General features: G+C 41.9%; 36 protein-coding genes and 1 pseudogene. 20 read left to right on the top strand and 17 right to left on the bottom strand.

Annotated features, from left to right (window positions below; translation table 11 throughout):
- On the top strand, nucleotides 1-426 hold a 426-nt coding region (locus FTT87_RS11010), incomplete at its 5' end, for an IS5 family transposase (protein WP_180174859.1).
- Between the two features lie 7 nt (nucleotides 427-433).
- On the opposite strand, the gene FTT87_RS11005 is transcribed toward FTT87_RS11010, so the two are convergent.
- Nucleotides 434-1,171 (bottom strand): crotonase/enoyl-CoA hydratase family protein, encoded by a 738-nt coding sequence (locus tag FTT87_RS11005; RefSeq protein ID WP_180082117.1) that lies wholly within the window; start codon nucleotides 1,169-1,171, stop codon nucleotides 434-436.
- A gap of 222 nt (nucleotides 1,172-1,393) precedes the next feature.
- Between FTT87_RS11005 and pnuC the strand changes: the two genes are divergently transcribed.
- The 3 genes from pnuC to FTT87_RS10990 all read left to right on the top strand — a co-directional run bounded on the left by pnuC (nucleotide 1,394) and on the right by FTT87_RS10990 (nucleotide 2,905).
- Nucleotides 1,394-1,978, top strand: a complete 585-nt coding sequence (gene pnuC, locus FTT87_RS11000; RefSeq protein ID WP_180082116.1) for a nicotinamide riboside transporter PnuC — start codon at nucleotides 1,394-1,396, stop codon at nucleotides 1,976-1,978.
- A 17-nt stretch (nucleotides 1,979-1,995) separates the two neighbouring features.
- The gene (locus FTT87_RS10995) at nucleotides 1,996-2,271 is read left to right on the top strand and encodes a hypothetical protein (protein ID WP_180082115.1); all 276 of its coding nucleotides are present in this window, start codon (nucleotides 1,996-1,998) and stop codon (nucleotides 2,269-2,271) included.
- Between the two features lie 136 nt (nucleotides 2,272-2,407).
- Nucleotides 2,408-2,905 (top strand): DUF2505 family protein, encoded by a 498-nt coding sequence (locus FTT87_RS10990; protein ID WP_180082114.1) that lies wholly within the window; start codon nucleotides 2,408-2,410, stop codon nucleotides 2,903-2,905.
- Between the two features lie 562 nt (nucleotides 2,906-3,467).
- Here FTT87_RS10990 and FTT87_RS16050 read toward each other — a convergent pair.
- Nucleotides 3,468-3,671: an amino acid transport protein gene (locus tag FTT87_RS16050; protein ID WP_166167563.1), complete on the bottom strand. Its 204-nt coding sequence runs from the start codon at nucleotides 3,669-3,671 to the stop codon at nucleotides 3,468-3,470.
- 219 nt (nucleotides 3,672-3,890) lie between these two features.
- On the opposite strand from FTT87_RS16050, the gene def reads away from it, so the two are divergent.
- The gene (gene def / locus FTT87_RS10985; protein WP_180082113.1) at nucleotides 3,891-4,370 is read left to right on the top strand and encodes a peptide deformylase; all 480 of its coding nucleotides are present in this window, start codon (nucleotides 3,891-3,893) and stop codon (nucleotides 4,368-4,370) included.
- A 200-nt stretch (nucleotides 4,371-4,570) separates the two neighbouring features.
- Nucleotides 4,571-5,662, top strand: coding sequence for a GGDEF domain-containing protein (locus tag FTT87_RS10980; RefSeq protein WP_180082112.1), 1,092 nt, complete (start codon nucleotides 4,571-4,573; stop codon nucleotides 5,660-5,662).
- 183 nt (nucleotides 5,663-5,845) lie between these two features.
- On the opposite strand, the gene metH is transcribed toward FTT87_RS10980, so the two are convergent.
- A complete protein-coding gene (gene metH / locus FTT87_RS10975) occupies nucleotides 5,846-9,535 on the bottom strand; it encodes a methionine synthase (RefSeq protein WP_180174858.1) in 3,690 nt (1,229 codons plus the stop codon).
- 778 nt (nucleotides 9,536-10,313) lie between these two features.
- On the opposite strand from metH, the gene FTT87_RS10970 reads away from it, so the two are divergent.
- Nucleotides 10,314-11,933 carry an inorganic phosphate transporter gene (locus FTT87_RS10970; protein WP_180082110.1) on the top strand — a complete coding sequence of 540 codons (1,620 nt, stop codon included), beginning with the start codon at nucleotides 10,314-10,316 and terminating at the stop codon, nucleotides 11,931-11,933.
- 180 nt (nucleotides 11,934-12,113) lie between these two features.
- Here FTT87_RS10970 and FTT87_RS10965 read toward each other — a convergent pair whose 3' ends face one another.
- Together FTT87_RS10965 and FTT87_RS10960 are read right to left on the bottom strand one after the other, a co-directional pair.
- Nucleotides 12,114-13,664 (bottom strand): hypothetical protein, encoded by a 1,551-nt coding sequence (locus tag FTT87_RS10965; RefSeq protein WP_180082109.1) that lies wholly within the window; start codon nucleotides 13,662-13,664, stop codon nucleotides 12,114-12,116.
- A gap of 232 nt (nucleotides 13,665-13,896) precedes the next feature.
- Nucleotides 13,897-14,514, bottom strand: coding sequence for a rhomboid family intramembrane serine protease (locus FTT87_RS10960; RefSeq protein ID WP_166167542.1), 618 nt, complete (start codon nucleotides 14,512-14,514; stop codon nucleotides 13,897-13,899).
- A 158-nt stretch (nucleotides 14,515-14,672) separates the two neighbouring features.
- Between FTT87_RS10960 and nfuA the strand changes: the two genes are divergently transcribed.
- Nucleotides 14,673-15,311, top strand: coding sequence for a Fe-S biogenesis protein NfuA (gene nfuA, locus FTT87_RS10955; RefSeq protein ID WP_086195944.1), 639 nt, complete (start codon nucleotides 14,673-14,675; stop codon nucleotides 15,309-15,311).
- Nucleotides 15,312-15,412: 101 nt separating this feature from the next.
- Here nfuA and FTT87_RS10950 read toward each other — a convergent pair whose 3' ends face one another.
- Both FTT87_RS10950 and FTT87_RS10945 read right to left on the bottom strand, forming a co-directional pair.
- Nucleotides 15,413-16,420, bottom strand: a complete 1,008-nt coding sequence (locus FTT87_RS10950) for a hypothetical protein (protein ID WP_180082108.1) — start codon at nucleotides 16,418-16,420, stop codon at nucleotides 15,413-15,415.
- Nucleotides 16,421-16,435: 15 nt separating this feature from the next.
- On the bottom strand, nucleotides 16,436-17,389 hold the full coding sequence (locus tag FTT87_RS10945; protein WP_373423520.1) for an alpha/beta fold hydrolase: 954 nt from the start codon (nucleotides 17,387-17,389) through the stop codon (nucleotides 16,436-16,438).
- A 384-nt stretch (nucleotides 17,390-17,773) separates the two neighbouring features.
- Between FTT87_RS10945 and FTT87_RS10940 the strand changes: the two genes are divergently transcribed.
- A complete protein-coding gene (locus FTT87_RS10940; protein ID WP_086195941.1) occupies nucleotides 17,774-18,388 on the top strand; it encodes a carbonic anhydrase in 615 nt (204 codons plus the stop codon).
- Between the two features lie 35 nt (nucleotides 18,389-18,423).
- Here the strand turns inward: FTT87_RS10940 and FTT87_RS10935 are convergent, their stop codons facing one another.
- Nucleotides 18,424-19,008: an arylesterase gene (locus FTT87_RS10935; protein ID WP_373423519.1), complete on the bottom strand. Its 585-nt coding sequence runs from the start codon at nucleotides 19,006-19,008 to the stop codon at nucleotides 18,424-18,426.
- A 56-nt stretch (nucleotides 19,009-19,064) separates the two neighbouring features.
- On the opposite strand from FTT87_RS10935, the gene FTT87_RS10930 reads away from it, so the two are divergent.
- Both FTT87_RS10930 and FTT87_RS10925 read left to right on the top strand, forming a co-directional pair.
- Nucleotides 19,065-19,793 carry an ABC transporter ATP-binding protein gene (locus tag FTT87_RS10930; protein ID WP_086195939.1) on the top strand — a complete coding sequence of 243 codons (729 nt, stop codon included), beginning with the start codon at nucleotides 19,065-19,067 and terminating at the stop codon, nucleotides 19,791-19,793.
- 1 nt (nucleotide 19,794) lies between these two features.
- Nucleotides 19,795-22,275, top strand: coding sequence for an ABC transporter permease (locus FTT87_RS10925; protein ID WP_180082105.1), 2,481 nt, complete (start codon nucleotides 19,795-19,797; stop codon nucleotides 22,273-22,275).
- A 33-nt stretch (nucleotides 22,276-22,308) separates the two neighbouring features.
- On the opposite strand, the gene FTT87_RS10920 is transcribed toward FTT87_RS10925, so the two are convergent.
- Nucleotides 22,309-23,121 (bottom strand): rhomboid family intramembrane serine protease, encoded by an 813-nt coding sequence (locus FTT87_RS10920; RefSeq protein ID WP_180082104.1) that lies wholly within the window; start codon nucleotides 23,119-23,121, stop codon nucleotides 22,309-22,311.
- Nucleotides 23,122-23,201: 80 nt separating this feature from the next.
- Here FTT87_RS10920 and mtgA point away from each other — a divergent pair, with 80 nt between their 5' ends.
- Nucleotides 23,202-23,876: a monofunctional biosynthetic peptidoglycan transglycosylase gene (gene mtgA / locus FTT87_RS10915; protein ID WP_180042938.1), complete on the top strand. Its 675-nt coding sequence runs from the start codon at nucleotides 23,202-23,204 to the stop codon at nucleotides 23,874-23,876.
- Between the two features lie 116 nt (nucleotides 23,877-23,992).
- On the top strand, nucleotides 23,993-26,074 hold the full coding sequence (gene ppk1, locus FTT87_RS10910; RefSeq protein ID WP_180042939.1) for a polyphosphate kinase 1: 2,082 nt from the start codon (nucleotides 23,993-23,995) through the stop codon (nucleotides 26,072-26,074).
- 922 nt (nucleotides 26,075-26,996) lie between these two features.
- Here the strand turns inward: ppk1 and oxyR are convergent.
- The 4 genes from oxyR to rubA all read right to left on the bottom strand — a co-directional run bounded on the left by oxyR (nucleotide 26,997) and on the right by rubA (nucleotide 30,326).
- Nucleotides 26,997-27,902, bottom strand: a complete 906-nt coding sequence (oxyR, locus tag FTT87_RS10905; protein ID WP_180042940.1) for a LysR family transcriptional regulator OxyR — start codon at nucleotides 27,900-27,902, stop codon at nucleotides 26,997-26,999.
- Nucleotides 27,903-27,908: 6 nt separating this feature from the next.
- On the bottom strand, nucleotides 27,909-28,853 hold the full coding sequence (gene estB / locus FTT87_RS10900) for an esterase EstB (RefSeq protein ID WP_218944805.1): 945 nt from the start codon (nucleotides 28,851-28,853) through the stop codon (nucleotides 27,909-27,911).
- A 56-nt stretch (nucleotides 28,854-28,909) separates the two neighbouring features.
- On the bottom strand, nucleotides 28,910-30,088 hold the full coding sequence (locus FTT87_RS10895; protein WP_180042941.1) for an NAD(P)/FAD-dependent oxidoreductase: 1,179 nt from the start codon (nucleotides 30,086-30,088) through the stop codon (nucleotides 28,910-28,912).
- Nucleotides 30,089-30,161: 73 nt separating this feature from the next.
- Nucleotides 30,162-30,326, bottom strand: a complete 165-nt coding sequence (gene rubA / locus FTT87_RS10890) for a rubredoxin RubA (RefSeq protein WP_086195931.1) — start codon at nucleotides 30,324-30,326, stop codon at nucleotides 30,162-30,164.
- Between the two features lie 523 nt (nucleotides 30,327-30,849).
- On the opposite strand from rubA, the gene FTT87_RS10885 reads away from it, so the two are divergent.
- Entirely contained in the window at nucleotides 30,850-31,392 is a 543-nt protein-coding gene (locus FTT87_RS10885) for an adenine phosphoribosyltransferase (protein WP_086176209.1), read from the top strand.
- Nucleotides 31,393-31,433: 41 nt separating this feature from the next.
- On the opposite strand, the gene FTT87_RS10880 is transcribed toward FTT87_RS10885, so the two are convergent.
- On the bottom strand, nucleotides 31,434-31,940 hold the full coding sequence (locus FTT87_RS10880) for a YqiA/YcfP family alpha/beta fold hydrolase (protein ID WP_180082782.1): 507 nt from the start codon (nucleotides 31,938-31,940) through the stop codon (nucleotides 31,434-31,436).
- 786 nt (nucleotides 31,941-32,726) lie between these two features.
- On the opposite strand from FTT87_RS10880, the gene lysS reads away from it, so the two are divergent.
- A complete protein-coding gene (lysS, locus tag FTT87_RS10875; RefSeq protein ID WP_218944789.1) occupies nucleotides 32,727-34,256 on the top strand; it encodes a lysine--tRNA ligase in 1,530 nt (509 codons plus the stop codon).
- Nucleotides 34,257-34,590: 334 nt separating this feature from the next.
- Here lysS and trpS read toward each other — a convergent pair whose 3' ends face one another.
- Nucleotides 34,591-35,604, bottom strand: a complete 1,014-nt coding sequence (gene trpS, locus FTT87_RS10870; RefSeq protein WP_180082570.1) for a tryptophan--tRNA ligase — start codon at nucleotides 35,602-35,604, stop codon at nucleotides 34,591-34,593.
- Nucleotides 35,605-35,802: 198 nt separating this feature from the next.
- Here trpS and FTT87_RS10865 point away from each other — a divergent pair, with 198 nt between their 5' ends.
- Together FTT87_RS10865 and FTT87_RS10860 are read left to right on the top strand one after the other, a co-directional pair.
- The gene (locus FTT87_RS10865) at nucleotides 35,803-36,729 is read left to right on the top strand and encodes a DUF808 domain-containing protein (RefSeq protein ID WP_180082572.1); all 927 of its coding nucleotides are present in this window, start codon (nucleotides 35,803-35,805) and stop codon (nucleotides 36,727-36,729) included.
- Nucleotides 36,730-36,780: 51 nt separating this feature from the next.
- Nucleotides 36,781-37,686 (top strand): neutral zinc metallopeptidase, encoded by a 906-nt coding sequence (locus FTT87_RS10860; protein ID WP_180174855.1) that lies wholly within the window; start codon nucleotides 36,781-36,783, stop codon nucleotides 37,684-37,686.
- Between the two features lie 48 nt (nucleotides 37,687-37,734).
- Here the strand turns inward: FTT87_RS10860 and FTT87_RS10855 are convergent, their stop codons facing one another.
- Complete coding sequence (locus FTT87_RS10855; RefSeq protein ID WP_180082576.1) at nucleotides 37,735-38,292, bottom strand: hypothetical protein; 558 nt, start codon at nucleotides 38,290-38,292, stop codon at nucleotides 37,735-37,737.
- A gap of 237 nt (nucleotides 38,293-38,529) precedes the next feature.
- Between FTT87_RS10855 and FTT87_RS10850 the strand changes: the two genes are divergently transcribed.
- Both FTT87_RS10850 and FTT87_RS10845 read left to right on the top strand, forming a co-directional pair.
- Nucleotides 38,530-40,029: a sodium:proton antiporter gene (locus FTT87_RS10850; protein WP_180082578.1), complete on the top strand. Its 1,500-nt coding sequence runs from the start codon at nucleotides 38,530-38,532 to the stop codon at nucleotides 40,027-40,029.
- An 83-nt stretch (nucleotides 40,030-40,112) separates the two neighbouring features.
- On the top strand, nucleotides 40,113-40,448 hold the full coding sequence (locus FTT87_RS10845; protein WP_180082581.1) for an MGMT family protein: 336 nt from the start codon (nucleotides 40,113-40,115) through the stop codon (nucleotides 40,446-40,448).
- Nucleotides 40,449-40,524: 76 nt separating this feature from the next.
- Here the strand turns inward: FTT87_RS10845 and FTT87_RS10840 are convergent, their stop codons facing one another.
- Nucleotides 40,525-40,965: a universal stress protein gene (locus FTT87_RS10840; protein WP_166167484.1), complete on the bottom strand. Its 441-nt coding sequence runs from the start codon at nucleotides 40,963-40,965 to the stop codon at nucleotides 40,525-40,527.
- 321 nt (nucleotides 40,966-41,286) lie between these two features.
- On the opposite strand from FTT87_RS10840, the pseudogene FTT87_RS10835 reads away from it, so the two are divergent.
- A pseudogene (locus FTT87_RS10835) lies at nucleotides 41,287-41,721 on the top strand (P-loop NTPase fold protein); the annotation flags it as partial.
- Nucleotides 41,722-41,888: the final 167 nt, after the last annotated feature.

Raw genomic sequence — 41,888 nt, 5'->3', positions numbered from 1 at the left:
GTCAGTGATTCACAGGTGCTTGGTGATTTACTTAATCAGATTCCACAAGATGAGCGGATTGACTCTGTTTATACCGATGGAGCTTATGACACCAAGCAATGCCGTCAGGTCATTGCAGATCGGCAAGCGCATGCGGTGATTCCACCTAGAAAAAATGCGAAACCATGGAAAGATACAAAGAGTAGCTCGCTAGAGCGAAATGAATTACTTCGAACAGTTAAACGTTTAGGCAGGACACTATGGAAAAAATGGTCAGGCTATCATCGGCGAAGTTTGGTTGAAACTAAGATGCATTGCATCAAATTATTAGGAGATAAACACAGTGCAAGGAGTTTTGATAGCCAAGTGAATGAGATCCATGCACGTGTAGCAGTCCTTAATAGATTTACGGAATTAGGTCGACCACTTACCCAAGTTACGCCTTAAATTTGGCTCAATTAGGGGCGCTTTGCATTTCAAATCTTTGTGCAACAAAGCCCTGGAAATGGGAAAAAGAAGTTGCAGGGCCATGTTCAGCTGCTTCTTTCGCAGAAGCTAATGTTGCCTGAACGGCCAGTGGAGCAGCCTGGGCAATATGTTCCGCCAGTTCAATGGCACGTTGTAATGGCGGTTCAGGGATAATTTCACTAATCAGGTTTAAATCCAGTGCTGTTGCTGCATCAAAGTGATCGCCAGTCAGTAAATAGCGCATGGCTTTGGACCAGCCCGCAGCCTGTACAAAACGCACGGTTGCACCGCCAAAGGGTAAAATGCCACGCTGTACTTCCATTTGTGAGAACTGGCAATTGTCCTGCGCAATGACGATATCGGCATTCAGCATCAACTCGATACCTGCGGTATAACAAATCCCTTGTACGGCAACAACCACCGGTTTCTTGCGTATTCTTGAGCTGGTACCCCAAGGGTTAATTTGCGCATGATCAAAATCAAATACGCCTGTTTCCAGTTTAGGTTGTAATTCAACCAAATCCAGTCCGGCAGTGAAATGATCACCATGGGCAAAAATAACTGCACAACGTAATTCCGTGTCATCTTCATATTCAGTTAAGGCCAGTGACAGATCATGAATCATATGGCTATCAAAGGCATTTCTTTTGGCAGTACGGTCGAGGCCAATCAGGAACAGAGACCCGCGAATTTCCCGACTGACTTTTCCTTGTTGTGGTGACATGGTTATTTTTCCAGATGAACTGTTTTTTTAGGTTTTAAACGCTTGTTAGAAAACTGTCAAATGAGTGCAGGCAAATTTTTCAATACTTTTGAAATGACACAATGTGCAGGTGAAAGCACAGTATTGATAGGCGAGGGATGAGACAAAATAGACATAATTTATCTTGCGTTCAGGGCTTTTTTTTTCATAATAGCAACACCTATTCGCTGTTTGATTATTGTCATGTCACCTCTAGAAATTGTTGCGGTTATTATTAGTCTGATTGGGGTGACACTCACCATTAAACGCAATATGTGGTGCTGGTGGTTTAACTTTGCAGCTTTTGTACTATATGCCTATCTCTTTTATCAATTCAAGCTCTATGGCGAAGCCATCTTGCAGCTCTTTTTCATCGTGGTGAACTTTTATGGATTCTATCACTGGCTGAAAGGCAAGCAGCAAGATCATGAAATTCGGATTGAGCCGATCGCCACAAAAACAGTGATTTTCCAAATGTTGCTGGCCGCGATTGGCGGTTTAATTTTCGGTTTAACGCTAAAGCATTTTACCGATGCCGCTGTGCCTATGCTGGATTCACAACTGGCTGCATTTAGCCTGCTGGCCACCTATTGGACCAGCCGTAAACATATTGCCACCTGGGTGTTGTGGGTTTTTGTCGATATTGTTTATGTCGGCATGTTTATTTATAAAGACTTATTCTTAACTGCTGCTTTGTATGCGGCTTTTGTTGGTCTGGCAGCTTTTGGCTGGTGGCAGTGGGAGCAGGTGAAAAAGAAACAGGCTTTGACTCAGTTCAAAGGTGTTTAAACCCTGAGGAGTAATGCATGCTGATCGACTTTACTCAATATCAGTTGCGCAGGTTTGACGAACTGGCAGCCCGAATTCAAGCCGAGCCGGAAAAATATCTCAACTTTGATTCTGTTTCTGACTTTTATAAAGCGGCCTGGTTGCAGGATTTTCCTCAAGGCACAACCTGGACTGCCACAGGTCTGGATGATGGTGCTGAACAGTTTGATGCGATCATTGAATATCGTGGGCATTTTCTCAGTATTTGCTGTGCCGAGAAAATAGTCATTCATTGTGGCATACGTGCTGAATAGTTTGGTATAGAGGGTCAATGACAACAGCTTTAAGATTTAATTAAATAAAGAGCTATAAAAATAGGCTAGATCAGTGATGATCGAATGGTTTAGAAAAATTTAAAACAACCACTAGAAAAACAAAGGATTAGAAAATATGGCACATCGTTTTACTGTGAATTCTACAATTCAGGGTGTTTCAATTGATCAGTTCAAGCGACTTGTAGCAAATACAGCCTTACACGAGGCAGTATGCCGACGTATTCCCGGGGAAAAACTGGAAATTATTGAATCGAAAACAAGCGGTGATATTTACACTTTACGCCGTGCCTATAACTTGGATGTCAACATTCCAGACATAGCGAAAAAATTCCTTAAAGATGCATTTCGAGTCAAACGTACCGATGTTACCGATTTAGCTGCATTAACTTCAAATATTACCTTGGGTGCAAATATGCCTTTAGAAGCGAATTGCGAACGTCTGGTGACAGGAGATGAGCAGAAAATTCACATTAGTCTGAATTGGCATGTCAAAGTAAAAGTCCCTTTGATTTCAGCTATGCTGGAAAAACATGCCGAAACAGAAATTCGCAAATTTAGCCAGCTGGAAATCCAGATTGTGGAAGATGAGTTAAAGAAAAGTTTAGTCGCTTAATCCATAAAAAGCTCTTCAACTGAAGTAATGCCAGTCAGTTAAGAAATTGATTGGCATTTTCTTTTTTAAATTCATGACTGTATTTGATATGTGGGAAAGTCATCCGCAACTGTTTGAGGCAGGACTACATAAAAAAATGATTGTTTCTGCGACGAATTTTCTGGTTGATGGTGGTTGACGAGTTTTGCGGATGACAAATGCCTTTGGTCTTACGAAGCAGTGCTTCTCAGGGCGAAACCAAAGTAACAAATGAGCTGCAAGAGTTTGATTTAAAACGGTAAGACTCCGCCATGAATTACGAAAAAATTAAAGAGTTTATTTCTAAACTCCTTAACTGATCAGCATTATTTCAACTGAAGGTTTTTTTTATAGTTAATCTTTAGCTAAATAACGCTATAACCTCACTTTTTTCCGTTCTCATGTAGTCTGCCAATCAACTTGTAATAATATGAATCAAACTTTTGCATGATGATAGCTGTCTTTATATATTAAACGCATCGGAACGCTCAAAACTCACGGCATTTTCATTTTATCAATAAAATCACTCTGATCTGTCACTCAATTAAAGCCGGATAAAATAGGGGGCAATAGATAGAACAACACCGATTGTGGTCAATAGACCAGTACTTTCTATAAAATAAGGGAAAATCATCAGAACCAAGCCACAGATCCAGGGCATGACCGCTTTTTGCTTTTTCCCATACAAAAAATAGCCTAAGCCTATAGAACTAAAAAGCACACCGAGCAGGAGTTGGGCAGTTGTCATATTTTTTATTGATAAAGAAATTTGGCAAATAATAATCAGGAAAAATTAAAAGGGGCTTAAAAGTTTGAGCATTTCGAACAGCATAAATCATTCATAAATATGCAATAGAAAGTTTAAAACTGAATATCACCCAGCACATTTTGAGGTTAATATTTCTATAGAATTTTGAATTGAAAAAGATAGTGATTCTGGCGTTATCGCTGGGTAAGGAAAAAATAGATGAGCACCATTTTAGCTGTTGCACAACGTGGTGAAAGCATTTTGACGTTAACAGCGGCAGAAGTGGCAAAGACTGAGTTGAATAGTCCTTGGCTAAAAGAACTTGCGGAAGCCATGCATGCCACCATGTTGGCGCGCAACGGCGTAGGGATCGCAGCCCCTCAGGTCTATGTGTCAAAACGGGTCATTATTGTGGCCTCACGTCCGAACCCGCGTTATCCCGATGCACCTGAAATGGATGCGCTGGTGATGGTAAATCCTGAAATTCTAGAAAAATCTGAGTTGACGGTTTTGGGTGAAGAGGGCTGTTTAAGTGTACCGGATGAGCGTGGGCAAGTCGCTCGTGCTGAAAGCATTAAGCTGCGTTATTGCACTTTAGAGGGTACAGTGGTAGAAACGACCTTGAGTGGTTTTCCTGCCCGAATTGTGCAACATGAAGTGGACCATTTGGATGGAGTGCTGTTTATCGACAGGATATAAGTATATATTGTTTGTTTTTTGTACTTTTGGTATAATTTTGAGCTAATAAAAAATCTATAAATTATAAAGATACAATAACGAACATGAAATTTTTTAGAAAAATATTCAGGCTGACTTTTCATTCCTGGGGCAGAGTCAAGTTTCATCTATTTGAATCCGATAATTTAATTATTAACTGGTCCAATTTTGACAAGGGCATATTGCTCTGCTTTTTTGGAGCATTTTGCCAAGTCAGCGCGATTAAATGGTATCTGTTTAGTTGCTATTCAGAAGAAAATCGGGTCTGGATTAATCATGACTTTTTTTTCGTCCGTATTAGTACGGTAGTTGCCACCTTAATTGTTTTTATCGGCATGATTGTGCTTAGCTACAGATATAAACACAATGCAAAATTCCGTCAATTTATTGCCTATTTTTCACCGGTGTTTTTTGGTGCAGTGATGATTTATGCAGGCTATACCGTGGGTATGTTTAGTCCTGCAACCATTGCCGGTTTTGTCAATATTGTGCTGATTGGCCTGGTCTATTATTCACGTAAAATGATCTATGGCATCGCCCTTTTTGCTTCTATTTTTACTATTGTTATCAGCTATTTAACTTTTAATGGGGTCATTCGCTATGCACCTGTGTTCAGTGATACCCTGACACATAGCGAGTTTTATCATAATCCGTTCTGGATCAAAAGTATGGCTGAGGTCTATCTGCCTATCTTGCTCACTTCAATTTTATTTTTTGAAATTTTGCTCTCGCAGTGGCGCCGTCGTGAAATGAAGATTAAAAAAATGAGTCAGACCGATGCGCTGACCAATGTCTTTAATCGTCGTTATATTGGGGAACAGCTCAGCACGTTGGAAAGCAGGAAAAAAGCGACCTATGCCGTGGTGTTGCTGGATTTGGACTATTTTAAAAAAATTAATGATGATTATGGTCATGAAACCGGAGATGCTGTTTTGCAGCGTGTAGCCACCATTTTATCTACCACAACGCGAATACAGGATGTGGTGGGGCGTTTTGGTGGTGAAGAGTTTATCCTGATTTTAAAAGATCAAAATTTGCAGCAGGCAATCGAGATTGCAGAACGCTGCCGAAAAATTATTGAACAGGAAGAATTTGAGCTGGAAACAGGGAAAATTTTAAAAACCAGTGCCAGTTTTGGGGTAGCTCTTTCTCAGGAAAATGCCAAAAAAGAACACATCATTCGTATGGCAGACCGGGCTTTATATTTAGCTAAACAAAAGGGACGTAATCAGGTGCGGAATTATTTAGAGTTAAACTTAAAGCCTGCTATTTAAGCTTGTATTGCTAGGGGTTCATGATCATAAATTGTAAAAATTTCCGACATATACTTTTAGCAGTTTTTCTCTTGATTCTATTGATACTTGAAAGTCCCCCTTTTTCAAAGGGGGATTTAGGGGGATTAAAAGATTCAAATAAAAAAATCCCCTCGAATGAGGGGATTTTTATTCATCTAATAATTACTGAACCGAATCATCCAAATTAGGCGCTAACCAACGCTTCGCCTCATCTAAAGTCCAGCCTTTACGTTTCGCATAATCCTCAAGCTGATCACCTGCAATCTTACCCACATTAAAGTATTGTGACTCAGGGTTCGCATAGTAGAAACCGCTCACTGATGAAGGTGGCCACATTGCAAAGCTTGAAGTTAATTGCGTACCAATCTTGTCAGTAGAACCTAACCAGTCAAACAACGGCGCTTTTTCAGAATGCTCAGGACAAGCCGGATAGCCCGGTGCAGGACGAATACCGACATACTTCTCTTTAATCAACTCTTCATTCGACAACTGTTCAGATGCCTGGTTGCCCCAGAACTCTTTACGAATACGTTCATGCAAGTGCTCTGCAAAAGCTTCGGCAAAACGGTCACCCAAAGATTGCACCAGAATGGCAGAGTAGTCATCGCCTTTGGCTTTGTATTCATTTGCTAATTCTTCTGCACCGAAAATCGAAACGGTGAAACCACCCAGGTAGTCATCCGCCACACCTTTAGGCGCAACAAAGTCCGCCAATGACAAGTTTGGTTTACCGGTGACTTTGTCAGACTGCTGACGGATATGCTGGAAAGTATGCGTAATAGTTGCGCCAGTTTCATCATAGACTTCAACACTGTCTGCACCTGAACGGTTGGCAGGATAGATGCCAAATACCGCACGTGCATCAAAGCGTTTGTTGTCGATGATGTCTTTCAGCATTTTCTGCGCTTGTTCATACAAATCAGTTGCTGCTTCACCCACAACTTCATCTTTCAGAATTGCAGGGAATTTACCTGCCAAGCTCCAGGAAATGAAGAACGGTGTCCAGTCAAAGTATTTAACCAAAGTTTCCAGAGGATAATTGGTCAGTGTTTGCGTACCAATGAAGTTTGGCTTCATAGGTGCGTTGGCTGCAAAGTCAATTTTCAAGCCATTTTCTACCGATTCTGCATAAGACAGTTTGGCTGCTTTCGGCTGTTTGTTGGCAATACGCTCACGCACTTTTTCATATTCAGCGCGAGTTTCTGCCACAAAGGCAGGTTTCATCTCTTTAGACAGCAGGGTAGTTGCTACACCCACCGCACGTGAAGCATCAGCTACGTAAATGACGGCATCATTTGAATATTGCGGATCAATTTTCACCGCAGTATGCGCTTTCGATGTAGTTGCACCGCCAATCATTAACGGTACATTGAAACCTTTACGCTGCATTTCTTTGGCAACGAAGACCATTTCATCCAAAGATGGGGTAATCAAGCCAGAAAGACCGATGATATCAACCTTCTCGTCAATTGCCGTTTGCAGAATCTTCTCGCACGGTACCATCACCCCAAGGTCGATGATGTCATAACCGTTACAGCCCAATACCACGCCAACAATATTCTTGCCGATATCGTGCACATCGCCTTTTACGGTCGCCATCAACACTTTACCTTTAGATTCACCGCCAGATTTTTCTGCTTCGATGTACGGGTTCAACCAAGCTACGGCTTGTTTCATCACGCGGGCAGATTTCACCACTTGCGGCAGGAACATTTTCCCTGAACCGAACAGGTCACCGACCACGTTCATGCCGTCCATCAGTGGACCTTCAATCACATCCAGCGGACGTTTTGATTTTAAACGCGCTTCTTCGGTGTCTTCATCAATAAAGGTGGTAATACCTTTGACCAGTGCATATTCAAGGCGTTTTTCAACTGACTCATTGCGCCATTCAAGATTTTCAACAGCTTTTTGTGCGCCAGCCTGACCGCGATATTGCTCAGCCACTTCAAGCAGCTTTTCAGTCGCTTCTTGGCCGCTTTCACCCTGGTTTTGGTTCAGGATGACATCTTCAACTGCAGCTTTCAATTCGGCAGGGATGTCATCGTAAATTGCCATTTGACCAGCGTTTACGATCCCCATGGTCATGCCTTGCTTGATGGCATGGTAAAGGAATACCGAGTGAATCGCTTCACGTACCGGCTCGTTACCACGGAATGAGAACGATACGTTGGACACGCCACCGGAAATCATGGCATGCGGAAGGTTCTGTTTAATCCAGCCGGTCGCTTCAATGAAGTCCACGGCATAGTTATTGTGTTCTTCAATACCAGTTGCCACAGCAAACACGTTCGGGTCAAAGATGATGTCTTCAGCCGGGAAGCCGACTTCATTCACTAAAACATCGTATGAACGCTTACAGATTTCACGTTTACGTGCGGCAGTATCGGCCTGACCATCTTCGTCAAATGCCATCACGATCACGGCTGCACCGTACTGACGGCAAAGGCGTGCTTTATGGACAAACTCGTCATAACCTTCTTTTAAGGAAATCGAGTTGACGACCGGTTTGCCTTGTACGCATTTCAAGCCCGCTTCAATGATTTCCCATTTAGATGAGTCAATCATGATGGGTACACGTGAAATTTCCGGTTCAGAGGCGACCAGATTCAGGAAGTGCACCATTGCACCTTGTGAATCGAGCATGCCTTCATCCATGTTGATGTCGATAATTTGCGCACCGGCTTCAACCTGCTGCTGTGCGACTTCTAATGCTTCAGCAAAGTTTTCTTCACGAATCAAACGCAGGAATTTTTTCGAACCGGTGACGTTGGTACGTTCACCGACGTTGACGAATAAAGATTCTTCTGTGATGTTAAATGGTTCTAAACCGCTTAAACGGCAAGCTGGTTTGGTTTCAGGAACCTGACGTGGCTTGATGTCTTTTACTGCGTTGGCAATGGCGCGGATATGATCCGGTGTGGTACCGCAGCAGCCGCCAGTAATGTTGATTAAACCGCTCTCGGCAAATTCTTTCAGGAAGGCAGCAGTTTGTTCCGGAGTCTCATCATAACCACCGAAGGCATTTGGCAAGCCTGCGTTTGGATGGGCAGATACGAATACATCGGCAACGTCAGACACCGTTTTTACGTGTGGACGCATGGCATCTGCACCCAGAGCACAGTTAAAGCCAATTGATAACAAATCACCGTGACGAACCGAGTTCCAGAATGCTTCTGCGGTTTGGCCTGTTAATGTACGGCCTGAAGCATCGGTAATCGTCCCTGAAATCATCAATGGCAATTCATAGCCAATCTGGTTAAAGACTTCTTTTACTGCAAAGATCGCCGCTTTACAGTTCAAGGTATCGAATACGGTTTCAATCAGCAGAATATCTGCACCGCCTTCAATCAGCGCATGCGCCGCTTCGATATAGTTTTCTTTTAATTCATCAAAGGTGATGTTACGGAAAGCAGGGTCGTTTACATTCGGTGAAATCGAACAGGTACGCGATGTCGGCCCAAGTACACCGGCAACAAAACGCGGTTTGTCTGGGGTTGAATACTTTTGGCAGGCTTCTTTGGCAATACGTGCCGCTTCACGGTTAATTTCCGGAACCAGATCTTCCATGTGGTAATCCGACATAGAAACACGTGTACCGTTGAAACTGTTGGTTTCAATGATGTCGGCACCCGCTTCCAGATAAGCTTCGTGAATACCCTGGATAATGTGTGGCTGGGTCAACACCAAAAGGTCATTGTTGCCTTTCAGGTCAGATGCCCAGTCAGCAAAACGCTCACCACGGTAGTCAGCTTCTTCGAGTTTGTGACGCTGAATCATGGTGCCCATCGCACCGTCGATAATCAGAATCCGTTGAGCGAGCAGCTCTTTTAGGGTGGCAAGCGTGGACATAAATAACCCCAATCCGGTGGAATATAAAATCGGCAAATATATTAACAGAATTCAATCCAGTTTTATTGATATTCGCAGGCCAGGGGCACGCACTATATATTAGGTTGTTGAATAATTAGACATATTTATTGCCAAGTATAATGAGGGTCTGTTGACATTTCATAAATGGCTTGCGTTGTAGGCTAAAATTGAGCAGACAAGGAATGAAATGCAAAGAATGGTGGTTCCATTTTTAAATTTCATGACGAAGTCTGAGATAATTTTAGCCACAACCTGAGCCAGAACAAAGCACTGCTTTGTTTGCAGCGCAAGGCGCAGCTAGGAACTAGAGTATTTTTGATGCTACGTCGTTGTGAACTACGCATTTAGAATGACTAAATTTCGTATTTCACGCCTCGTATCCTCTAAAAAATACTCGTAGTCGCAAACATAGACGAATTGTCAACAGACCCTAATATAAATGCTTGGAATGCTTCACGAATTTGTCATATTAATCAGGCATGATGGAAAATGGGCAATAGGCAGGAGCAAATATGACAATAAATATGAATTTATATCAGATAAGCTGAAACATTGATTTTCAAAATAAATAACAGTGAATTATGTGCTCTAACCAATTGATTTATTTTATTAAAGTGAAATAATTTGATGGGTTTTGGTGAGTGCATAACAGTAAATAAAGTATGAAAAACTGCTTTATATGACAGCTCTTTGTCATATAATTGTCACAATTAAATTGAACAATAAGGGGATTTTATTATCCCTTTGAACCGTCTGCATGAATTCTAATATTCCTCCCGTCCAAAATCAGGTGCCATCAGCACCAGCGAAATCGACGAATGTGCATGTTGCTACACCGAAATTTTTTATGCCGGTGTTTCTCACGGTTATTATTTCAACTTTAGTGTATATCGGTTTTCAGCTTTCGACCGATTTGGCGCATGTGCCAGCATTAAGTTTATATTCCGTTATTTTTTTGGCGACTGCTTTATTAATTGCTTTAGGCTTTGAATTTGTTAATGGTTTTCATGACACGGCCAACGCAGTCGCAACTGTTATTTATACCAATGCCTTATCTGCACCTGTTGCCGTAATGTGGGCAGGCTTCTGTAACTTCCTAGGGGTAATGGTGGCAAGTGGTGCTGTCGCTTACGGCATTATTGCTTTATTACCTGTAGAACTGATTATGAATGTCGGTTCTGGCGCAGGCTTTGCCATGGTTTTTGCCATGCTGATTGCTGCGATTCTCTGGAATTTGGGTACCTGGTTCATGGGTATTCCGGCATCAAGCTCACATACTCTAATCGGTTCGATTTTAGGTGTGGGTATTATGAACTACCTGCTTCATTCAGGCGCTGGCGCAAGCGGTATAGATATGGAACAGGTGATGAAAGTAGGCAAAGCACTGCTATTTTCTCCGCTGATCGGTTTTGCTTTTGCTGCTGTCCTGTTTTTACTGGTGAAAAAAATCTTCCGTAAACAGTTAGAGCTCTTTCATCCGCCTGAAGGTAACAAGCCGCCACCCCCTTTAATTCGTGCGATTTTGATTTTCACCTGTACTGGTGTGAGTTTCGCGCATGGTTCAAATGACGGTCAAAAAGGCATGGGCTTGATTATGCTGATTTTGATTGGTTGTGTACCATTGGCTTATTCTTTAAATAAGAATTTAGACAGTGCACATATTCAGTCTTTTGAGCAATTGTCTCAGCAAACGGCTGCTGCTATTTATCCTCAGCATGAAAATATTACGGATGATCAAGCTCGTGCTGTGATTACCAAATATATTCAAACCAAAGAAGTGAACCCTGAAGTGGTTCCTGCTTTAGCGAGCTTGACAGATCATTTGGGCGAACGTGTTGCCAAATATGGTGATATTCACACTATTCCAGAGGCTGAAGTTTCTGCGATCCGCAATGATATGTATCTCAGCACGACTGCATTTAAGCGTTTAGATAAAGCTGAGCAGCTTCCTGAAATGTCAAAAGATCAAAGCAAGCTAGTTAAAGAATATCGTAAAAACCTGGATTCATTCCTGCAGTACATTCCAACCTGGGTGAAAGTGGCTGTTGCCCTGGCATTAGGTCTGGGTACGATGGTGGGCTGGAAACGTATTGTGGTCACTGTAGGTGAACGTATTGGTAAAAACCATATGACTTATGGTCAAGGCATGTCAGCCGAACTTGTTGCGATGACTACTATTGCTGCAGCAGATGGTTTTGGTATGCCGGTATCAACCACACACGTTTTGAACAGTGCAGTTGCAGGTACCATGGTAGCCAATAAATCAGGTTTGAATTTGCAAATGGTACGTACGATTTTATCGGCATGGGTCTTCACTTTACCAGCGACCATCTGTTTATCTGGTGGTTTGTACTGGCTATTCTTACAGTTCGTTTAAGACTTCTGTTAGAAACAAAAAACGCTGCAATTGCAGCGTTTTTTTATGTCTTTCAGTGTTTTATTATCAAAAGAAAATCAAACTGCAAATATCCTTCATTTGTTTTTGTTTGACCTTCACTTGCACCTTGGTTTAAAGCCATACTTCCCATCTTCCTAAAGAAGAGGGGAAGCTTTGTGATTATTTCTTTAACTTGCGTAGCACCTTATTAATCGGCAATTTTTCGTTGGCAAAGCCATACAGTGCGGCAAAAGGCAGAGCGGTGCGGGCCAAATAAGGCACACGCCACAATCCGCCATGGTTGGCGCCTTTCATCATCAGTTCCAGCGGATGATCCAGATGGGTTTCCGGATTGGCAACCGACTCTGGATGACGCAGGTCATAAATCCATAAGGCAGCCATTAAGGCATTGGTGGTTTCAGGGCTAAACGATTCCACATCGAACAGGCTGGCACCATTAAAGGCCGCTTTCAATAACGGATTTTTGGTCACTGAATGGGTCGTGGTAGACGGCGCAATATTGATACTGACCCGTTGTCCATAATGACGCGCCAGTGTTGCACGCCATTGTTGGATCCGTTTGGCCAAAGCATAGTTTGGGCCTTGCTCGACCACCAGACAGTCCGCAATGCCATATTCCTGACCATTGTCGGAAGGAATGAGCATATGTAGATTCTGCTGGAAAAAGCGCTTAGCGGTAACGGCTGAAATGCCTTTACTCATAAGCTGCCGGACTTTGGAACGACATTGGAACTTGTCATAAGATGCTTCAACTACTTCCTTCGGAATGGCATAGACATCGGTTGGCGTGCACATGAACATCAAACTGGTATCCGATTTTTGCTCACTGACATATTCCATGATGCTGTCCATGGCCATGGCAACACGGACATGCTTTTCACCATCGAGATAGGCAATGGCAGCCAGGTCAAGCTGACGTTCACTTTGGCTTAACCAATGGGCAATTTCAGGAGTTTGAGTGAGCAAGTCTGCGCCTAATTTTTCTTTCAGCACTGTACTTGAAGTATCTTCTGCCAGTTTTTCCGTGCAAGGTGCATAAAGTGTGGCATTGCCTTGCTGAATGGTGTTGAGGATTCTGTCCCACACCCGGGTATTGGGTAAATCTACTGCGACAATATTGGCTTTCCAGCGTGCCAGCCAGGTCAGCGGACCGGCTTCAGACCCTGCACCAAATAGCACCATGGTACGGTCAGAAAGATCAAACCATTCTGGATGTGCCTGTGCCGTACGCAGGGCATCGGCATGGCTGCATTCGATAATGCCTGCATCTTGCCAGATCTGGATTTGATCCAGTAAAGCCTGGCCTTGTAATTTTTGCCCTTTATAAGGGACATACCATTCTGGTGCAGCATCACTTTCACCTTTGAGCTGAATGGTATACAAGGTGGCGGTATCAACATCTTTCATGATGTCTTTCAATAAATAGCGTTGACCATCACGATAAAAGTCAAAGCTATGATGGGCTTTATGCAAGCCTTGTTTTGCAATGGTAATAGAGTTGTTGATGGTGTGAATGCCTTGTTCCACCAAGGCCTTGAAGTAAATAGGATAGTTCTTGCGCCAATTTTTTTCGGCAAGTGCATACATGGAAGACTTGTTGTCGACTATAGACAGGGCTTCAGCAATAATTTCTTTGCCTGTTTGTGAGGTACTGGCCTTTTTGCTGGTGGGATTAATCGGGAATTGAAGACCATTTAATGAAGTGGACATGCAAAAGATCTCTTTTTTTTGCGCATTAATATACAGATGTCTACATTATCTATGCCAAATTGATTTGAGGGGTAGCATTTAATGACAAAATTATGTAAATATTCTTTTAGAAATAAACAATAAAAAAGGAGCATTGCGCTCCTAAATAGTTAAATGTCAGCAATACGCCTTATTGCGCAAACCTGCAATTTTTAAGCATATATGCAGGGTGATTCTATCCTTCTCAATATCCTTAAAAAGGAAATTGCATCAATTTATTCAAAAAGTGGCCAATAAGCCGTGGTTCAATAATGATGGTCATGATTACTCCATAAGCTGCGCCCCATAAATGCGCACTATGGTTGATATTGGAATTACCACGTTTACCTGACCAGACGCTATAAGCGACATACAGGACGGCAAAAATAATCGCCGGTACGGGAATAAAAAACACAAAGATCAATTTCCACGGTTCAAACAGAATATAGGCAAAAAGGACCGCAGACACTGCACCAGAGGCACCCAAGCTGGCCCAGCGATGATCATTTTTATGTTCTAAATAACTTGGAATAATTGCTGCAATCAGCCCGCCCAAATAAAACAGCACAAAGCCTAGATCGTACATATATTGCCGATAAAAACTTTCAATCACGCTGCCAAAAAAGAACAGGGTAATCATGTTGAATAACAGGTGAGTCCCATCTGCATGCACAAAACCATGGGTAATAAAACGATCATATTGTCCACGCTGCATCGCGGGTGGCCAGAAAATGAGTCGGCTCATGACTTTCTGGTTTGAAAATGCAATCAGCGAGATAATAACGGTAATAAGAATTAGTGTAACGGTATGGTTAAAAGGTAAATCCAACATAAAAGCAAGTTCTACATTTCAAAATTTATCGTTCATAATGCCATTAAATGGCAGCTTAAGTGGAACTTTCACAATAAATCCGACAATTTTAGTTGAATTTATGAAATTACCCCGCATCTTCAGTTAAAATGGACACTTCAGCTTGAGGAAAAATTGTTATGTCGACTGAGAACACCAGCACTGCAGTTGTAGAAGAGATTCCAAACTTATTGATTACTCCGACTGCTCAAGAGTATTTAAAGGATTTGTTAGAAAAGCAAAACACACCCGGTATTGGGGTGCGTGTTTTTGTGGAAAATCCTGGTACGCCACGTGCTGAATGTTGCATGGCATATAGTGCACCTGACGAAGTTGTGCCAACCGACTATAAACAGGATTACCCGGATTTCCCGGCATTTATTGATACTCCGTCAATTCCGTATTTGCTGGATGCTGTAATTGATTACAATAAAGACCGTTTTGGCGGTCAATTAACCTTCCGTGCACCTAATTCAAAAGTACCACGTGTCGGTCCGGATGCATCGGTAGAAGAACGTATCACTTATGTGCTTCAGTCCGAAATTAACCCGGGACTTGCAGGACATGGTGGTAACTGTGCACTGGTTGAAGTGGTTGAAGATGAAGAACACGGTTTAACTGCAGTACTGAAATTTGGTGGTGGCTGCCAGGGTTGTTCATCAATTGATTTAACGTTAAAACAGGGTGTAGAAACCACCTTGAAACAGCATGTTCCTGAATTGATGCGTGTGGTTGACCAAACCGACCACAGCAACACCGAAGGTGCTTATTTTAAATAAGACCGAATAATTTCAAAAAATAACCTCCAGAATGGAGGTTATTTTTTATATGGGGGATAAGAAAGCTACATCATGCGACTTTTTTATTTATATAGTTCTTATTAAGCATCAAGATTTAAAATTTTCTGTGCAGTTTCGGCATAATAAAATTTCTCTAAATAGGCTCTGGCACGTTCACGTAGATAGGCAGATGAAACCAGTTTTTGCACGACAGGTGCCAGCAACTGCTGCAATTCATGTTGAATCAGGGCTTCATCAATATTCAGATCACGCAGTAATAAATCAAAAGGGCGTTCCTGATTGCGGATATACCAGGCATAGACACCATCATGAACCTGCTGTTTCAGGTAATCCGTTTGACGGATGTGATCCCAGATTTCATGGCCTAAATTCACCGTGTTACCGAGATCCTGAACTTCAATATAATTTTTCAGTACCGTTAAAGGCATATCCTTGACTTTATGCCAAAGGTTGGCCTGGAAATGATAGAGCTTTTCGTTATCAAAGTGCTGATTCAGAACATGCTCACTCATTTGGCTCAGTTTTAAAATATTCTTTTGCAAATAATGTGCAATGGTTTCATCCAGATTTGAATCGGTCACTGTTTCTAACACCGATTTGCCCATTTTCATAAAACGCGACACGCCAGGCACCCGTTTGGCCATGACTGAATTATCCATATAGTCTTGAATGGAGTGCTGAATGAGCTGGGTAATCATGGCGGAAAAAGCAGGATTATTGACCACCTTTTTAATCAAGCGTTGACGGTGATCACTTTTGCCCGCGACATATTGGGCAATTTTGTCGATGGTTAAAACCGGAATGACATCCGCGATTTTAGTATCTTCATTAAGCGGATGAACCAAGGCAAAATGCAGATGCTCAGCGATTTGTTCAATCAAAAAGCTACTCGCTGGCGTGGCTAAAATCTGCTTTTGCAAAAGTGTATTAATTTGCTCAAAGGACCAGATCTGTTGCAGTGGCTGTTTTCTAAACCATTGATAAAAATTCAGGAATTCGGTTTCAATCGTGGCAGTATGTGAAAACTCTTGTTCTAAAAAGTCAAGATGAGCTTCAATTAACTGCTCAATCATCGGATGTTTTTGCATACTGTCTCGAAAAAATTAATTTAATGGAATAAGTTTATCCGCAAGCGGGTTTTTCATCTTCTGGGTTTTGGCAAGAAAAGGTAAATAATGTGCTGCCACTTCCTGCTCTGCTTCCAAAATTGGCATATGTCCCACATTGTTAAGAATGACAGGAGCCTCGGCGCGTTTCAATAACGATTTTAATTCATTTGCCACTTCGACATTAATAATCTTGTCCTGTTTACCCCAAAGAATCAGGGTAGGTGCTTCCACCGTTCGAGTCAGACGGGCAAAGGATTCTGGCGTATAAATGCGGTTTAGTGCCACCAGCTGATCAATCAGTTTGCCATTCTTTGCTGCCTGAGTAATCAGGTAGTTCTCTTGGGCAGATTTTACGGCCTTAGGTAAGCTGGGTGGATTTTGCATGACCCGATGCATCACCTGTTCAAGATCGCCAGGTTTGGACACAATCAGCTGTTTCAGGGTCAGCGGATCTTTAGAATAACGGGTATTGGCCTGGGTATAAATACCGGCGCTATTGAGCAGAAACAGGCTTTGCGTATCAAACGGATATTGTGATGCATACACAGTGGCAATCGATCCACCCAGGGAATGTCCGGCCACATTCAACTTATCTTCGACATCAATGGCTTCGACAAAACGACGCAAGTTTTCTGTTACATTGGGTACAGAAGCATCAAAATTTTCAGGTGTTCTGGTTTCACCATTATTGGGTAAGTCGGGAATCACCACACGATAGTAAGGCGTTAAAAAATGAGCCACCCGATTCCAGTTGTCGCGATTTCCGGCTAAACCATGAATGAGCAGAATGGTCGGTTTTTGCCGTGAACCCCCTTCATTATAGGCCCAGGTAATCTCACCGACTTTAATGGTTTTAGCTTTTAAACCCGCTTCACTGCGCTCCTGGATCAGATAGTTTTGTAAATTTATTTTTTCTATATTCACTTTATTGTTTTGAGCCATAGTCATGCCTGTAAAACTGCAGGCACTCACCAAACAGAGGTTGCGTACAAATCGAGCAAAATTTGAACCAGGCTGTGTCATTGACGATCATCCTTGAAGACTCATGACGATAATATTTATAAATCAGGAATAAAAATATTTAATTTCAGACAGCATTTAATTTTTTTAAAATGTCTGTAGTTTATTGTAAGTATTATTAAAGAAATGTCACTGAATTGTTTTTTGAACTCGGTAACCTGAAAGCTTTAAAAATGTGAACCGTGTCATTTTTTGAAGCTAAATAAAAATATTTTCTCAGGTCATTATAAACTGTAGAGCTATGTTTTTTGCAAGTGACTTTCGGTTTTGATGGCATTAAAATATTGCAACTTAAAACATTGGAAGACCAGCATGCTAACAGCAGAAGAAGCTTTGGATCGTTTAAAAAAAGGGAACCAGCGTTTTGTAAACGGTGAAACAACCCATTTGAAGCTTTTGACTCACCAACAGCGCGCAGAAATGGCCGAAAGCCAAGACCCATTTGCGATTGTTTTAGGCTGTTCAGATTCCCGCGTACCGGCTGAAATGGTATTTGATCAGGGGCTGGGTGATTTATTTGTTATTCGTGTAGCGGGTAATATTGTTGCGCCATCTCAAGTGGGAAGTGTCGAATTTGCAGCAGAAAGCTTTCATTGCCCTGTAGTGATCGTATTGGGTCATACGCATTGTGGTGCCATTCATTCCACCATTGATGCCTTGACCAATCCAGCAGCTCCCCCATCAGCAAACTTGATGTCTATTGTCAACCGCGTACGTCCTTCAGTTGAAATTTTAATGCAGACTGAACTTAAAGATGATCTGGATAAACTGTCTAAACATGCAGTACGTTCCAACGTTTTTGCATCTGTGAATCAGTTGCGTCACGGGTCTGCGGTATTGGAAAATCTAATTGTCCAAGGCAAATTAAAAGTAGTAGGTGCAGAGTATTCACTTGAAACGGGTGAAGTGGTTTTCTTTGATTTTTAAGTAAAAAGCAAAAAGCATGATTCATAAAAGGCGCTTTATAAAGCGCCTTTTATATAGGGATAAGCATTGTTCAACAAGATGCTTTGGGCAGATGCATTGGGATGAACCAGATCGGTTTGCATCAGGTCTTTTTTGCCAGCAACCCCTTCTAAAAAGAACGGCAACAATTTTACCTTATGTTGTTGACTGACAATCTTATAATTTTTTTCAAAGGCTTTGCTATAAGCTGTTCCGTAATTGGGTGGGATTTTCATTCCAAAAACAATCACTTTTGCTTTTGCCTTTTGACTTTGCTGCACTAAAGTTGCCAGATTTTTTTGAATCAACAGCGGTGGCTGACCGCGCAAACCATCATTTCCGCCCAGTTCAATCACCACAATATGTGGCTTATGTGTTTGCAGCAATTTCGGTAAACGCGCCACAGCACCACTGGTGGTTTCACCGCTGACACTGGCATTGACCACTTTATGCTGTTTCGGATATTGTTGGTCTAGACGTTTCTTTAATAATGCTACCCAGCCTTGCCCTGCCTGTAGGCCATAACCTGCACTAATACTGTCACCCACAATCATAATGGTTTTCGCAGATGCCATGACCGGGCTAAGACCCAGACTGAGCATGGCCAGGCAAGCCCATACAAGAGTTTTCAGATTGCGATTTTGCATATAGGAATTTTATGACTTACGTTAATAGCGACCATTCCATCATGCCACAAGTGATTATCTCTGCACAGCAGCTTAGCCAAAAGATAAAATTTGCCCAAAAAGAGCTCAGCATCTTTGAAAATCTAAGCTTTGATATTTATCGTGGTGAACAGGTAGCGATTACCGGACGATCCGGCTCGGGTAAATCGACCTTGCTGGGTATTCTGGCCACGCTGGATCAGGCCAGTTCAGGAACATTGCAGGTATGTGGGCAATCGATTGGCGAATTGAATGAAGAACAGCGTGCGCTGGTGCGCTTAAAAAATATCGGTTTTGTGTTTCAGTCCTTTCAGCTGCTACCGCACTTAACGGCGGTGGAAAATGTCATGTTACCGCTACGCTTACAGCAAAATTTTAACTTTGCTGCAGCGGAAAAAAAGGCTTTAGCCTTACTGAAAAAAGTCGGCTTGGAACGTCAGGCCACCCAAACTCCCAAAGTCTTGTCTGGTGGTGAGCAGCAAAGGGTAGCGATTGCCCGTGCTTTAATCAGCGATCCACAAATTATTTTTGCCGATGAACCAACCGGTAATCTGGATGCGCAAACCGCCAATGAAATTGAACAACTGTTGTTTCAGCTGAATCGTGAGTTTGGCACCACGCTAGTGCTGGTCACTCATGATTCAACATTGGCCCAGCAATGCCAGCGTCATTTTGAGTTGCGTGATGGCCATTTGATCGAACATGGCTCGGGAGAGAACTGAAATGAATCGATTATTTCGGCCCTTGTTGACGCAAAGCTTTAAAAGTACGGGTGTTTATCTGCTGATTATTGCCTTGACCCTGGCGATTAGTGCCACCACTGCGCTGAAATTTAGCAATGAACAGATTCAGAATGCCGTAGCCTTACAGGCAGCAGAAATGCTGGCAGCTGACCTGGTGCTGAGCGACAATCAGCCACTGGAACAAAAGTGGCAGAATCAGGCCAGACGATTAAAACTGCAACTATCCCAAGTCACCGCTTTCAGTTCAATGGCGCGTACCGATGATCAATTTGTCATGGTTAATGTCAAAGCCATCGATCAGGCATTTCCCTTACGCGGCGAGTTTCAGGTGCTGCCCCAGGCCCAAACCATCCAGTCCGGTGAGGTCTGGATGAGCCCACGTGCCATGGATTTATTGCATGTTAAATTGGGTGATAGGGTCAATATCGCGGATGGACAGTTTAAGGTCACGGCAAAAATTGTGTATGATTCCAATCAGGAAATGGGTTTTTCTGGTTTTTCACCGACGGTGATTATTTCCCGTAATGATGTAGCCAAAACCAATGCCATTCAGGTGGGGAGCCGTGCCGAGTATCGTTTGTTAATGGCGGGTGATCCCGAGCAAACCAAGCAGTTTGAACAAGATTTTAAGCAACAGCAGCACGCGACCTTGCCGAAAACAGCACTCGATGCACCAACACAGGATGAGCAGAATAGTCTCAGGTTAAGAAATGCCAGCGAAAGCAATAGTCGTTTAATGAAACCGATTGCCAATCTGGATACCTTCCTGCAACTGAGCAATATCTTGACCATTTTGCTGTGCGGGATTGCGATTGCTCTGACCAGCCAGCGTTATGTACAACAAAATCAGGACAATATTGCATTGATGCGTTGTATCGGTGCGACACGAGGACAGATTCTCAATGCCTATCTTACCTTGCTGGCCGTGGTTTTGCTGGTCGCCATGCTGATTGGCAGTCTGGTGGGTGTCGCTTTGGGTTACGGTTTGCTGCAATTGATGCTGCAACTGATTCCAAATTTACAGATTGTATTTTCAGCAGGAGAGATGCTGCTGGGACCATTACCGATTGCCATGCTGACCAGCGCAGTGGTGCTATTGGGATTCATTGTGCCCAGCTTATGGCAATTGCTCAATACCCCGCCGATTCGGGTCATTCGCCAGCAAGAAAAGTCAGTACAATCCATGCTCTGGATGTTAATCATGGGCACAGCCAGCTTGGCCCTGTTCAGTATCGTATTGACAGAAAATATCTTGCTCACTGCTTGGGTAATGGGGGCGATTGTACTGCTGTGTACACTGCTCTATGTATTGATCTGGGGCTGTTTAAAGTTCATCAAAAACCTGAAAGGGGCAATTTCAGCCTATGTGCGGGTGCCGTATCAAACAGCTTTTCAAATTACTGCTCTGGCACTGGGCCTGAGTCTGATGACAGTGTTAACCGTGTTGCGGACAGATTTGCTGGAACGTTGGCAGCAGCAATTGCCTGCAGGCACACCGAATCAGTTTGTTTATGGCCTGCCACCGTTTGATATGCCAGCCTTTAAAGCTCAGATTAAGCAACATGGATGGCCAAGTACGCCTTTATATCCCAATATTCGTGGCCGATTGGTGGCGAAGAATGATCAGCCCTTTGCAGCAGATCTGGTCAAAAGCAACAATTCTTTACGCCGTGAACTGAATTTAACTCAAACCACCGAATATCCGGCTGACAATATCATTGTGCAGGGCACAGCAGCCTTGAAACATCCTGGTGAGGTGTCGGTTGAAGCCAAAATTGCAGAGGAATTGGGCATCAAAATCGGCGATCGGTTGACTTTCAGCCTGCCTGAAGGATTGATTCAGGCCAAAGTAGTGAACTTGCGCAGTGTGGAATGGGAAAGCTTTAGTCCGAATTTTTTCTTTATTTTCGCCCCCAAAACTATGGATGAAAATGCGGGTAGCTATTTAGGCAGTTTTTATGTACCGGAACAGGATAAAAACCAGATGGTTGCGCTGATTCAGCAATTCTCTAACACCGTTTTTATTGATGTTAGCCAGATTCTGGATGAGGTCAAACGTCTGGTGAATGTCCTTGTACAAATTGTTACCATTCTGGCACTGTTGGTCAGTGTTTCGGGTATTCTGGTGTTAATAGCCTGTTTAAACCTGTTGATGGATGAGCGTAAACGTGAAGTGGCTTTGCTACGTTCATTCGGCAGTTCCAAACAAAAACTTAAGCAGATGATGACCCTGGAAATTGGTTTTATGGGATTCATGGCAGGAATCGTATCTTGCCTGTTTGCCGAAGTCATCAGCGCCATTGCCAGTTATAAAATGAATCTGCTGATTCAGCCCCATTGGCAAATCTGGCTGATTTTACCCATACTGATGACGCTACTGTGCGCGCTGATTGGACGTTATCGTTTGAGTTATCTGTGTGATATTCCGCCACTGCAAAGTTTACGTGAGATGAATCAATAGCAGATTCATCTTCAGTAGACAAAATTCAGGGCATTAAAAATGCAGTTGTGCCCGCATAGCGGCTAATATTTGCCGCCAGACTGGTTCCAGAATCTGCACTTGCTGCATGCAGTAAGCATACAGCAAATAACAGCTGATGATGCCTACTGCCATGCCTACTACAAAAGCCAAATTCGGTTTATGTATTCTTTGTCCCACATACCAGATTGCTGTCAGCACCGCACCCATCAACATGCCGCCAATATGTGCGGCATTGTTAATTCCGGCGATGGTAAAGCCAATCAACAAATTGATGCCCATAATCATCAGCAGGCTTTTTTTATCTAGAATAAAACGTTGTTTCGGTAATAGGGGGAGTAGGGATAAAATAGTCAATGCACTGCCAATACCCATCACGGCACCCGATGCACCGGCACTGACGGTGGGAAGAAACTTAGGATCATTGCTTTGCAAGAGTGCAAAGGTATTTTGAATATCAATGAAACCACTGAGTAAACTGCCCATCAGACCGGCAAGAATATAAAGTCCCAGATAATAAAACCGGCCTAACAGCTGTTCAGCCACACTGCCAAAAATATACAGTGCCCACATGTTTAGCATTAAATGGATCAGGCCAAAATGAAAAAACATGCTTGTAAACAGGCGAGTGGGTTCCTCTAAAAAGGTTAAAGGTGCATAATCAGCACCCCAATGAATCGCATCGACCAGACTTGGAGTCGTAATATTGACTCCACTCAGGACTTGCCAGAGAAATAAACCGACATTGATGGCAATAAAAACTGCCGTTAGCCACCAAAGATGAACCTCGGGTTTAGTTCGAATGGGAGGGGGAGAAAGTTCGGCCATGCTATTCTTTTATAATCTTTGCTATATTCAGCATCCAGCTTAGCACGAAAAAAAACAGATTTTTGGAGTAACTCACTGACATGAAAGCTTTTATTGTTCGTAGTTTGTTAATACTTGTCAGTCTGGTGCTTTTGGTTCAACTGTGGATTTTTTCAAGTTTGCTGTGGTGGCGCACCCATCCGGTGGATACCACCATGATGATGCGTCTGGATTATTGGTCCGAACCTTCGAAACCGATTAAACATGAGTGGCGTGATTATGATCAGATCAGTGATTATATGAAACATGCCGTGGTTGCTGCGGAAGATGGAAAGTTTTTGCAGCATAAAGGTTTCGACTGGGAAGGCATGCAGTTCGCCTTAGAACGTAACAAAGACAAGGGTAAAGTGGTCGCAGGCGGTTCAACCATTTCCCAGCAACTGGCCAAAAACCTGTTTTTATACAATAAGCGTTCCTTCCTGCGTAAAGGACAGGAAGCGGTTGCCACCTGGATGATGGAACGCATGTGGTCAAAACAGCGCATTCTGGAAGTCTATCTCAACTCGGTAGAATTTGGTGACAATATCTATGGCATAGAAGCCGCTACCCAGCATTATTTTGGCAAAAGTGCGCGAAGCCTGAGTCGTGAACAGGCGGCATTCTTAGCAGCCATTTTACCTAACCCTAAATATTATCAAGATCATCAACATGATAAAAAATTACAATATCGTAAACGCATGATTCAAAAATATATGCGTTATAGCCATATTCCCTAATTTAGGATTTATTTTCAAAAAGCCCAGTGATTTGGGCTTTTTTTTATGAAATTGTCATAAATTTGAAGCATACTTATGAAGATACGGACTACTTTCGAATAATCATAGGTTAGGGTATGAATACGGCTGCTAATACGACTCCGGCGCAAATAGAATATACATATAATGATCGCTACATTAATCGTGAGCTTTCTATTCTCGACTTCCATTTGCGGGTATTGGAACAAGCGGTCGATCCTTTACATCCTTTGCTTGACCGGATGAATTTCCTACTGATTTTCTCGCGTAATCTGGACGAATTTTTTGAAATTCGCGTTGCCGGCGTGATGGAGCAACTGGACTTGGGTAATGAAAGTCGTAGTCCAGACGGTTTAACTCCGAAGCAGGTGCTGGATATTATTTCCAAAACCACGCATGAGGCAATTGACCGCCAATACCGTATTTTAAATGAACAAATTTTGCCTAAACTGCGTGAAGAAGACATCTGTTTCTTGCGTCGCGGCGAATTAACTCCGGCACAGTCGGCTTGGATCAAAAAATATTTTCAGGAGCAGGTGGCGCCGGTACTGACGCCAATCAGTCTTGATCCGGCGCATCCTTTTCCACGGCTAGTCAATAAAAGCCTCAACTTTATTGTGACTCTGGAAGGTAAAGATGCTTTTGGCCGTCAGATTGATTTGGCCGTAGTGCCTGCACCGCGTTCATTGCCCCGTGTCGTGCGCTTGCCGGATGAACTTACTGGCGGGAAAGAGCATCATGTGATGCTGTCTGCGATTATTCATGAGCATGTTTCAGACCTGTTCCCGGGCATGACAGCAACCGGCTGTTACCAGTTCCGTGTCACCCGAAATGCCGATCTCGCTTTAAACGAAGATGTGGAAGATTTGGCCAAGGCCTTAAAAGGCGAATTGAACTCGCGTCGTTTTGGTCGTGCGGTACGTCTGGAAGTGACTCATAATTGCCCGAAACATATTTATGACTATTTGCTGGATGAGTTTGATCTGGAAGAAGAGCAACTGTATAAGGTTGATGGCCCGGTTAACTTGGCACGGTTATTGTCCAATTTTAAGCGTCCACATTTACGCTATGATTCACATACGCCTATTATTCCGAAAGTGCTGAGAAAGTCTGAAAATATTTTTTCTGCCATGCAGAAGCAGGACATTCTACTCCATCATCCGTTTGAATCTTTTGCCCCAGTCATTAACTTGTTACGTGAAGCGGCACGTGATCCACAAGTTTTAGCCATCAAGCAAACGCTATATCGCAGTGGTCCGGATTCTGAAATTGTTCAGGTCTTGGCGGAAGCAGCACGTAATGGCAAGGAAGTGACAGCGGTAATTGAACTCCGTGCCCGTTTCGATGAAGAATCCAATATTGAAGTAGCGAATGTACTGCAAGAAGCTGGAGCAGTCGTCGTGTATGGCATTGTCGGTTATAAAACCCATGCCAAAATGATTCTGGTGGTACGCCGTGAAAATAATAAGCTGGTGCGTTATGTACATTTAGGTACCGGTAACTACCATGCTGGTAATGCCCGTATTTATACTGACTATGGTTTGCTGACCACAGACAAAGAGCTTTGTGAAGATGTGCACCGCATTTTCCAGGAATTAACCGGTATGGGGAAAATGGCAAAACTGAAAAAGTTATTGCATGCTCCTTTTACCTTGCATGCTCAGCTGATTAATTTTATTGATGATGAAATTGCCAATGCCAAAGCCGGCAAGCCTGCGCAAATTATTGTCAAGGTGAATGCCTTAACGGAAATGCAACTGATCAATAAATTATATGAAGCATCGCAAGCCGGTGTACAAATTGATCTGATTATCCGTTCAATCTGCTGCCTGCGTCCCGGTTTACCTGATCTGTCTGAAAATATTCGGGTACGTTCCATTGTTGGACGTTTCCTTGAGCATACCCGTGTCTATTACTTCTTGAACGGAGGAGATAGCCGGATTTACTGTTCAAGTGCAGACTGGATGGATCGAAACCTGTTCAATCGTGTGGAAGCCTGTTTCCCGATTGAAGATGCAGCATTGAAAAAACGCATTTATCAGCAAGGTTTACTGAATTATTTAAAGGATAATCAGCAAGCGTGGTTACTGCAAAGTGATGGTACATGGTTACGTGCGCAAGTTGCTGAAGGGCAAGAAGCACATAATGCACAGCGTATATTATTAGAGATGATCAAATAATCCACAATAGTGTCCCCATCTCAAATCAAGGAGTCTTTGGATTCCTTGATTTGATTGATTTATTCATAAATTATTCCCAATAAATCATCCTCAACTTAAAAAATAAAGGTTCTACGCTGGCAATTTTTCTGTAGATATTTTTAATATTGTTTTTCTAATGAATGATTAAAAAAAGGGTTGATCTTCTATCATCATGATAGAAACGGCTAATAGCAGTTCACTAACAAGCTTGTACTCACAGTGGTGGTATATTTTATTTGGTTACTTGGTGATAAAAATAAACAAACAGCTATTCCTGAAACTGGTGAATTTATAAAATAAAAGTAAATTTAAGTCTCTGTACAGTAAAGAATATTTAGATATAAATTATTTTATTTTGACTTATTTGTGGTTGAGTTATTTTCTTGTGCAAAGTACAGGTATTCTTATAAATGATGAAAAATACCCAATTATAGGGATATTAGAAGTGATATTTAGCTTATAGCATAACAGTGCTTTTTGTTTGGGTTGACTCAACAATCCTATTTCAACTCCAAGGGCTATAATATTTCTATTACAATCAGAGTAATGGAAATATTTTACCTTACATGGCTTATCTGGGTGGATAAGCTATTTTTTACCTTTCATTTTTAAATGAAACATAAAATACCTATTATCAAGTATATAAAGTAGTTGAATGGTTGCCTGGAATTGCTCACTTTTGATGGTGTTTGCAATTCAGAAGTGAGTAATTTCTTGAATGTAACTTTCTCTGTTTATCCCTATGTATGAGAAGTTGTCCATTTGTTTTAATTAAGGTTTATCCGCGTGCTAAGCATTTTTTTATGAAGAAAATAAGGCATTTGATTAAAAAAATGAGCCTGCATACTTTACATTAAGTATAAAAAAAGGAGCAGTTGCTCCTTTTAATAGATTGAATCTTTTAATGAAGAGTCTGGGTGATTTTTTGCAAGATTTGTAACAGGACATCAAACTCGCTTTGCAATGGGGTACTTTTACGTGTCACCAGGGCAAGAGTACGGCTTGGCGCTGCCTCTATAGGTTTCACCACCAAGTCTGAATTGGCTTTAATCATATGGTTATGAATCGCAATTTCAGGAAGCAGGGTAAAGCCTAAGTCTGAACAAACCATTTCTATTAGTGTCGGTAATGAACTTGCTTTTAAGCGATGATCATTTTTGCGTTCACCAATTGGACAGGCACTTAACACATGGTTGCGTAAACAATGACCTTCTTCAAGTAATACTAAGCGCGATAAATCCAGATCATCCAAACTGCGGGCATTCTGCGCATTCTGATCCGCTTTATGGTAAACCAGATACAGATTTTCTTTTGCAATTTCTGCAACTTTTAAGCCACGTGTGTCAAAAGGCAATGCCAACACGATCATGTCCAAATTACCATGTTCGAGTTTTTCGACAATTTTTTCACTTTGTGCTTCGTGCAAGTGCAGCTGAATTTTAGGAAGTTGTTTATGCACTTCATCTAGCAGTTGCGACAGAATAAAAGGTGCAATTGTGGGAATAATCCCTAAATGTAGATCACCTGTTAAAGGTTCGCTCATTTCACGACTTAAACGCATCAGGTCTTGGGCATCTGCCAAAAGAACACGGGCTCGTGCAACAACCTGTTCACCAAGCGGAGTTAAACGTACATTTTGGCGATCGCGTTCAACAAGTACTCCACCTAGCAAGCGCTCTAACTCCATGATCCCGCCAGACAAGGTTGACTGGGTCACAAATGAACGGCGCGCAGCTTCAGTAAAATGCAGCGTTTCAGACAGTGTAACGAGGTATGACAGCTGTCTTAAAGAGGGTAATGCAGCCATAGTGTCCTAATGTTTTGATTTAAAGTGATCAGCAAATAATCCGCTCAGATATGGAATAAAATGCGGTGGGATATCATGCCCCATTCCCTCAATTAATTCAAACTTAGCATCAGTAATTGCCTTTGCAACTGCTTTGCCATGACTCGGTGGCAATAAACGATCACGAGAGCCATGTACCACGAGGGTAGGTTGCTGAATTTGCTTACCCAATTGTAGCAAAGAACCTGTACATAATATTGCTAAAAACTGTTGAAGTACACCCGCTGGATAGTAACTTCGTTGATATAATTTGCGTGCTGTCTGAATAATTTCCAGTTGATTGATATATCCAGATGAGCCAATAATGTTAAATACCTTCACGCTATGGTTCACAATGCCTTCTTCATCAGTCGATTCTGGTCTGCCAATCAGGCTAAACAGTTGTTTGGGAAAAGGCGGTGGTAATAAAGGCTGATTGTTACTGGTAAACATCAGGCCCAGATTACTGACTTTTTGTGGATGTTTTGCTGCCAGAATTTGTGCAATCATGCCCCCCATGGAAGCGCCAATGACCGAGACTTGTTGCAGACCCAAACGATCAATCAGTAGTGCTGCATCTTCTGCCATATCATATAAGTTATATGGCGCACCTTGATTTTGTAAGCCTAAGGCAAAACGTCCCATCAATTTCAATGTGTTGAGACGTGGACCAGAATGACGAATTTTGGAAGACAAGCCAATATCGCGGTTGTCAAAACGAATTACGCGATAACCTTGGTCAATCAGGGATTTGCAGAAAAAATCAGGCCAAAACAACATTTGCGCACCCAGACCCATAATCAGCATGATGGCAGGATGTTCCGGGTTTCCACCCATTTCCACATGAAGTTCAACGCCATTACCTAAATTGACTTTGGTTTCATGCATAAAAGATGTATAGGGAGAACCCGTAAAACTGAGTGCGCTATCCATTGTTATTTTCCTAAAAAAGGACATTTTGCTGAAAAAATGTCCTTGGTATTAAAACCTTAAACTGCAGCAGGAATCAAGTCCGGCACCAGTTTGGTGAGAATCAAACGCTGTTTGGCAGCACTTGGTCCCAACAAGACAAAACCACGTAAGGTATTTTCACTATCGATGGCTTTAGCAATCATTCCATCTTCGAGTTCTTCTGTTTCCCAGTTTACATCAACGTCCACAGGTGCAGGAAGTACTGTCAGTGGTGCAGCAGGTGTTTTTACTGCAACCGGCATTGCCGGGTAATGCACATGGGTTTTTTCACCATTCAAGGTTTTGGCTAAGGCACGTGCCTGTTGCATAATTGGCATGACATATGGCAGCAGCAAACCATTGACTTCGGCGCAGTCCCCAATGGCATAAATATCTGCCTGGTTGGTTTCCAGATGGCTATTGGTCAAAATACCGCGACTGCAATGAATATCAGCAGCTTTTGCTAACTCCAGATTCGGGTGTAAACCAATCGCAGAAAGTACAATGTCGGCAATCACAGACTGACCATTGGCTAACGTGATTTGATAATCGCCTTGTTCCACTTTGATGACTTTTTCAACCGTGGTGCCCAGAACGAAGTGAATACCGGTATCCTCAAGTTTTTCCTGGAAAGACGTTGCAACATGGGCGGGTAATAAGCGTCCCAAAGGTTGAGGAGCCAAATCAATCACAGTCACTTGATGGTCTGTGTTTTGCAAGTCATTGGCAAATTCACAGCCAATCAGACCGGCACCTAAAATCACCACACGTTTATCGTGATGTTGATCCAGATTTTTACGGAATGCCTTGTAGTCCTCTAAATTATTGACGACATGAATATCATCACTGCCATCGCCTGCAATCGCTACGCGAACAGGATGAGCACCCACTGCAAGAACCAGCTTGGCATAAGGCTGAGTACTTTGCTGACCATCTTTTTCTAAAATAAGCTGATGTTGGGCTGCTTGAATTTCTTTGACCCAGGTATGGGCTTCAATACGCATATTCAGTTGCGTTGCCATTTTAGCTGCATCGCCTAAAGCAATTTGTTCAGGTGCCTTGTTCCCAGCTAAAGCATTGGAAAGTGTCGGTTTGGCATAGTTTACCGCATCATCTGCACAGATCATGACCAGCTCATGCTCGGGATTAAGCTTGCGAAATTCACGTGCTGCGGTATAGCCGGCCATACCAGAACCAATGATGACGATAGGATGCATATTATTCTCCAGACTGTTTTTCTTTAATAAGACATAAAAAAAGACCATTCACTATGGTCTTTTGTATCAATAATCAGACTTCTACCATTTCGAAATCAACTTTTGATACACCACAGTCCGGGCAGGTCCAGTCATCCGGGATGTCTTCCCATTTGGTCCCTGCGACAATCCCATCTTGTGGCCAACCTTCAGCTTCGTCATAAATCCATCCACAAACGATGCATTGATATTTCTTCATTTGACTCTCCAAAACACTGACTTTTCAAAAATATGCGGTCAGTAATATTCCATATACCGTGTGACTCTATTGATATGACTTTCAATGTACACATTCAAGCAAATTTTTACGCAGTTCTATCTACAATGTAAAGCAAATATCGGAGTTTAAGGACAGAAATTGAAACCAGAATTGCTGAGAAGAACAAAACTGGTCTTTAAAGCATGAAAATAGGCAGAAGTGGAGCAATATAAATTAACTTTTCTTTTTAAGCAGTGCGACAAACAAGATTTTGGATCCCAGCGTAGTCAAAGTGGATAAGTGGTCTTTTTAGACTAAGGTCGTGCAGAAAAAAAAACCTGTATTTGTTATTCTATGATTAGATAAATCTATACCTATTATTTATTTAAAAAATTAAATAACTAAATCAGTAAGTTATAATTTTGTGATTATTTTTATTATGGTTTAAAAGTAAGCGCTGACTGGTCATAGGCCTAATAAAGCGTTAAAATTCATATATTCTCTTTTAAAATACTTTTCTCCCATGAGCAATCTGTCTACAACTTTGTGGTCTAACATTCGTACGGTCCAGGATTTCCCTAAACCAGGTATTTGTTTTTATGACTTGACTCCATTATTTATGGGAAACATTGAGTTATTAACTGACGCTTTAGTTGCCAGTATTCCTGCTGAAAAATTGGCAGAAGTCGACAGTTTTGTTGCAGTTGAAGCGCGCGGTTTTGTACTTGCAAGTTTATTGGCGCAACGTTTGGGCAAAGGTTTATTGCTGGTTCGTAAGGCAGGAAAATTACCGCCACCAGTGGTTGGTGTCGGTTATAGTCTGGAATATGGCATGGACCGTCTGGAAATGTCGGCTGATGTTCAAGCGCAAAAAATCATTATCGTAGATGATGTGTTAGCCACTGGCGGTACGCTAAAAGCAGTTAAACAGTTAGTGAATAAATGCAAGCATGAAGTTTTAGGGGCTAGTGTTTTTCTGGATTTGCCAGATTTGCATAATGACCTCGGCTTAGATATTTGGTCGGTATTAGATGAAAAATCTCAACCAGAACAAGCTGTTGCTTGATTAAAGCATGTGAAAAAAGCCTTGGTTATTCCAAGGCTTTTTTATTTTTTCAGAAAATATGTCTGCATATGCTGAAGCAGTCCATTGATATTTTCTGGACTGGCTAAACGATGATGTCCACCTTCGACGGCCTGAACCTGCATATAGGGTTCGAGTTGCTGTTGTACAGCATACATATCCAGTTCTTCATCGCCTAATTCCAGATAGGCAATTTGTGCAATATCATGTTCCAGATCATCTTCGCTAATAGGTGGATAATCAGCACGAAAGTCTGGGCTTAGGCTGGGATTGGCAATAATCGCCGGAATTTTGTATAGGACTGACATTTTTAAGGCCCAGTAAGCCCCCAAGCTATGGCCAATCAGAATTTCCGGTTGAATTTTGGCAATAATTTCCCGGTAAAAGTTAGCGACGGTTTGAAAATTCAGGTTGCGATAATCTACATCGATACAATATTTATGATCGGCGTTAATAGCATGGAATCTGGCTGATTCACGCGAAGAATCGAGTCCATGCAAAAATAGGATTTTTAAAGGGCATGTCGTCATTTTTTTAGTTCATACTTTCTTTATTCACAAAGATAGACACAGTCGAATAGATTACTTTTCAACTATTTTTCTTGAATCTATTGTAAGTGACTTGGCTGAACAAAGAAGTTAGCTTTTGGTCTAAGGTGTATTTCAGATCAATCTAATAAACTTAATTTAAAAATAAATTATTTATTAAAAATAAATGCTTGGTGTGATTTATTGTTCAACTCAGTATTCAATAACAAAATGTAGCGATGGTGTAAAAAATGGTTTCTCTACTTTCATGGACAGCATGTTTTGGAGAGTTGGCCACGCTATTGAAACATTGAGTTATGCAATTTTAATTGCAGCCTTACCTTAAAAAGTACGGCAGGTATATGGCATCCTTAGCTATAGCCAATGAACCTACGGCAACGGTATGGTTGCTACGATTGAGCGTTTGGAAGAGTTGAAAGTGGTGATCTTTAAACATTTAGCTAGGGTTTGAGAGAGTATTGAAGATTTGGAAGGTGAAGAAGTTAAAAAATGGAAGGGTGCTTTAGAGAAATATGTTCTGGAGCAGATAGATGGAAAAAACATACTCAGGGTGAATGTAGGTAGGTCTAAAGGCTATCGGGAAATGATGGAAAACGGGTTTAAAAGGGTTATGAGACTGTTAAACAGCTTACCGAAGCCTAGCCAGATGAAGTAAAGAACCCGGCTTTTAGCAAATCAGTGCATTTGTATAGCAATAAGACATTCGAAATTTGCACTAAATCTGCTATGCTATGCAACTTCCGTTTTTTACACATATTCGAGGCAGAGATGACGCAACATAACGCTCAATCGACTTCTGAACCACACATTTCCGAAAACGATTTAATTGCACAGCGTCATGCCAAGTTAAAGCAGATTCAAGACCACGCAAAAGAAACTGGTATTAGTCCATGGCCAAACGCGTTTAAGCGTGAGCACTATGCACAAGATTTACAAGACCAATTTGCTGAAAAATCTAAAGAAGAAATTGAAGCTGGCGAACACGTCCATGTAAAAGTGGCTGGTCGCGTGATGTTGAACCGCGGGTCATTCATTGTGATCCAGGACATGACTGGCCGTATTCAGCTTTATGTTGCACGTAAAGAACTTGCACCTGAAGTACTGGAAACCATCAAGAGCCTGGACCTGGGCGATATCATTGCAGTTGAAGGTTATATCGGCCGTTCCGGTAAAGGTGACCTGTATGTACACATCGAGAAATTTGAACTTTTAACCAAGTCACTGCGTCCACTTCCAGACAAATTCCATGGCTTAACTGATACAGAAGTCAAATACCGTAAACGTTATTTGGATTTAATCGTAAACGAAGAAACCCGTAAAACCTTTGAAATTCGTGCCAAAGTGGTTTCTGGGATTCGTGCCTATTTAAGCAATGAACGCTTCATGGAAGTGGAAACGCCAATGATGCATGTAATTCCAGGCGGTGCTTCTGCGCGTCCGTTTGAAACGCATCATAATGCCTTAGATATGCCGTTATTCTTGCGTATTGCACCTGAGCTTTACCTGAAACGTTTGGTGGTAGGTGGTTTTGAGCGGGTGTTCGAGATTAACCGTAACTTCCGTAATGAAGGGGTTTCAACCCGTCATAACCCGGAATTCACCATGATTGAATTCTATCAGGCTTATGCAGACTATAAAGACTTGATGGCTTTAACTGAAAATATGCTTGAGAAACTGGCGCTAGATATCCTGGGTACGACAGACGTTCCTTATGGTGAAGAAGTGTATAGCTTCAAGGGTCCATTCAAGAAAATTTCCATGTTTGATGCCATTCTGGAACACAACCCGCAATTTACACCTGAAAATGTATCTGACCGTGAATTCCTGGCGAAATTCATTCAGGAAGAATTGAAAGAACAGGTGAAACCTGGTTTTGGCCTAGGTAAACTGCAAACCATCGTATTTGAAGAAACGGTGGAAACCAAACTGCGTCAACCGACATTCATTACCGAATATCCAGCGGAAACTTCTCCATTGGCGCGCCGTAATGATGAAAATCCGCACATTACTGACCGTTTTGAATTCTTCATCGGTGGTCGTGAATTGGCCAATGGTTTCTCGGAATTAAATGACCCGATTGACCAGGCAGAGCGATTTCAGGCACAGGTTGCTGAAAAAGATGCCGGCGATGATGAGGCGATGCACTTCGATGCAGACTTCATTGAAGCCCTTGAATACGGTCTTCCTCCTACAGCAGGCGAGGGTATTGGTATTGACCGTTTAGTGATGATTTTTGCCAATGCACCAAGTATCCGTGACGTGATTTTGTTCCCGCATATGCGTCATAAACATGCATAAATTGTGAATGAAAAGAACCCGCTCAGTGCGGGTTTTTTATTGCCTGAAACTTATGATGGCTTGAAAATCAGGCAAAAAAATACGCAATGATTGGGGTGATCATTGCGTAGAACAACGAATCTGTTTGCACAGTTCGGTTAAGGAGAATGTTAGAACTAGGGGTAGCTCTAAGCATTTAAGACATCTTAAAATGAAGGCTGAGTCATTTCATGATGCTTTCAGTTAAGTTGTGTTAATTCAGGTTAATCACTCTGGGTTAGTGTGATTGATTACTCATTTTTTAGCTATAAAAAAGCCCCTCTAGAAAAGAAGGGCTTTTAAAAATATACAGTGTTTAGAAGTGGAAAACGCCAAGTCCTGCTTTCACTTCATCAAGGGTTTGCTGGGTAATATCACGGCACTTGTCAGTCCCGGTTTTTAGAATATCCATGATGTAGTCAGGATCTTTCTGTAATTCCATACGACGTTCACGAATAGGGCCAATCAGTTCTTTCAAAATGCCTTCAAGACGTTTTTTCACCGTACCATCGCCCAAACCGCCACGTCGATAATGTGCTTTTAACTCTTCCAGCTCTTCTTTGTTGGTATCAAATGCATCTAGGTAAGTAAATACCACGTTGCCTTCCACCTGACCTGGATCTTCAATACGCAAATGATTTGGATCGGTATACATGGCATTCACAGCTTTTTTGATGTCCTTGTCAGATGCATCCAGCACAATGGTATTGCCCAAAGACTTCGACATTTTTGCTTTACCGTCGAAACCTGGTAAACGACCAACATTAGACAGCAGTGCCTTACATTCAGGTAAAATCTCATGACCAATCTGACGGTTTAAACGACGCACGATTTCGTTGGTCTGTTCGATCATTGGAATTTGGTCTTCGCCCACAGGTACGACAGTGGCTTTAAATGCTGTAATGTCAGCGGCTTGTGCTACAGGGTAACACAGGAAACCTGCCGGAATATCGCGCTCAAAGCCGCGCATCTGAATTTCAGATTTAATGGTCGGGTTGCGCTCTAAACGAGATACAGTGACAAAGTTTAAATACAACATGGTCAGTTCATTCAGTGCTGGCAAGCAGGACTGAACACAGATGGTGGTTTTGGTCGGGTCAATACCTACAGCCAAATAATCTGTTGCCACTTCAATAATATTACGGCGTACTTTTTCAAAGTTATCGGCATTGTCGGTTAAAGCTTGGGCATCAGCAAGAAGGAGATGTTGATGGTGAGAATCCTGTAAACCTACGCGTGAACGTAAAGAACCTACAAAATGACCTAAATGAAGTTGTCCGGTTGGGCGGTCGCCAGTCAAAATAACAGGACGATTGTCTTGATTACTCATTATCTCTCTATTCCAAAGTAGTGAACACTACATACTTATATGCTGATGTATTGCCTTATTGTACGGCATAATGTTTTTGAATGTCAGGCACTATAAAAACAGATCATTGAAAAAATAAGAACAATTTAATGATGTGGATACAGTTTTTTTGAATCTTTCTCTTTAAAATAGCCGATAGAACCTTTAGGGATAACAGGAATGGCGAGTAGTTTATTAATATTATTAGATGATATTGCAACTGTTTTAGACGACGTTGCTGTCATGAGTAAAATGGCGGCAAAAAAAACCGCAGGCGTATTGGGTGATGATCTGGCACTCAATGCTCAACAGGTGAGTGGCGTGCGTGCAGAGCGTGAGCTGCCTGTGGTTTGGGGTGTTGCCAAAGGCTCTTTTGTGAATAAGCTCATTCTGGTGCCTCTGGCGTTACTGATTAGTGTGATCGCGCCGTGGCTCATCAATCCGTTATTGATGATTGGTGGTCTGTTCCTGTGTTATGAAGGGGTAGAAAAAGTGCTGCACAGTGTGCAGCACAAAAAAGCCACGACGGAAGAAGCGGCTGAAGCAGAATTCAATGCCATTGAAACTGATTTGGCCAAGTTCGAGAAAGAAAAAATCAAAGGGGCGATTCGTACCGATTTTATTTTGTCTGCTGAAATTGTGGTGATTTCATTGGGTACCGTTGCAACAGCTGCTTTTGGTACTAAGGTGATGGTGCTGTCAGCTATTGCGATTATCATGACTATTGGGGTGTATGGTTTTGTCGCCATGATTGTCAAAATTGATGATCTGGGATTGTACTTAACCAAGCAGGCATCGGGTTTCAAGCAAACTGTGGGACGCGGTTTGCTGGCGTTTGCCCCAAAACTGATGAAAACTTTGACCATTGTCGGAACCATTGCCATGTTCCTAGTGGGTGGCGGAATTATTACCCATACCATTCCATTGTTCCATCATGTGACCGAAGACTCGGTCGATTATGTACAACACCTTCCTACAATGGGCAATATTATTGGCGCAGTGACTCCGACCTTAATTAATCTGGGGATTGGTTTTGTTGCTGGATTGTTGGTTTTAATTATGGTTAGCGTTATTCAGAAGATGAAGTCCAAGTCAAAACAGGCTTAATGATGAAAAAGCTCGCTAAAATAGATTGAGCTAATTCTAAGGAAAAGCACTATGCGCTGGAAAGGACGTCGAATCAGTAGCAATGTAGAAGACCGTCGTGGTGGTGGCGGAGCTAAAGCAGGTGGGATTAGTATCTTGGGGCTGGTCGTCGCATTCGTGGCCTGGAAATTTTTTGGAGTCGATCCTCAACAGGCTTATCAGGCCACCAAACAGGTCACTTCACAATCACAACCGGCTGAAACCAGAGGTTTGGAGAATCCAAGCCCGGAACAGCAGGAAGCCATGGATTTTGTCGGTACGGTATTGGCAGATACCGAAGATACCTGGAGCCAAGTGTTCCAGCAGCAGCTTAATGCGCAGTATGTCGCGCCTAAACTGGTGATGTTTAATAGGGTGGTGGATTCGGGCTGTGGTACCGCACAATCTGCCATGGGGCCTTTCTATTGTCCTTCGGATCAGAAAGTGTATATCGATACGGCTTTCTTTAAAGATATGCGTCAGCAAATGGGTATATCCGGTGAGCAAAACAGCACGGAATTGTCCCGCCAGGATCAGGCCGGTGATTTTGCCCAGGCTTATGTGGTGGCTCATGAAGTAGGACATCATCTGCAAACGCTGTTAGGTATTTCAGCACAAGTGCAAAAAGCCCGTGCCCAATCGAGTGAAGTGCAAGGCAATCAGCTTTCTGTACGTCAGGAATTACAGGCAGACTGTTTTGCCGGGATTTGGGCGTATCACAACCAGCAACGCACCCAGTTTCTGGAGCAGGGCGATATTGAAGAAGCCATGGATGCAGCGCATAAGATTGGTGATGACTATTTACAGAAACGTGCGACCGGGCAGGTGGTACCTGATAGTTTTACCCATGGCAGCAGCCAGCAGCGCATGAAATGGTTTGAAACCGGGTTGAAATCGGGGAATATCAATGATTGTGATACTTTTAATCAAGCCATTTAAATAGTAATGAAGCATTAAAAAAAGAGGATATTAAATCCTCTTTTTTTGTTAACCATGAATAAACTGTTTAAAGTTCCGGATAATTCGAATAGACACATACAGTGCTGCCAATGCAAACAGTGCCATACTAAACAGGTGATATTTTAAATCTGAAATATCAGCTTGATAAAATTGCTGAATTTGCGGCTTAGAATAAGACCATTGCTGCTGCTTTTGGGTACGACTATCTTGATAATTAACCTGCTGGATATAATGCTGCTGACCTATTTTTAATAGCTCTAATTGCTGGATTTGTCGGGTATGGGACTGGTTATATTCATCTGTACAAATATCTTGCAGATAATGCTGGCAGTTTAATTTGGTAATATAACCATTCTGTGCAATCACAATATAAATGGCCTGATCCGGGCGTTGATTATTCGAGACCAGCACCAGTGGTTTGTCAGGTGTAGATTTTAAGGAAATCTGCGTGGCGTACTGAAAAGCTTGATCTGCTTTTATAATTTCTCGGCTTTTTGAAAAAATACTCAAAAATAAAGTCAAGGTAATAAGAAAAATGATCCCTGCAAAAAAAAGCCGAAATATGGTTTTAACTGTTTGATGCATGGTTAAATTCAACTTAATGTAGAGAGAAATGAAAAAAATGAGGAGATACTAAATAAATGGATCTTGGGCTATGTTAAATCATTGCTAAAAATATGTAAAAAAACTTAACTATTTTGTGAGTCAAAGAAAAAATGGTTAAACTGATTCGGTGAATAAATAGTATTGAATTAAATATTTATTTGGAAATGGTGGGATGCGTTCGCTTTATTCCAATCAATCGCTCAAATTGGAACTTTAATGGGAAATTTCTTTTTTCTTCAGGTCTTTACAGTTATTTTTGCGCTTTCAATTGCAACGACTATTTTTAATAAGCGTATTTTAGGTTTTCCACAGGCGATAGGTGTACCCATTGTTTCGGCAATTTTTGTCTTTATTTTACAATGGGGTGCCAGTTTACTCAGTGGCAACAAGTTCATCACCATTAATATTCACAATATTGAAGAAGCAGTTCGTCATATTGATTTCTATGATTTTTTAATCAATGGCGTGATCTGTTTTATCCTGACCTCTTCCGCTTTAAAATTTAAAGTGTCCGATTTAAAAAGCCACTGGAAACCGATCAGTATTTTGGCCAGTATTGCACTGGTACTGTGTGCGGTATTTTTTGGTGTCACTTTATATGGCTATCAATTCCTGATTGGCAAGCATGTCGATTTATTGGTGCTTTTACTGTTAGGTGCTGCATTGGGTGCGACCGACCCGATCGGAATTAAAGGTGTACTCAGTTCGGTACGTGCACCGCATCACCTCATGGTTAAACTGGAAGGTGAATCACTATTTAATGATGCCATGTGTATCGCCGTATTCATGACTTTATTATATGTATTGCAGGGTGAACATTTTACCATTGTGGGTACGTTGCAAACTTTGCTTTACGAGATTGTAGTGGCCATAATTATTGGCTGGGGTTTTGGTCTGGGCATTCTAAGATTGCTTCGTGGCAAACACGAAATGGAATCTTTGATTTTAACCACCGCATTACTGGCTTGTGGTTCATATTTGGTGGCTTTATTTGCCCATGCCTCTGCACCCATTGCCTGTGTGATTGGCGGTTTGGTGGTAGGAAATAAGTGGAAGGAAATTTTACAAGAACGTGAAATTCGTGAAGTCAACCATTTCTGGCATACCGTTGAAGGGATCATCAATTCCTTCTTGTTCACCTTGATTGGTCTGGAACTGTTTATTCTGGATTTAAGCATTAGTTTAATTCTGGGCGGGATTGTGGCGTTCCTGATTCTGCATGCTTCGCGCTTTGCTGCCAACTATCTGTCATTTGCATTTTTCCCGAACTTTAGAAACAAAAGCTATAATGGTAGTTTAGCAATTTTATCATGGGGTGGGGTGCGTGGCGGAATCTCGCTTGCCTTGATTCTGGCGGTAGCAAATATTCCTGAACTCAGTGAGTACAGCAGTATCCTGGTAGGCTATACCTTTATTGCCGTTTTACTTTCCGGCGTAGTCTGTGGACTGGGTTTACCTGCGGTCATGAATGCCTTTTATTATAACCCCAATGAAGAAACCACGGGTTTTAAGGGCTGGTATCAACGCTTGTGTCATAAAATGAACCGCAAAGGCTTTCAGTATATTGTTGGTGAAGATGCCAACGGCAATGAAACTATTACCGTATATAATCCGGATGCCTTAATTGATAAAAAAGCCGAAGATGGTGTTGCAGTCATGCATAATCCAGAGAAGGTGCAAGTCGTGAAACGTTTGGAAAGTCCGGATAATTTCTAAGTGTAAAACACAAATAAAAGAAGCTCATAACGGGCTTTTTTTATAGCTTGAAATTTTAAATGGGATGATTTAAGGACCTTAGTATGCCAGAACCTTCAGGTCGCTCCAGTGATGAGTTGGCGCGTCAAATTCTGCAAGTGGTTGCCTTAATTCCATATGCTAAAGTGGCCAGTTATGGACAGATTGCCCGTATGGCAGGTTTACCCAAACATGCACGTTTAGTCGGTTATGTATTAAAGCATCTGGATTCAGCGGCGGATATTCCCTGGCATAGGGTTATCAACTCTCAAGGAAAAATTAGCCTAAGCAAATTAAATGAAAGCGGAGAAAGTATTCAACGATCAAAATTAGTGGCAGAAGGGGTAATGGTGATTGGAGATAAAATTAATTTAAAACAATATCAGTGGATGAATAGTTGATAAAAGCTGTAGGTAGATTGATTATCGGAATAAAATTTTCCCACCTTTAGTTAAAGATGGGAAATATAAGAGAATATTATTGGCGAACAATCAGCACCGGAATATGAGATTCTCCGAGTACACTTTGAGCAACGCTACCCAGGAACAGTTTTTTCAGACCTGTACGGCCATGTGAACCAATGATGATCAAATCAGCATGGCTATCTTCAGCAGCTCTCACAATTTCACGATGAATCACTTGTCCTTCAAGAAGTTTAGTTTCTACTTCAAGGCCTTGTTCATTGAATTTTGCCTTTGCTGCTGCTAGCGAATCAACAATCGCATTACGAGCACGTTCAATCAAGTCATTGGTTTGGCTAGCAGAAATGTATTCTGCTGCGATATACGGATCAAGTGCTAAAACTTGAACTACTGTAATTTTACTGCCAAATGCTTTAGCAAACTCAGCTGCTTTAGCCACTGCTGCATAAGCTGTTTCTGAACCGTCAACTGGGACTAAGATATTTTGATAAGCCATGTGTATTTCTCCTTATAATCCTTACTAAAATGTATCGTATTAAGACTAGAACTTCTTGTTCAATAAAAACGTTTGAAATGATACTAGCTGTATTTCTATTAAAATAAAACCTAGTAATTTCATGGGGATAATTTATTCCCTAAAACAATTTTATAATTTAATCTATCATGATTTTGTTTAAAAACTAGCGGGCTTAAAACTAAAGTCTGAGGAAATTGTAAGCAGATTTCTTATTTGCAACCATTTGTAAAAATAGATGTGAACAGTTCTTTAAAATTGTCATATCATAAATGTGGTAACTTATTAATAATGAATTAAAAAATGCATGAAACAGATCAATTAAATTGGCAACGTGATAATTTTGAAAATATTGGAACTGCTTGGGAGGGTGATCTTTAGGATCGTGAGCGTTTAGGAATTCAGCTTACAAATTATGTTGATCGTTTGCGGTGTGGTGCTGTGTTGGCATTGGATGCACGTTGGGGTGAAGGTAAAACGTGGTTCGTATGTCATTGGACAAAACATTTAAATAATACAGAACATAACGTCATTTATTTAGATGCCTTTGCAAATGATTATTTGGATGATCCATTTCTTGTTATCACCGCTGAAATTACAAATATTTTAAATAAAGATAAAAGAACTAAAAGAAAAGTTAAAAAATTGATTGAATTGTCTGCATCAGTCGGTACAGCATTATTGCCATCTCTACCTAAAATTGCTTTAACTCTCGGATTACATCTAGTGGGTGCAGGACTTCAGTGTGCCGCAGCAAGCGGCGTAAGAGATGAGGGTATGGCCCCTCGCTATCGGCTTGCAGGAGCAGGTAGCAAACCACCATAAGCGGCTTGGATCAAAAGTCCCGGTCGTGAGCGTTATGGAAAAGGCATCGTAGAGATGTCAGGTAAGAATTAGGAAGGCGA

The sequence above is a fragment of the Acinetobacter sp. YH01022 genome, assembly GCF_013420235.1.
In the GTDB taxonomy this organism is placed as follows: domain Bacteria; phylum Pseudomonadota; class Gammaproteobacteria; order Pseudomonadales; family Moraxellaceae; genus Acinetobacter.
The sequence above is the reverse complement of the archived record's forward strand: the minus strand, read 5'-3'. Positions and strand labels throughout refer to the sequence as shown.

Coding starts and splice junctions, on each gene's coding strand:
- FTT87_RS11005 (WP_180082117.1), bottom strand. CDS start 1,171: ATGTCACCACAACAAGGAAAAGTCAGTCGGGAAATTCGCGGGTCTCTG.
- pnuC (WP_180082116.1), top strand. CDS start 1,394: ATGTCACCTCTAGAAATTGTTGCGGTTATTATTAGTCTGATTGGGGTG.
- FTT87_RS10995 (WP_180082115.1), top strand. CDS start 1,996: ATGCTGATCGACTTTACTCAATATCAGTTGCGCAGGTTTGACGAACTG.
- FTT87_RS10990 (WP_180082114.1), top strand. CDS start 2,408: ATGGCACATCGTTTTACTGTGAATTCTACAATTCAGGGTGTTTCAATT.
- FTT87_RS16050 (WP_166167563.1), bottom strand. CDS start 3,671: ATGACAACTGCCCAACTCCTGCTCGGTGTGCTTTTTAGTTCTATAGGC.
- def (WP_180082113.1), top strand. CDS start 3,891: ATGAGCACCATTTTAGCTGTTGCACAACGTGGTGAAAGCATTTTGACG.
- metH (WP_180174858.1), bottom strand. CDS start 9,535: ATGTCCACGCTTGCCACCCTAAAAGAGCTGCTCGCTCAACGGATTCTG.
- FTT87_RS10970 (WP_180082110.1), top strand. CDS start 10,314: ATGAATTCTAATATTCCTCCCGTCCAAAATCAGGTGCCATCAGCACCA.
- FTT87_RS10965 (WP_180082109.1), bottom strand. CDS start 13,664: ATGTCCACTTCATTAAATGGTCTTCAATTCCCGATTAATCCCACCAGC.
- FTT87_RS10960 (WP_166167542.1), bottom strand. CDS start 14,514: ATGTTGGATTTACCTTTTAACCATACCGTTACACTAATTCTTATTACC.
- nfuA (WP_086195944.1), top strand. CDS start 14,673: ATGTCGACTGAGAACACCAGCACTGCAGTTGTAGAAGAGATTCCAAAC.
- FTT87_RS10950 (WP_180082108.1), bottom strand. CDS start 16,420: ATGCAAAAACATCCGATGATTGAGCAGTTAATTGAAGCTCATCTTGAC.
- FTT87_RS10945 (WP_373423520.1), bottom strand. CDS start 17,389: ATGACTATGGCTCAAAACAATAAAGTGAATATAGAAAAAATAAATTTA.
- FTT87_RS10940 (WP_086195941.1), top strand. CDS start 17,774: ATGCTAACAGCAGAAGAAGCTTTGGATCGTTTAAAAAAAGGGAACCAG.
- FTT87_RS10935 (WP_373423519.1), bottom strand. CDS start 19,008: ATGCTCAGTCTGGGTCTTAGCCCGGTCATGGCATCTGCGAAAACCATT.
- FTT87_RS10930 (WP_086195939.1), top strand. CDS start 19,065: ATGACTTACGTTAATAGCGACCATTCCATCATGCCACAAGTGATTATC.
- FTT87_RS10925 (WP_180082105.1), top strand. CDS start 19,795: ATGAATCGATTATTTCGGCCCTTGTTGACGCAAAGCTTTAAAAGTACG.
- FTT87_RS10920 (WP_180082104.1), bottom strand. CDS start 23,121: ATGGCCGAACTTTCTCCCCCTCCCATTCGAACTAAACCCGAGGTTCAT.
- mtgA (WP_180042938.1), top strand. CDS start 23,202: ATGAAAGCTTTTATTGTTCGTAGTTTGTTAATACTTGTCAGTCTGGTG.
- ppk1 (WP_180042939.1), top strand. CDS start 23,993: ATGAATACGGCTGCTAATACGACTCCGGCGCAAATAGAATATACATAT.
- oxyR (WP_180042940.1), bottom strand. CDS start 27,902: ATGGCTGCATTACCCTCTTTAAGACAGCTGTCATACCTCGTTACACTG.
- estB (WP_218944805.1), bottom strand. CDS start 28,853: ATGGATAGCGCACTCAGTTTTACGGGTTCTCCCTATACATCTTTTATG.
- FTT87_RS10895 (WP_180042941.1), bottom strand. CDS start 30,088: ATGCATCCTATCGTCATCATTGGTTCTGGTATGGCCGGCTATACCGCA.
- rubA (WP_086195931.1), bottom strand. CDS start 30,326: ATGAAGAAATATCAATGCATCGTTTGTGGATGGATTTATGACGAAGCT.
- FTT87_RS10885 (WP_086176209.1), top strand. CDS start 30,850: ATGAGCAATCTGTCTACAACTTTGTGGTCTAACATTCGTACGGTCCAG.
- FTT87_RS10880 (WP_180082782.1), bottom strand. CDS start 31,940: ATGACGACATGCCCTTTAAAAATCCTATTTTTGCATGGACTCGATTCT.
- lysS (WP_218944789.1), top strand. CDS start 32,727: ATGACGCAACATAACGCTCAATCGACTTCTGAACCACACATTTCCGAA.
- trpS (WP_180082570.1), bottom strand. CDS start 35,604: ATGAGTAATCAAGACAATCGTCCTGTTATTTTGACTGGCGACCGCCCA.
- FTT87_RS10865 (WP_180082572.1), top strand. CDS start 35,803: ATGGCGAGTAGTTTATTAATATTATTAGATGATATTGCAACTGTTTTA.
- FTT87_RS10860 (WP_180174855.1), top strand. CDS start 36,781: ATGCGCTGGAAAGGACGTCGAATCAGTAGCAATGTAGAAGACCGTCGT.
- FTT87_RS10855 (WP_180082576.1), bottom strand. CDS start 38,292: ATGCATCAAACAGTTAAAACCATATTTCGGCTTTTTTTTGCAGGGATC.
- FTT87_RS10850 (WP_180082578.1), top strand. CDS start 38,530: ATGGGAAATTTCTTTTTTCTTCAGGTCTTTACAGTTATTTTTGCGCTT.
- FTT87_RS10845 (WP_180082581.1), top strand. CDS start 40,113: ATGCCAGAACCTTCAGGTCGCTCCAGTGATGAGTTGGCGCGTCAAATT.
- FTT87_RS10840 (WP_166167484.1), bottom strand. CDS start 40,965: ATGGCTTATCAAAATATCTTAGTCCCAGTTGACGGTTCAGAAACAGCT.